Annotated in this window: 48 protein-coding genes and 1 tRNA gene (1 of these 49 only partly in view); 34 read left to right on the plus strand and 15 right to left on the minus strand. The window is 41.0% G+C overall.

Annotated elements, in window-relative coordinates:
- From BCY91_RS15000 to BCY91_RS15010, 3 genes are all read left to right on the plus strand, one after another.
- Positions 1 to 992, plus strand: partial view of an efflux RND transporter periplasmic adaptor subunit gene (locus BCY91_RS15000; protein WP_120182863.1) — the 3' portion only. Its footprint begins 64 nt before the window's first position; 992 of the gene's 1,056 nt are visible here — the last part of the coding sequence; the start codon falls outside the window, past its left edge; it ends in the stop codon at positions 990 to 992.
- Between the two features lie 98 nt (positions 993 to 1,090).
- A complete protein-coding gene (locus tag BCY91_RS15005; protein WP_120182864.1) occupies positions 1,091 to 4,246 on the plus strand; it encodes an efflux RND transporter permease subunit in 3,156 nt (1,051 codons plus the stop codon).
- Positions 4,247 to 4,335: 89 nt separating this feature from the next.
- Complete coding sequence (locus tag BCY91_RS15010; RefSeq protein ID WP_120182970.1) at positions 4,336 to 5,142, plus strand: universal stress protein; 807 nt, start codon at positions 4,336 to 4,338, stop codon at positions 5,140 to 5,142.
- A 390-nt stretch (positions 5,143 to 5,532) separates the two neighbouring features.
- On the opposite strand, the gene lpdA is transcribed toward BCY91_RS15010, so the two are convergent.
- Together lpdA and BCY91_RS15020 are read right to left on the minus strand one after the other, a co-directional pair.
- Positions 5,533 to 6,936, minus strand: a complete 1,404-nt coding sequence (gene lpdA / locus BCY91_RS15015; protein ID WP_120182865.1) for a dihydrolipoyl dehydrogenase — start codon at positions 6,934 to 6,936, stop codon at positions 5,533 to 5,535.
- A 259-nt stretch (positions 6,937 to 7,195) separates the two neighbouring features.
- The gene (locus BCY91_RS15020) at positions 7,196 to 7,453 is read right to left on the minus strand and encodes a hypothetical protein (RefSeq protein WP_120182866.1); all 258 of its coding nucleotides are present in this window, start codon (positions 7,451 to 7,453) and stop codon (positions 7,196 to 7,198) included.
- A 170-nt stretch (positions 7,454 to 7,623) separates the two neighbouring features.
- Between BCY91_RS15020 and BCY91_RS15025 the strand changes: the two genes are divergently transcribed.
- On the plus strand, positions 7,624 to 8,709 hold the full coding sequence (locus tag BCY91_RS15025) for an alkene reductase (RefSeq protein ID WP_120182867.1): 1,086 nt from the start codon (positions 7,624 to 7,626) through the stop codon (positions 8,707 to 8,709).
- A 220-nt stretch (positions 8,710 to 8,929) separates the two neighbouring features.
- Here BCY91_RS15025 and BCY91_RS15030 read toward each other — a convergent pair whose 3' ends face one another.
- The 8 genes from BCY91_RS15030 to BCY91_RS15065 all read right to left on the minus strand — a co-directional run bounded on the left by BCY91_RS15030 (position 8,930) and on the right by BCY91_RS15065 (position 19,184).
- Positions 8,930 to 10,834, minus strand: coding sequence for a DUF3857 domain-containing protein (locus tag BCY91_RS15030; RefSeq protein WP_120182868.1), 1,905 nt, complete (start codon positions 10,832 to 10,834; stop codon positions 8,930 to 8,932).
- A complete protein-coding gene (locus BCY91_RS15035; RefSeq protein ID WP_120182869.1) occupies positions 10,835 to 12,808 on the minus strand; it encodes a DUF3857 domain-containing protein in 1,974 nt (657 codons plus the stop codon).
- A gap of 96 nt (positions 12,809 to 12,904) precedes the next feature.
- Positions 12,905 to 15,631, minus strand: a complete 2,727-nt coding sequence (locus BCY91_RS15040; RefSeq protein ID WP_120182870.1) for a TonB-dependent receptor — start codon at positions 15,629 to 15,631, stop codon at positions 12,905 to 12,907.
- Positions 15,632 to 15,725: 94 nt separating this feature from the next.
- Complete coding sequence (locus BCY91_RS15045; protein WP_120182871.1) at positions 15,726 to 16,508, minus strand: hypothetical protein; 783 nt, start codon at positions 16,506 to 16,508, stop codon at positions 15,726 to 15,728.
- A gap of 19 nt (positions 16,509 to 16,527) precedes the next feature.
- Positions 16,528 to 16,902, minus strand: a complete 375-nt coding sequence (locus tag BCY91_RS15050) for a GntR family transcriptional regulator (protein WP_120182971.1) — start codon at positions 16,900 to 16,902, stop codon at positions 16,528 to 16,530.
- 8 nt (positions 16,903 to 16,910) lie between these two features.
- Positions 16,911 to 17,771, minus strand: a complete 861-nt coding sequence (locus BCY91_RS15055; protein WP_120182872.1) for a hypothetical protein — start codon at positions 17,769 to 17,771, stop codon at positions 16,911 to 16,913.
- Between the two features lie 2 nt (positions 17,772 to 17,773).
- A complete protein-coding gene (locus BCY91_RS15060) occupies positions 17,774 to 18,610 on the minus strand; it encodes an ABC transporter ATP-binding protein (RefSeq protein ID WP_120182873.1) in 837 nt (278 codons plus the stop codon).
- A 106-nt stretch (positions 18,611 to 18,716) separates the two neighbouring features.
- The gene (locus tag BCY91_RS15065; protein WP_120182874.1) at positions 18,717 to 19,184 is read right to left on the minus strand and encodes a PRC-barrel domain-containing protein; all 468 of its coding nucleotides are present in this window, start codon (positions 19,182 to 19,184) and stop codon (positions 18,717 to 18,719) included.
- A 150-nt stretch (positions 19,185 to 19,334) separates the two neighbouring features.
- Between BCY91_RS15065 and BCY91_RS15070 the strand changes: the two genes are divergently transcribed.
- The 6 genes from BCY91_RS15070 (at position 19,335) to BCY91_RS15095 (ending at position 23,902) form a co-directional block, all read left to right on the plus strand.
- Positions 19,335 to 19,408, plus strand: a tRNA-Ala gene (locus BCY91_RS15070).
- Positions 19,409 to 19,491: 83 nt separating this feature from the next.
- Complete coding sequence (locus tag BCY91_RS18090) at positions 19,492 to 19,734, plus strand: GIY-YIG nuclease family protein (protein WP_120182875.1); 243 nt, start codon at positions 19,492 to 19,494, stop codon at positions 19,732 to 19,734.
- Between the two features lie 763 nt (positions 19,735 to 20,497).
- Entirely contained in the window at positions 20,498 to 21,256 is a 759-nt protein-coding gene (locus tag BCY91_RS15080; RefSeq protein ID WP_120182876.1) for a hypothetical protein, read from the plus strand.
- Between the two features lie 112 nt (positions 21,257 to 21,368).
- On the plus strand, positions 21,369 to 22,208 hold the full coding sequence (locus BCY91_RS15085) for a 2OG-Fe(II) oxygenase (RefSeq protein ID WP_220699487.1): 840 nt from the start codon (positions 21,369 to 21,371) through the stop codon (positions 22,206 to 22,208).
- A 67-nt stretch (positions 22,209 to 22,275) separates the two neighbouring features.
- Positions 22,276 to 22,425: a lmo0937 family membrane protein gene (locus BCY91_RS18095; RefSeq protein WP_120182877.1), complete on the plus strand. Its 150-nt coding sequence runs from the start codon at positions 22,276 to 22,278 to the stop codon at positions 22,423 to 22,425.
- 76 nt (positions 22,426 to 22,501) lie between these two features.
- Complete coding sequence (locus BCY91_RS15095) at positions 22,502 to 23,902, plus strand: DUF4403 family protein (protein ID WP_120182878.1); 1,401 nt, start codon at positions 22,502 to 22,504, stop codon at positions 23,900 to 23,902.
- Positions 23,903 to 24,020: 118 nt separating this feature from the next.
- On the opposite strand, the gene BCY91_RS15100 is transcribed toward BCY91_RS15095, so the two are convergent.
- Positions 24,021 to 24,542 (minus strand): sulfatase-like hydrolase/transferase, encoded by a 522-nt coding sequence (locus BCY91_RS15100; RefSeq protein ID WP_120182879.1) that lies wholly within the window; start codon positions 24,540 to 24,542, stop codon positions 24,021 to 24,023.
- A 415-nt stretch (positions 24,543 to 24,957) separates the two neighbouring features.
- On the opposite strand from BCY91_RS15100, the gene BCY91_RS15105 reads away from it, so the two are divergent.
- The 17 genes from BCY91_RS15105 to BCY91_RS15185 all read left to right on the plus strand — a co-directional run bounded on the left by BCY91_RS15105 (position 24,958) and on the right by BCY91_RS15185 (position 44,385).
- The gene (locus tag BCY91_RS15105; protein ID WP_120182880.1) at positions 24,958 to 26,148 is read left to right on the plus strand and encodes a phosphoglycerate kinase; all 1,191 of its coding nucleotides are present in this window, start codon (positions 24,958 to 24,960) and stop codon (positions 26,146 to 26,148) included.
- A gap of 151 nt (positions 26,149 to 26,299) precedes the next feature.
- Positions 26,300 to 26,521 carry a DUF2683 family protein gene (locus tag BCY91_RS15110; RefSeq protein ID WP_120182881.1) on the plus strand — a complete coding sequence of 74 codons (222 nt, stop codon included), beginning with the start codon at positions 26,300 to 26,302 and terminating at the stop codon, positions 26,519 to 26,521.
- Positions 26,522 to 26,599: 78 nt separating this feature from the next.
- Positions 26,600 to 26,725: a type II toxin-antitoxin system YoeB family toxin gene (locus BCY91_RS15115; protein ID WP_245989171.1), complete on the plus strand. Its 126-nt coding sequence runs from the start codon at positions 26,600 to 26,602 to the stop codon at positions 26,723 to 26,725.
- Between the two features lie 457 nt (positions 26,726 to 27,182).
- Positions 27,183 to 27,653, plus strand: coding sequence for a division/cell wall cluster transcriptional repressor MraZ (gene mraZ, locus BCY91_RS15120; RefSeq protein ID WP_120182883.1), 471 nt, complete (start codon positions 27,183 to 27,185; stop codon positions 27,651 to 27,653).
- Positions 27,643 to 28,548: a 16S rRNA (cytosine(1402)-N(4))-methyltransferase RsmH gene (rsmH, locus tag BCY91_RS15125; RefSeq protein WP_120182884.1), complete on the plus strand. Its 906-nt coding sequence runs from the start codon at positions 27,643 to 27,645 to the stop codon at positions 28,546 to 28,548. The genes mraZ and rsmH overlap by 11 nt, the downstream gene beginning before the upstream one ends.
- Complete coding sequence (locus tag BCY91_RS15130; RefSeq protein ID WP_120182885.1) at positions 28,545 to 28,940, plus strand: FtsL-like putative cell division protein; 396 nt, start codon at positions 28,545 to 28,547, stop codon at positions 28,938 to 28,940. Before rsmH ends, BCY91_RS15130 begins: the two co-directional genes overlap by 4 nt.
- Position 28,941: 1 nt before the next feature.
- Entirely contained in the window at positions 28,942 to 31,044 is a 2,103-nt protein-coding gene (locus tag BCY91_RS15135) for a penicillin-binding protein (protein WP_120182886.1), read from the plus strand.
- 3 nt (positions 31,045 to 31,047) lie between these two features.
- Complete coding sequence (locus BCY91_RS15140) at positions 31,048 to 32,508, plus strand: UDP-N-acetylmuramoyl-L-alanyl-D-glutamate--2,6-diaminopimelate ligase (RefSeq protein WP_120182887.1); 1,461 nt, start codon at positions 31,048 to 31,050, stop codon at positions 32,506 to 32,508.
- A 4-nt stretch (positions 32,509 to 32,512) separates the two neighbouring features.
- On the plus strand, positions 32,513 to 33,811 hold the full coding sequence (gene mraY, locus BCY91_RS15145; RefSeq protein ID WP_120182888.1) for a phospho-N-acetylmuramoyl-pentapeptide-transferase: 1,299 nt from the start codon (positions 32,513 to 32,515) through the stop codon (positions 33,809 to 33,811).
- Positions 33,812 to 33,837: 26 nt separating this feature from the next.
- Positions 33,838 to 35,232: a UDP-N-acetylmuramoyl-L-alanine--D-glutamate ligase gene (gene murD, locus BCY91_RS15150; protein WP_120182889.1), complete on the plus strand. Its 1,395-nt coding sequence runs from the start codon at positions 33,838 to 33,840 to the stop codon at positions 35,230 to 35,232.
- 4 nt (positions 35,233 to 35,236) lie between these two features.
- Positions 35,237 to 36,421: an FtsW/RodA/SpoVE family cell cycle protein gene (locus tag BCY91_RS15155; RefSeq protein ID WP_182995407.1), complete on the plus strand. Its 1,185-nt coding sequence runs from the start codon at positions 35,237 to 35,239 to the stop codon at positions 36,419 to 36,421.
- Between the two features lie 108 nt (positions 36,422 to 36,529).
- Positions 36,530 to 37,630 carry an undecaprenyldiphospho-muramoylpentapeptide beta-N-acetylglucosaminyltransferase gene (gene murG, locus BCY91_RS15160; protein WP_120182890.1) on the plus strand — a complete coding sequence of 367 codons (1,101 nt, stop codon included), beginning with the start codon at positions 36,530 to 36,532 and terminating at the stop codon, positions 37,628 to 37,630.
- Positions 37,630 to 38,988 carry a UDP-N-acetylmuramate--L-alanine ligase gene (gene murC, locus BCY91_RS15165; RefSeq protein ID WP_120182891.1) on the plus strand — a complete coding sequence of 453 codons (1,359 nt, stop codon included), beginning with the start codon at positions 37,630 to 37,632 and terminating at the stop codon, positions 38,986 to 38,988. Before murG ends, murC begins: the two co-directional genes overlap by 1 nt.
- The gene (locus BCY91_RS15170) at positions 38,981 to 39,850 is read left to right on the plus strand and encodes a cell division protein FtsQ/DivIB (protein ID WP_182995408.1); all 870 of its coding nucleotides are present in this window, start codon (positions 38,981 to 38,983) and stop codon (positions 39,848 to 39,850) included. Before murC ends, BCY91_RS15170 begins: the two co-directional genes overlap by 8 nt.
- 1 nt (position 39,851) lies before the next feature.
- Positions 39,852 to 41,201, plus strand: a complete 1,350-nt coding sequence (gene ftsA / locus BCY91_RS15175) for a cell division protein FtsA (RefSeq protein WP_120182892.1) — start codon at positions 39,852 to 39,854, stop codon at positions 41,199 to 41,201.
- 127 nt (positions 41,202 to 41,328) lie between these two features.
- A complete protein-coding gene (gene ftsZ, locus BCY91_RS15180; RefSeq protein WP_120182893.1) occupies positions 41,329 to 42,993 on the plus strand; it encodes a cell division protein FtsZ in 1,665 nt (554 codons plus the stop codon).
- 150 nt (positions 42,994 to 43,143) lie between these two features.
- Positions 43,144 to 44,385, plus strand: coding sequence for an aminotransferase class I/II-fold pyridoxal phosphate-dependent enzyme (locus tag BCY91_RS15185; protein ID WP_120182894.1), 1,242 nt, complete (start codon positions 43,144 to 43,146; stop codon positions 44,383 to 44,385).
- Between the two features lie 61 nt (positions 44,386 to 44,446).
- On the opposite strand, the gene BCY91_RS15190 is transcribed toward BCY91_RS15185, so the two are convergent.
- From BCY91_RS15190 to BCY91_RS15200, 3 genes are all read right to left on the minus strand, one after another.
- Complete coding sequence (locus tag BCY91_RS15190) at positions 44,447 to 44,902, minus strand: DUF4112 domain-containing protein (protein ID WP_120182895.1); 456 nt, start codon at positions 44,900 to 44,902, stop codon at positions 44,447 to 44,449.
- Between the two features lie 185 nt (positions 44,903 to 45,087).
- Positions 45,088 to 46,698 carry a M56 family metallopeptidase gene (locus tag BCY91_RS15195; RefSeq protein WP_120182896.1) on the minus strand — a complete coding sequence of 537 codons (1,611 nt, stop codon included), beginning with the start codon at positions 46,696 to 46,698 and terminating at the stop codon, positions 45,088 to 45,090.
- Complete coding sequence (locus tag BCY91_RS15200; protein ID WP_120182897.1) at positions 46,695 to 47,072, minus strand: BlaI/MecI/CopY family transcriptional regulator; 378 nt, start codon at positions 47,070 to 47,072, stop codon at positions 46,695 to 46,697. The genes BCY91_RS15195 and BCY91_RS15200 overlap by 4 nt, the downstream gene beginning before the upstream one ends.
- Positions 47,073 to 47,325: 253 nt before the next feature.
- On the opposite strand from BCY91_RS15200, the gene rhaT reads away from it, so the two are divergent.
- From rhaT to BCY91_RS15235, 7 genes are all read left to right on the plus strand, one after another.
- Positions 47,326 to 48,402 carry an L-rhamnose/proton symporter RhaT gene (rhaT, locus tag BCY91_RS15205; protein WP_120182898.1) on the plus strand — a complete coding sequence of 359 codons (1,077 nt, stop codon included), beginning with the start codon at positions 47,326 to 47,328 and terminating at the stop codon, positions 48,400 to 48,402.
- Positions 48,403 to 48,420: 18 nt separating this feature from the next.
- Positions 48,421 to 50,541 carry a bifunctional aldolase/short-chain dehydrogenase gene (locus BCY91_RS15210; protein ID WP_120182899.1) on the plus strand — a complete coding sequence of 707 codons (2,121 nt, stop codon included), beginning with the start codon at positions 48,421 to 48,423 and terminating at the stop codon, positions 50,539 to 50,541.
- A gap of 90 nt (positions 50,542 to 50,631) precedes the next feature.
- Positions 50,632 to 51,906: a sugar isomerase gene (locus BCY91_RS15215; RefSeq protein ID WP_120182900.1), complete on the plus strand. Its 1,275-nt coding sequence runs from the start codon at positions 50,632 to 50,634 to the stop codon at positions 51,904 to 51,906.
- A 259-nt stretch (positions 51,907 to 52,165) separates the two neighbouring features.
- Positions 52,166 to 53,545 carry an FGGY-family carbohydrate kinase gene (locus tag BCY91_RS15220; protein ID WP_120182901.1) on the plus strand — a complete coding sequence of 460 codons (1,380 nt, stop codon included), beginning with the start codon at positions 52,166 to 52,168 and terminating at the stop codon, positions 53,543 to 53,545.
- 185 nt (positions 53,546 to 53,730) lie between these two features.
- Positions 53,731 to 54,471, plus strand: a complete 741-nt coding sequence (locus BCY91_RS15225; RefSeq protein ID WP_120182974.1) for a (Fe-S)-binding protein — start codon at positions 53,731 to 53,733, stop codon at positions 54,469 to 54,471.
- Positions 54,468 to 55,844: a lactate utilization protein B gene (locus tag BCY91_RS15230; RefSeq protein ID WP_120182902.1), complete on the plus strand. Its 1,377-nt coding sequence runs from the start codon at positions 54,468 to 54,470 to the stop codon at positions 55,842 to 55,844. The genes BCY91_RS15225 and BCY91_RS15230 overlap by 4 nt, the downstream gene beginning before the upstream one ends.
- Positions 55,837 to 56,427 (plus strand): LutC/YkgG family protein, encoded by a 591-nt coding sequence (locus tag BCY91_RS15235; protein ID WP_120182903.1) that lies wholly within the window; start codon positions 55,837 to 55,839, stop codon positions 56,425 to 56,427. Before BCY91_RS15230 ends, BCY91_RS15235 begins: the two co-directional genes overlap by 8 nt.
- Positions 56,428 to 56,506: 79 nt before the next feature.
- Here BCY91_RS15235 and carA read toward each other — a convergent pair whose 3' ends face one another.
- Positions 56,507 to 57,604 (minus strand): glutamine-hydrolyzing carbamoyl-phosphate synthase small subunit, encoded by a 1,098-nt coding sequence (carA, locus tag BCY91_RS15240; protein ID WP_120182904.1) that lies wholly within the window; start codon positions 57,602 to 57,604, stop codon positions 56,507 to 56,509.
- Positions 57,605 to 57,671: the final 67 nt, after the last annotated feature.

Raw genomic sequence — 57,671 nt, forward strand, 5'->3', positions numbered from 1 at the left:
TATCTAACAATAAGAAGAAAAACGAGGAAAAAACGGCAATTGTGGCCGCAAATGATGGTGCCGTAGCCGTACGTGCAGCCGTTGCCGAGCGTAAGCAGGTAAACCTTGATTTTAGCGCCAACGGAACTTTTGCACCGTCGCAAGATTTAACTTTCTCTGCCGAAAACAGCGGCCGCGTTACCAAAATCACTGTTGATGAAGGTAGCCGCGTTTCCAGAGGTCAGGTTTTGGCTTATATTGATGATGAGCTGTTAGACGTTTCTGTACGTAATGCAGAAGCTAATTACCAAAACGCTTTGCGCGATTTGGAACGTTACGAAAGCTCGTACAAAACAGGCGGGGTAACGCAACAGCAGCTGGACCAGGCTAAACTTGGCTTATCCAACGCGAAAGCCAATTTGCAACAAGCCAAAAGGCGTTTAAGCGATGCCAACATCAAATCGCCGATAAACGGAATTGTGAACAAACGCTTTATAGAGCAAGGTGCTTTTGTTGCCGCCGGTACGCAGCTTTTTGAAATTGTAGATGTATCTAAATTAAAATTGGCTTTAACCGTGAATGAAACGCAGGTAGCCAACCTTAAATTGGGCGATAGGGTTAAAATTAAATCTAACGTTTTCCCTGATCAGGATTTTGCGGGTAAAATCACTTTCATCGCGCCAAAAGCCAATGAATCTTTAAACTTTCCGGTAGAAATTGAGCTAACCAATAGCAACGGAAAAATTAAAGCCGGAATGTATGGTACTGCAATTTTCGAATTCCCGAAACAAGCGCCAGCATTAACCGTTCCGCGTGCGGCATTTGTAGGCAGCGTAAGCAGCAATAAACTTTTTGTTTTGCAGGATAGCGTAGCTAAAGAGCGCAAAGTAATTGCCGGAAGAATTTTAGCCGAGCAGGTAGAGATTTTAGACGGTTTAAAAGAAGGCGAAAAAGTAATTACAAGCGGCCAAATAAACTTGGTTGACGGAACAAAAGTTTCGGTTATAAAATAATTTAAAGCAAATGAAAGCACTTTGGTTTTACCATTTGTAAAAGCCGGTGCCGTGCCTTTAAGGCGCCATTAGCCGATAAATAAATAGCATATAAACAAATGAAAGTTACAGAAATATCAATTAAGCGGCCAACGCTTGTAATTGTTGTATTTACCGTACTTACCCTTGCCGGTATCTTGAGCTATTTCTCGTTAAACTACGAGTTGTTGCCAAAATTTTCGCCTTCGGTAGTGTCTGTAAGTACCATATATCCCGGTGCATCGCCAAACGAGGTGGAGAACACCGTTACTAAAAAAATAGAGGACGCGGTATCGTCCATGGAAAACATCAAGAAACTGGAAGCACGGTCCTTTGAGAGTTTATCTGTGGTAACCATTACACTAAACAGCGGCACCAACGTAGATTTAGCGCTTAACGATGCGCAACGTAAAGTAAACGCGGTTTTAAAAGATTTGCCAGATGATATTGATGCGCCTACGCTCAATAAATTCTCCTTAGATGATTTGCCGATTATCACCATGTCGGCTTCTGCAAAAATGACCGATGCGGAGTTTTATGATTTGATGGACAAGCGTATTGCACCCATTTTTTCCAGGGTTCCGGGTGTGGCGCAAGTGAATTTGATTGGCGGGCAAGAGCGTGAGATACAAGTAAACATTAACGCAGGCAAGTTAGAAGGTTACGGGCTTTCTTTACCGCAGGTGCAGCAGGCCATTTTAACTTCAAACTTGGATTTCCCAACTGGATCTATCAAAACCGATAAAGAAGACGTATTGATCCGTTTGGCGGGTAAATACAAAAACGTAGAGGAAATCCGCAATTTAGTGATTAGCACCTCTAAAAATGGCGCGCAAATACGTTTAGGTGATATTGCCGATGTGCAGGACACGCAAAAGGATGTAGAGAAGATTGCGCGTGTAGATCAAAAAAGCGCTATTGCGTTGCAGGTGCTTAAACAATCGGACGCTAACGCGGTGAAAGTGAGCGAAGGCGTGCACGCTATGGTGCAAAAAATTGAGCAGGACTATAAAAATGTGGGTTTGCAGATTAGCATTGCAAACGATAGTTCTGTATTTACTTTAGAGTCTGCGGATGCCGTAATCCACGATTTAATTTTGGCGATTATCTTGGTGGCTTTTGTGATGTTGTTTTTCTTGCACAGTATCCGTAACGCCGTAATTGTAATGGTGGCTATCCCGTTGGCTTTAATTGCCACTTTTATCGGGATGGATTTGCTGGGCTACTCGCTCAACTTAATGTCTTTGCTAGGTTTATCCTTGGTAGTAGGTATTTTGGTGGATGATGCCATTGTGGTTTTGGAGAACATTTATCGCCACATGGAAATGGGTAAAAACAAGGTGCGTGCAGCGATGGATGCCACGCAAGAAATCGGTTTTACTGTAACCTCCATCACTTTGGTAATTGTGGTGGTGTTTTTTCCAATTGCCTTAAGCACCGGTTTAGTGTCTGATATCTTGACCGAATTTTGTGTGGTGGTAATTATATCTACCTTGCTTTCTTTGGTAACGTCATTTACTGTGGTGCCATTGCTATCATCACGTTTTGGAAAGTTAGAGAAGTTAACCAACCGTACTTTTTTCGGCAGATTAATTTTAGGTTTCGAAAAACAGTTACAACGGTTTACAGACTGGGTTACGCGCATTTTAGTTTGGTCTCTAGGGCACAAGAAAACCACTTTAGGTATCGTGTTTGGCTTATTGATAGCTTCCTTTATGTTGCTGGCAAAAGGTTATATAGGTGCCGAGTTTTTTGCGCAGAGCGATAAAGGCGAGTTTTTGGTACAGATAGAGATGCCAAAAGACGCTTCTATTGAACAAACCAACCAAATGACGCGCAAAGCCGAAGCTTTCTTAAGCAAAAAGAAGGAAGTGGTATCATTAATTACCACGGTTGGCCAGTCTAGTGAAGGTATGGGGGCCTCGCAGGCTACTGCTTACAAGGCAGAGATCAACGTGAAATTGGTCGAGAAAAAAGACCGTGAAGACGATGCAACTATATATGCGGCCAAAGTAAGTAAAGAGATGTCGAAAGTGTTGGTAGGTGCAAAAATTAAAACCGTGCCTATCAGTATTTTAGGTACCGCCCAGCAAGCACCAATTAGCTTGGTGGTAATGGGGTCTGATTTGGATAGCGTAATGAAGTTTGCAGAGAAAGCTAAAGATGTGCTGGTGAAAATCCCCGGTGCATCGGAGGTGAAACTTTCTGTAGAAGCTGGTAGTCCGGAGGTGAGCGTACAGGTGGATCGCGATAAAATGGCGGCTTTAGGTTTAACGCTACAAACCGTTGGTGCAACCATGCAAACAGCGTTTAGCGGTAATACCGACGGTAAGTTCCGCCAAGGCGAGTACGAGTACGATATTAACATCCGTTACCAGGATTTCGACCGTAAAAACGTGGAAGACGTAGCTAATTTATTGTTTGTGAACAGCCGTGGCGAGCAGGTTAAGTTATCACAATTTGCTACGGTAACGCAAAGCTCGGGACCTAGCCAGTTAGAGCGTCGTGATAAAAGCACTTCAGTTTCTGTACAGTCGCAAGCGGTGGGTAGGCCAAGCGGTACCATCGTAGCAGATTTTCAAGAAAAGTTAGACAAAATGCCTAAGCCAACAGGCGTAAGCTTGGTTTGGAGTGGCGATATGGAAAACCAGAGCGAAGGTTTCGGTACTTTGGGAATTGCATTGTTGGCTTCTATTTTATTGGTGTACTTTATTATGGTTGCATTGTACGATAGCTTTGTTTACCCATTTGTGGTGATGTTCTCTATCCCGCTTTCGATTATCGGGGCATTGCTTGCACTAGGTTTAACCAATAATACGCTTAACTTATTTACCATTTTAGGTTTAATTATGCTAATTGGTTTGGTAGCTAAAAACGCCATCATTTTGGTGGATTTTACCAACCAAATGAAGGCCGAAGGTAAAAGCACGCGCGAAGCATTAATATTGGCTAACCACGCACGTTTACGCCCAATTTTAATGACAACCATTGCCATGGTGATAGGTATGTTGCCAATTGCTTTGGCTAGCGGTGCCGGTGCCGAGTGGAAAAACGGTTTGGCTTGGGTAATTATCGGTGGTTTGTTAAGCTCGCTTTTCTTAACCTTAATTATTGTGCCGGTAATGTACCAGATTTTTGACCGCTTAATTGAAAGGTTCGGCGGTAAAAAAGAAGAAAAAACCATAGAGGAGCTGATGGTAGAAGATTATCAGCATGTAGATGTTAAAGAATATTAAAGCATTTTTCTCGCGCCTAGCGGGGGCGCTCATTGTCCGTTGATGATGATTTGTCTCCGCTAAGCGCAGGATTTTTAAAGTCAAAACACATGAAAACTTTAATTGTAGCCACAGATTTTTCAAAAGAAGCCGAAAACGCATTGCAATATGCAGGTGCGGCGGCCCAAAAACTGCAGGGCAAAGTGGTGATTTTTAATGCTTTTAATATTTCATCACATACGGGTAACTCGCTGTTTCCGGCATCGGCTGTTAAAGAAATGATTGCCTATAATAATGCTATTTTGCAGCGCAAGGCGGATGATTTGGCTACCGAGTTTGGTATTGAGGTGCATTGCGAATCGAGCATGATGGAGCTGGATGAAGAGTTGGACAAGGCTATAGAAAAATATAAGGCAGATTTAGTGGTGATGGGGATGGCGCCAAGTTCGCTTTCGCAAGATTTATTTGGCAACACTACCACATCGGCAATAGCCAAATTAAAGTTCCCGGTTTTGGCGATACCCGCCGGTGTAAGCTTTAAAGGAATTAAAAAAATACTTTTTGCTTGTGATATTTTGCGCGGAGTAGAGCAGGAGATTTTGAACAAGATTAAAACTTTTGCTATGGGCGTAGGGGCACAGGTAGAGGTTTTTAGCGTGCAAAACAAACTGAAAGCTTTAACCGCCGAACATACTGCCCGCATTGATGAGGGTTTGCAAGATGTAGATTACGCTTATAAAAACGTAGTTTCTACTAAAGTGATACAAGCAATAGAAGACGAAGTAAAAGCTTTTGAGGCTGATATCCTGATTATGGTGCCTCATAAATACAGCTTCTGGAGCTCGCTAGTGCATCAGAGCAAAACCCGCATAATGGCATCGCGCAGCGAAATTCCGCTGTTGTCTATCGCGTTATAACTGGGCAGATCCAAGCAGGGTACGTCACGCCTAGCAGGGTCGTCTGCGACAGACCCTGCTTCACGTCCAAGCAGGGTCTGTCGCAGAACACGTCCAAGCAGGGTCTGTCGTAGACGACCCTGCTTTTTCTAGAGCCTTACGTTCAAACTTGCGAAGTTTTGAAAACTTCGCAAGTTTTACGGGGCACTATAATTCCAATTGTCAAGAATATTATACTGGGAATTCGTCATGTTGAGTGCAACGAACATCTCACATACAAGTTGCTAATACACGCTGAAGTTACGAAGTTCAAGCGGTTTCTTAAACTTGAACCAAAGTTATACTTAGACTTAAAAAAACGGGGCCCAACACAATGCCGGACCCCGTTTTTTATATAAGCGTGAACAAATTTTAAATATGTATTGCCCGGTTTTCTGTTGCGGCTAAAGCCGCTTCTTTAATAGCCTCGGTAAAAGTAGGGTGGGCGTGGCTAATGCGGCCAATGTCTTCGGCACTTGCCCTAAACTCCATCGCTACCACAGCTTCCGCAATCATATCGGCCGCGCGTGGCCCAATCATGTGCACGCCTAAAATTTCGTCGGTACTGCTGTCTGCCAAAACTTTCACAAAACCATCTGTATCCATACTGGCGCGCGCCCTTCCGCTTGCTTTAAAAGGAAACGAACCCGATTTGTATTTTGTGCCTTTCTCTTTAAGTTGTTCTTCGGTAAAACCTACAGAAGCAACCTCGGGCCAAGTGTAAACTACGCCCGGAATTAAATTATAGTTGATGTGCGGTTTTTGGCCGGCAATCGTTTCTGCAACAAAAGTTCCTTCTTCTTCTGCCTTGTGTGCTAGCATAGCGCCTTTCACCACATCGCCAATGGCATAAATACCTTTTACAGCGGTTTCTAAATGCTCGTTAACGGCTATTTTTTTGCCACGCTCTTCTAATTTAATACCAATGTTTTCTAAACCTAAACCTTCGGTGTAAGCAGTACGGCCAACAGCAACCAAGCAGTAATCGCCTTCTAGTACTACTTTTTCACCTTTTGGCGAATCGGCGGTTACGGTTACGGTTTTGCCTTTTACGCTGGCGCCTGTCACCTTATGGCTTAGCAAAAACTTCATGCCCTGTTTTGCCAAAACTTTCTGTAACTCCTTACCCAAAGCCTTGTCCATTGTAGGGATAATGGCATCCATAAACTCAACTACAGTAACTTGTGCGCCCAAGCGCGCATAAACAGAACCTAGCTCCAGGCCGATTACCCCACCGCCAATTAAAATAAGGTGTTTAGGAACTTCGCTAAGGTTTAAAGCCTCTGTAGAAGTAATTATTCTTTTGCCGTCTGTTTTTAAAAACGGCAGCTCGGTAGGTTTGCTGCCGGTGGCTATAATGATGTTTTTTGCGGTGATTTCTTGCTCGCCACCTTTTGCTAATGCAATTTTAACGGTGTTTTTATCTTTAAAAGAACCTAAGCCTTCAAAAGTGTCCACTTTGTTCTTCTTCATCAAAAAGGTGATGCCACCGGTGGTTTGTGCTACCACTTCGTTTTTGCGGTTGATCATCTGCTTTAGGTTCACCTTCACATCTTTTACGTCAATCCCATGCTCGGCAAAAGTGTGCGTGGCATTGTGGAAATGCTCAGAGGAATCTAAAAGTGCTTTAGATGGGATACATCCCACGTTTAAACAAGTACCTCCGAAAGTTGAGTATTTTTCGACCATAGCGGTTTTTAAGCCCAATTGCGCGCAACGGATAGCCGCAACATAACCGCCCGGACCAGAACCTATAACGATGACATCGTACTGCATTTGAATTGTTTTTTAGTTTTGGCTAAATTAAGGAAAGTATTAGTTCAAAGGAATGCTGTTTTTCATTTAATTGTGGTTTAACTTCATAAAAATAATATGAATTATGGGTCTTACTAAATCTGAATTTATTCCTAATGCCTTCAGCACAGTCTTACCTGCTCTCATGCGGGGCATTGGCAGGTATTTTATTCGGTTGTTTTTTAAACGGCTTTTTTCCGTTTGATTCACTGCGTGGGATAATAAACACAACTAACCGGCTTTATTCATTTTCAGAACAAATGGCATCCAGCACGTTGGATGTAGGGTTCCTCTGGAACATCTTCGATGAAATAATGGTTACCGGAACCGGGCTTTCCGATTTCCTGATTTCTTTAAGTGTGCCGGTAACGACAACCTCTTGCAGTTCCTGTGATTTTCCTGTGCCAACCGTATCCTGTGCCTGCTCTGTTTGTGCCGACACCGCAACACCGGCGACCGAAAAAACCGCTGTAAGCAGTAGCGAAGTAAGATTTTTCATTGTTCTTTTATTTTAATAACTATATTTTTAGAATTACGAAATTAATAAGTTAGATTAATCTAATAAAATTTATTTTGTCAATATTTTTTTGTGTGGACACTAATGGGAAAGGTGTTTATGCTTGGAATTATTATTGCTTAAAATTTGGTCGAACATTTAAACGCATCAGCATGAAAAACAAACTTTTTGAAGAATACCAATTGGGGAACATCAAATTAAAAAACCGGTCTGTTATGGCGCCTATGACCCGTTCTAGGGCTGTAGATCACAATATACCTAACCAACTGATGGCAGAATATTACGGACAAAGGGCAGGAGCGGGCTTAATTGTTACCGAGGGGACTTCGCCGTCTCCAGACGGTATCGGCTATCCTAGAATTCCAGGAATGTTTAACAAAGAGCATGTAAAAGGATGGAAATTAACTACCGATGAAGTGCATGCAAAAGGCGGAAAGATTTTTCTGCAACTGATGCACTGCGGAAGAATTGCTCATCATTTAAACCTTCCCGAAGGTGCTAAGGTTGTAGCTCCGTCTGCAGTAAAAGCCGAGGGACAGATGTACACGGATGCCGAGGGAATGAAGGAACATGATGTGCCAAAAGAGATGACTACGGCACAAGTTTTTGAGGCGATTGCCGAATATGTAGATGCTGCTAAACTGGCTGTTGAAGCAGGTTTCGACGGAATTGAAATTCACGGTGCAAACGGCTATTTGATAGAACAGTTTTTAAATCCGCATACTAATCAAAGACCGGACGAATTTGGCGGAAGCATTCAGAACCGGTGCAAATTTGCGCTGTGTGTTGTAAAAGAGGTAATTGAAGCCATCGGCGCAGATAAAGTTGGGATACGCTTATCGCCAAACGGCGCCTATAACGATATGCAGGCTTACGATGAAATGGAGGAAACCTACCATTACTTGGCGGTGGAACTTAACAAGTTGAAGCCGGTTTACGTCCATCTTTTAGACCATTCTGCCATGGGTTCAACGCCCTTACCAAAAAATGTACGGGAGGACATCCGCAAAAACTTTGAAGGCACATTAATCCTCTGTGGCAATTTTGATGATAGAAAGGCGAATGAAGCTTTACAAAACGACGAGGCAGATTTGATTGCTTTCGGTAAACCGTATCTGGCAAACCCGGATTTATTAGAAAGGTATAAAACCGGTGCCGGACTTAACCAACCGGATATGGATACTTTTTATACTCCCGGAGAAAAAGGATATACGGACTATCCGGTTATGGCAAAATAATATAATTATGACGAAGCTTCCCTACAAACCTGAGTTCGATTATTATTTAAAATAAAATTATCAATTAAGCTTATAAAGCTGATTCAATTGCATCATGAATTATTAAGAATATGGCTTTAGCCAAAATGGGCTGAAGCCCGTTCTATTTATAACTTTGAAATTAATAATCGAACTCGGGCTGAAAAATAAAATTATGAATTGGAAGGCTTTCTTGTTTTCATCAGTCATTTTTTACCAGAACACAACGGCTTTTGTCAAATTTTTTTGCTGTTTCGTACAGGTTAACAAAGGCTTCGTAGTGTTCTGGGGGGTAGACGCCTTCTTTAATAATCATTTTTCTTACGGTAAGTAATTCCCCGTTGTTAAAAGTGTTTTTAAGTTCGTAAGAACCAAAATCGAAACTTTTGTTTACACACATAGGTAAAGTCTCCAGTTTATAATTTCCGGGAACTTTGATTTTTATGGTATCAATATCTGTATAACCGGTATTGATGTAAAGCTGGTTTTTGCGGTTGATTACTTCTTTTAGATCCATTTTCGAGACGTTTACCGGGTTTATATCAAAAATTAAATATTTGCCATTTTGCGTTCCAAAGTGTGCTGTGCTCAGTTCAAGGTCTTCTGTCCATTTAGGAGAGAGTTTTTCCTGTGAGAGGTTGTATGACAGTATTTCGAAATCAGGGATATCACGATAGGAAAGTTTTATCTGCTCTTCTTTTTTTGTTGGGCTAAGTTCCGCCAAACTTTCTCTGTTTTCGTACTGTATGCCCGAAAACAAGGTCCTGATTTTGCCGTTTAGGCTTCCCAAAGCATTTAGCTCAAATTGGGCATTTCTTTGCTGGAGGTTTTTGCGCCAGTTGTAACTTGGTGTTTTTACCAGTTCGCCACCATCCTTTTTAATCAACAAAGCTCTTCTGCCCTGTGTAAAAGATCCTAAAAAGCCAAAAGGCATATCTTTGCTGGTGCACTCTAACCAAACACTGTCCTTTTCAAACGGTAAACATAAGATAATGTGGTTGCCCTGGCTTATGCTTGCAAAATCTTTCAGGTAATTTACTCGCTCTGGTCCGGCTTTTACTTCTGTGTAAATGGATTCGATGCCTGCAATGCCTAAAAGTGCCGAGGTATAATTTACCAATGCTTTACAGTCGCCGTACGATAGCCTGTCAACTTCTGAGGCTTTCATTGGCTGGAAACCCCCAATGCCAATCTGTACGCTAACGTAACGGTTCTTTTTTTGTGCGTATTCATAAATTAACTGTGCGGCTTCTTTTTGGTTTTTGCAGTTTTTCACCAAATCTTTAATGGTTGCGGCGGTAGATGGCAATAAATCCTGCCGGCCGGTTAACAGCTTATCGTAAACCCATTTGCCGTAGCCTTTCCAATCGGTATATTCTCCATCAATCCCATCGTACGAGAATTTTACTGGACTGATCTTTAAATTAGGCAATCTTTTATCTTCGTTAACGCTGTAAGGCTCGTACTTATTGGCTTTTACATTTGCCAAAGTCCATTTTATACTTTCGGCTTTGCCCTGGGTGTTAATTTCAGGATCGGGCAGTGCAACAGATTTGAACTTGATTTGATAATCAGGGCTTTTTAAAATTTCAAAAGAAGCTTTTTCTATAGCAATGTTATCATGATACTGCGGATCCCAATCTGGAATGGCAAGCGTTTGGTTATATCTTATTTCGATAATTTCTTCTACGGTAACGGGGTAACTGCGGATAACCGGACGGTAACTTTTTATCCTGTCATCTTGGAAAAGCGAATAACCGTCGATATAATTGCGGTCTTCAAAGTCGCTTTCTTTTACTTTTCCAATCAAATAACCATTGGCATCGTATATGTTTAAAGCTAAGCTTTTTATCTTTCGGCTTTTGTTGTATAAAACAACAGTTTTTGCCATATCCTCACTGGTTTGGTTAAGCAGGGTAGTTGCTTTTTTTATTTGGTAAACCATGTTTGATGGAGAACTGATAATAACCGTTCTCTCATCTTTACGTACCACAGCTTTTGCGTAGCTTTTTAAATCTTGCGGAATTAAGGCAACGCTGTAAGATTGCGCCTTGATAACGGCCGTACATCCTAAAAAAGCAATAAAAAAAAGTACCGTTTTCTTCATTTATTTTTTGTTGATAATGATGTTTGATTTATTGCTCTGCACTATTTTGTTGTAAAGCTCTTTCAGATAAGGATAGTGCGTTCCGGGAATTTCAGGTTTGTTAATAGTAAAAAATTCGGAAACGGTAATGAGGTTGTTATTTAACAGGCCACTGTTAAAAATATACTTTCCATTATTTTCTGGAAGTTGCAATGCCACAGAATTGGGCAATAGTTTTACCTCATAATTTTTGGGAATTTCTAATTGAAATACAGTAGCAAAATCTTTTTGTGCGCCAAAGTCAATAGGGTAAATCCGTTCGTTTAATTTAAATGGGTTTTCGGTTGTTTTGTTGAATATAAATGGATTGATGGACAAAGTGCCAATGTCCATCGTGTCAAAGGCTTTAATTACCACATCGTACTCTTCGGTTAGCGGGAGTTCAAGCGAATCCAGATTGCTGATGCTGTAGTTTTTGATTTTTATGTTGGGATTTTTTTCGTCCAGATTTTCAATGTACTCATCGGTAGAGGCAAATTCCTTTATTTTTTTCCGTTTATAATATGCCTGATAATCTGCGGTTCTGATGGTGATTTTGCCTGTGAAATTTCCCGACGAGTCTAATTTAAGCTTTATATAATCCGACTGTTTGTATTTTTTATCGGGCACAAGATTTACCCAATAGCAGGAATCTTTGCCAATTGCCCTGCCTTCTTTATTTAAGCAACGGAAAGGCAACATCCCGAAAGGCAAATCTTTATCGGTAGCATCCAAAAGAAAAGATTCATTGTTTAAATTAACCTTTGCAATAATGTAATTGAACTCGCTCATTACGGGGAAAAGCTTGGTTGGCAGGCCATTGTCTCTGGTAGAAAGTAAAACAGGGTCGGTATTTATTCCTGCGCTTTGCAAGGCGCCTATTAATGTAAGGTTAATATCGCCAACATTTCCTGTGCGTGTTTCGTAAGCCTTTTTTAATCCATTACGGGCATATTTGCCATAATAATTATCCCATTGGTACCAGTTTTTTACAGTATTGTAAATGCCTTTGGCCAATTCTTTTTGGTCTTTGTATTTAACTTGCAGTGCCGAAATCTGATTTTTAAAAAGATCGGAATGTCTTTTTATCTGCACCCCAAAATCAACATCTGTTTTTAGTTCTTTGTAAACATCCTGCCAGCTTTTGGTAAAGTTTTTAACAGTGCCGTTAAAATATCTTATATCTCTTAGTTCAAAACGGATAGCAGAAATGAAATTTTTGGATGCCGTCATATAATCCTCTTCAACAAAAGCAGGGATATCTTTCATCCCGAATTTCATTAAAGAACAGTCGGCCACACCGCCGCCAACTCTAAAACAGTCTTTTACCAGTTCAGAGTCTTGCCTGTCCAGTTTTTGGAAACCGTACAAACCTATGTTGTAATCGTAATTGCCGGGTATTTTTACCCAATATTCGCTTTTTATCTTTGGGATTCCACATTGAAATTCCCAGTTGCGGAAATTAAATATAAACGGCGATTCCAGCGTGTATTGATATTCTATAATGCTTCCAACTTTTGCATCGGGCAGGGTAAACTTTTTGCGCTCGTAATATTCGTTAACTTTTTCTGTATAGATTTTTTTTGGGTCAAGCGTAGTTTTCTGAGGCAAACCGTTTTCCAGATTAATGGTTACGGCCTGTATATCTCTTAAAAATTCGGACGAACCATCTGAGCTTCTTATCGGAACAATAATGTTTGCTTGGTCAAGACCTTTATTGTTCAATATCTTGATTTTAACATGGTAGGTAAACACCAGACCGGTATTTTCTCTTTCAGAAATGTAGGCGCTGCCAAATTCGTTAATTACATAGGCCTCCGCTGTCGAATCCTTAGAATATGTGCTTTGTTGCAAATGGGATGCATCTACAGTCCCGAACGGGAAATTGCCGTCTTCCTGTGCAAAAGCAGACAGAAATCCCAAAAATAATAAAACGGACAGGTAAAGTTTACGCATAAATGTTTAGGGTTTGGTTAACAAATATATCATCTCAAACCGTAAACCCTTGTTTTTATACGAAACTATTTTGTGTTAAAGTACTGAAACCATTTTTTACTGCGTAGTAGTTTTGTTAAATTTAATGGTGTAAGTCAGCAAAAAATACCGTTTTAGGGCCATAAACTGGTTATCAACAATAGAGTTGGTACCGGTGTATCTGTACGAGGTAATGTTCTGGTTCAGCAAATCGTAACAGGAAAGTTTGAGTTCTCCGCGGTCTTTTTTTAACATTTGCAGGGCTACGCTTAGGTTCAGCAAATTGCTGCTTTTTTGAAAGCCGTTGCCTGCATTTGGGTTGTATTGATATTGATAAACACCGTCCCAATAAATTTTCTTTGGCCAGCGGATGGTGTAACGGGCATCAAAACTATGGGTTGTAAAACTAACGTCTTTATAGTCTTTTACAGAATAACTGGTAAAACGTGGAGAAAAACTATAGGCAGGGCTTAATTCGACCTTATCCTTCCAGTTAATGTTGAAGCTTGGTCGAACATTTAAGACCCAAGTGTTTTGGAAGCCTTCGGTTTGGTTGAAGATAAAAAAGTCCTTCCGGTTATAAATATAGAAATACTGGTTGAGACTGATTTGCCAATCATTTACTTTTTTAAACCTTTTGCCTCCGCCAAGGTTGAAGTTAATATTGTATCTGCCATTACGATTCACTGGAGTGGCTGTTGTAGCACCCTCGGGACTATAGGTTCTAACTGTGGTTACGCTATTTTGCTCAAAATTTGCGCTCACAAAAGAATAAATATTGATTTGTGATGCCTGAAAATATTTGTTGTAACTTAAATTTAGGTTATGGCTTTTTGAAGGAGTTAAATCCGGATTTCCGGTAAACGCATACAGTTGCGAACTTCTGATGGTGTTAGGCTGTAAATTGTAAACGGAGGGCTGGTTGATGTTTACATTATAGCTGAGGTTGTAGTTGCCCAAGCGTAAACGCGCCGAAGGCAAAAGATTGAAATAGTTTTGATCGAGGTTAGGGATGCCATAATTAAACTCATTTTTAATTTGCAACCATTCTGATGCGAGGCCCACCTCCAAAGAGATCTTTGGCGAAAATTTATACGTTAAGCCCGCCTTCACACGTTCTGTCCATTGGTTTCGGTTTAAATCAGAACTCTGGTCCGGTAAAAAGATGTCGTAAGCTTGGTTTTGCGAATTAAGATCATAAACCTCCACTTGTCGTCCGTTTAGGCTGTAATTTCCTGCCAAAGAAACATCAGCCGTAAGTTTTTCTGTAAACGGATAGCGGTAACTGGCATCTAAATTTACCGATGATGATTTGTTATTGTTGCCCGTTCGCCTGCGTACAATTTCAGATTGAATGGTGGATGTGAAGGAGGTTAAATCGAAATTATTGTATCCTAGGTTTTCATCCGGATTAAGCCTTAAATCATGCGTAATACGAAAAGATTCACCTTTTTTCTTCAGCCTTTTATAGAAGCTAAAATTATGCTGAAACTGTGAACTGCTGGCTTGGCTGGCGTTGTTGCCTACAGTTTTATTTAACTGTCCGTTTGCGTTAAAACGGTCTGAAAAGTTATCTCCGCCGTTTCTGCTATCATTAAAATTAAGCTTGGGGCTGTAACGCAGTTGGATAGTGCTATCTGGGTTCCATTGTACCAAACCACTAACACTATGCCGGTTGTCTGTTTTTGTAGAGGCATATCTGTTGTTGGATAAAACGGTGTCAGCAGTTAAAAACTGTTGATTAAAAGAGCTTTGCTGGTTTACGTTGCTGTTATTATTGTAAAAGTAAATCAGGTTCAGTTTTAGTTTTTTGCCATAATCATTGTTAAGGTTAAAGCCACCCGAAAATACTTTTTCTATTCCTCCGCCCCAATTACTTCCGCCTAAATTTACAGATCCATCGTACAAAGAGTTGCGCCCGCTACGGTCAAAACCGCCCATCTGGCTCAAATCATCTCTTGAAAAACCGGTGCGATTTAAGTTGTTACCCACACCAATTAAACTCAGCTGCAAGGTGTCTCTAAACATGTTTAACAAGGCACCCGACTCAAAACGATCGCTACTTCCACCGCCGGCATAAACTTTCCCGAAAATGCTTTTCTTAAACTTCTTCTTAAATTTTAAGTTGATGATTTTGCTTACATCTGCATCCGGGATCAAATGGTCCGGATCATTTTCCCTGTCGTCAAAAACCTGCACTTTATCCAGTAAGGCCGCGTCAATGTTTTTAGAAGCCAAGCGCGGATCGTTACCAAAAAACTCTTTACCATCCACCTTAAGTTTCGATACACTTTTGCCTTGGTAGGTGATAGAGCCATCGTTATCTACCTGTATACCCGGCAGTTTTTTCAGCAATTCTTCTACCACGGCATTTGGCCTTACCTTAAAGGCCTCCACATTAAAATTGATGGTGTCTTTGTTGATTACAATAGGCGGACGTTCTGCCGTAACCACTACCTCGCCTAAATTTTGAATGTTAGATTTAAATTTGATGGTTCCGAAGTTGTAAGTTTCATCGGGTTTAATTTGTACAATCTTAGCAAAGTTTTGATAACCTAGCAAAGAGGCTACAACAACTAAAGGCTGATTAGACGGCATTTTTTTGAGGTGGAACTCGCCGTCTTTAGTAGTAGAAGTGTAGGCTACAAAAGACGAGTCTTTAAAGTAGCTGATGCTGATGGTTACCATTTCTATTGGCTTGCCGTCGGTTTCATCAACAATTTTTCCCTGGATTTCTGAACGGTTTTGGGCAAAAAGTATTTTGCACGACAGTAAAAGTACTGCGATAGGTAGTAGTGTTTTCAAGCGTTTAAGGTTTGCTTTAGGTATAAATGTTTTGTTTAATTGTCAAATGTACGTTTTTACCTTTTTTTGTTAATATTCAAAAGGTTAAATTTTGTTAATTTTTGCGCTGTTGCTTTAGAAGTGCCGTCATGTTTTCTGCGTGTCCTCTTATGGCTATAAATGATGTGCTATCGGTGTCTGATTTTACATAATTCTTAATGTGGTTATTCTCAAAATCGATTTGGCTCCGATTAAGTATGGTGTAAGTCAAGGTGTCTAAATTGCATTGAAACATTGATACCGAACTTTCTTTGCCTGCAATTAATGTTAATGTGCTAACGTCTGTCTTCTTGATTTCGAGTTTGGCTTTGCTCACATCGAGGCGCAACTCCTTATTTTCAAAATTTGATATTTTGATAGTGGATGACTGAGCTTTTATAGATTTTAGGTGTTGATTATCGATAACTAAAAGTGGATGTTTGGAGTTATAGTCAGCCTTTTTTCCGTGGTCTTTTACAAATGAAACAAAAAGGGTGTCTTTCACAATCTTCGTTCGCAAGGCTTCTTGGTATTCTGATAAGATTTGGAAGCTCCGGATATCCGTATCACCTTTGAATTTTATCGTAGGATACCAAGAAACGGAGATACTTTTGTACGAGCCTACTTGGCTGGTAGGTTTTCTGGTTAAAGCGCTTTCGCCTGTATAAAACAATTCGCCGTCCAACACAATATGATTGTAGTTATCCAATATCACTTTGCTGTATTCGGGTTCTTCGGCGTAAATGCTCAAAACAAATTCATTAGCATCAAATTTTTGTTTTAATAAATATGCATAGGCAGTGATTGCCAATGGGATGCAGGTTAACAGCCCGATTAGTAGTTTAGTGCTTGTTTTCATGATGATTTAGAGGTTTGGTTTAATTGCCGCTTTCTGAATTGATGGTGTTTAAATAATAGGTTTCAATTTCTTTGAAATCGATACCCAGCAGTTTAATCTTTTTGAAAAATTCAGGCAGCTCTTCTTTCAAAAAGTGTTGTTTTCTAACAGATTTAATTTTATCTGACGAGTGAACTTGGACAAAAAAGCCCATCCCTCTTTTGGTAAAAATAATGTCTTGTTGTTGCAACATTTCGTAAGCCCGCATCACGGTGTTCGGGTTTACTTCGAGTTCAACCGCAAGTTCTCGGACCGAAGGGATTTTCTCATTATCCTTTAGTTCGCCTGATTGTATTTTGTCAGATATAAATTCTGCAATCTGTATGTATATCGCTTGATTGTTGCTAAATTCCATAATCAATCTTAGTTTACTTCCATTTCTTTCAACCGCACCCACGATATAAGCCACATACACGGTATCGTTAGATACGGAAGTAAGAAAAACACGTTTTTTTGTTTGCGTGTGAGTTCAAGAGATACATCGCGTTGGTCCCCATAGTATTTCACCGCAGTGAAAAGATTGATAATGCGCGTGTTAGTTGTTAAATGCCTTTTTACTGTGTCTGTCTTAAATAAATTATTGTTTTTGTAATAGCGTTCTTCTACAACTGCGGTTTTGTCTATCCTGCCAGGTAAGATGTAGCCTATAATTTTTGTGTAGATGATAAGTGTTCCAAAAAACATCACACATATGAAAACAATAGATTTTACTGCTTTGTAGTGTTTAAAAAAGAGGCTGCATAATAAAATCTGAGCTTGTATTAAAAAGAAAGCGGTAATCAGAAACAGCTGAGCCCGATGTTCGTCGAATACATAAGGACTTGTAAAATGTCCCATAAATTTATTGTCGATAAATATCGTAAAGCGCAACAGCGGGTACACGCAAAGTAAATATGCCAGTGGAAATAAAATTGCTCCATAAACAAAAGCACAAATTAATTTCTCGGTAGCTGTTGCGGGCAACATTAGCGAAAGCGTACGCCCTTTTGTGTTTTCCAAGTTCGAAAACAATGTTAAGGTATATAAACCTCCAAAAACAACCAATCCTAAAAGCAGATAAACTGCTTGGTTTTCTTTTCCTAGGTTAGTTCCTGTAATTAAAAATAAAGAGAAAATGGCGCCCATAATCCCCATCATCGCTAAAACACCGAATAAATACAGTTTTTTGTTATCGATGAATTGCTTTTTCGCCAACAATCCAATTCGTGTAAAAGATATTGCCATGTTTATTTATCGTTAAAAAGTGAAACCATTTGTTGTTTTTCTGATGCTAGGGCGTTAAAAAACATTTCCATATCTAAGCGGGTATGTTCGTTATGGATGTTTTTAGCCACCACGGCATGGCCTCTTAAAGCGCCCTCGCTATAAATCAGGTTTTCCACCTCGTTCAATTGCATAGCCTGTTTAAAAGCAAGCTTTTGTGTGATGCTTTCTACAGATTGGTCAAAAATGATGTGTTCGTCTTCAAGTACCAGAATATGGTCAATCAAACTGTCCAAGTCCTTTACCTGATGGGTACTGATAATCATCAGCTGATGAGGTTGCAAAGCACCGGCAATAATCTTGCGGAACTGTTTTTTAGACGGAATGTCCAACCCGTTGGTAGGCTCGTCCATTAATAACACCTTAGTTTGTGTAGCCAAAGCAAAACTTATCATTACTTTTTTCTTTTGTCCAAAGCTCATTCCCTGTAAGCTGTTGTTTATTGGGATGTTAAACTCTGCCAAGTAATTGTTGAACAATTCTTCACTGAAATTTGGATAAAAAGGCGCATTGGTTTTTAAGAAACTTTTGATAGCAACGTTGGGCAGGTCGAACTCTTCGGGAAGCAGATAAATTTCTTGTAAAAAAATGGGATTTCTTTCAAAAGGTTTATAGCCATTCACGTTTAATTTTCCCTGTTTGGGGAATAATAAACCACAGATTTGATAAAGTAGGCTGCTTTTGCCTGCGCCATTTTTGCCTAGCAGGCCAAATATTTTGCCTTGGCTCAGACTCAAATTGAGGTTAGTTAATACCTTATGTTTCCCGTAAGAAAAGCACAGATTTTCAATTTCTATCATTTTATAATGTTCTAGTGTGCTACTAAATTAATACACTACAATGGTAATGATAGTTTTATTACTTTCAAAATTTATTTTTAGAATTTGATATGGAAGAAAAAGGACTTTACCTCCGCTTTATGCCATTCTTATCATAAACATAGTCCGGAAATTGATCCTCGGCGCTGTTAAAGTGCGGTGTGTACTTTCCAATCGTCAAGTGCAGCCCCTCATCCTCGCCAAGCGCCTGTTGGTCGTCAATTTGGTTTGCTAAATCATCGCTTAAACAATGGATTTCTTCTTTGTCAGGAAATATTTTTACCAGATGCAAGGGAATTAGGAACGGGTTAATTCCATCATTAGCGGTGAAATTGTCGGCACCGTTTAATATGCTTTCTGAAGATCCTTCTGCAAAGTTTTTATCGGGCGTCAGGTTTAAGTAGGCTATTCCGGGCGTTTCTTTGTTTAACAAAACGTCTTTAACTGTCCCGATGCGTATTTTATTTGCGGTGTAGACTTGCCATCCTATAACAGAGAAGTAGCTGTTCATTTCTGTATTGGCTGTAATTTGAGTTTTATTTTTGCCGGTTTGCATAAGCGTATGATTAACTGCCTTTCAGAAAAGATATAATAACCATGCCTAAAGCAAGATTTTGAGGTGTGGATTTTTTATTAATCAGGGAAGTCAATATTTCTATTGCTATTTCTGATTTATTTAACATATTTGCGTCTCCAAAAAATAAATGGGGGATTAGCTCATTTGGCTAGAGCGCTTGCCTGGCAGGCAAGAGGTGGCCGGTTCGAATCCGGCATTCTCCACTAAATTTTTGTGTTTTTGGCATATCAAGTTTTGTTCTAGATTCCACTGGAAAACGCTACCTCTCTTTTTATCGAATTAACCTGTGTTTACGGTTTATGTAATATTTAGTGCGAAGCTCAACAGATTTTATGTTGGGTACACTGAAAATTTAGAGAAAAGATTATCGGAGCATAATTCCGGATTTTCCACTTACACATCCAGAGCAAACGACTGGGTTCTAAAATACGCAGAGCATTACCCTGACCGACAATCTGCACATAACAGAGAACTAAGGATAAAAGGAAAAAAAAGTCGCCGTTATCTGGAATGGTTGATTGCGCAGTGAGCGCTTGCCTGCCCCGAAAGCTTTCGGGGAAGAGGTGGCAGGTTCGAATCCGGCATTCTCCACACTTATCGTTGTTTTAAAATTCATTTGAAACGCCTAGTTTCTTCTCTCTAAAGATATTCATTTTACCCAGATATGGGTATTGCTAAGTTTTTCATTTGCAAGTAGTTTTATAAAAAAAAACTAAACGATATGAAATAACTTTACACATTTTTAATTTGCCTGTTTATTGCAGGCACATTTGTCTCCTGCGAAAAGGATGAGCCGGCTGAAATCTGTGATTTTGAACTAGAACTCGCTGTATTGCAGAAAAAATATGATGAATTTGAGAAACTTCCAAACAAACAAAACTGCAATGCTTTTAAAAGCTACGCATTAGATTTGACAAAGAAAATGAAGAAATGTTCATCAGTCGATAAGTCGAGGGTAGCTGATATTGAAGAACTTTTGGAGTATATGGACTGTAACGAATTTTAATAGTTGGGCGTTGTTTAGCTAAGCTCCGTTATTTTAACGGGGCTTTTTTTTGCTCGTTTCTACCGCGGGAACGAGATTATTTGTCAAAAATTACAGGATTATTTTGAGTTTTTATCATTTCTAAAAATCGTTTAAATAGCTAATTATAAGTGGTTTTGCTGTTGATTTATTTTTGGTTGCCAGATTTTTTTATAGCCGCGCTGTATCGCCCTGCGTAAAAACGGCGTAATGGGGTACAGATGCATCTTTAAAACAGTAAAAAATTAAAACATACAAAATCAGAAAGATGAAAACTAAATTATTAGCACTTGCACTGGCATGTTTGGCTTTTACAGCATGTAAAAAAGATGATAATGATGCACCTAAAAATGCAAAATTGGTTAAAAAGATAATTTCTATCGAAGATGGCGATACTACTAGCACCAGTTTTAGCTACGATGCAAACCGTCGCATTAATTTGGTAAAGATTAATGACGGCACCCAAATTAAACTGGCCTACGCCGGCGATTTGCTAAGCACCATTGAAACCATAAACGAAGATGACAATAGTAAATTGGTAGTTAGCTATGACGGCAATAAGCCTGTTAGTGCTGTACAGTCTGTTTATGAGGATGACGAGCTTATCAATAAATTCAAATACACTTACACCTTAAACGCCAATAATCAAGTAAAAGAAATTTTGATTAAAGACAGCACAAATACAACTGTTATTGGCAAACAGGTGATAACTTACAACGGCAATAATGTAAGCAAATACGAAAATTACGTTGGAGACAACTTGGTAAGTAGCCAAGAAATGACTTACGGATCTAAAAAGAGTGCTTTTTTTAATGCACGCGTAAAATACATTTTAGATCCAAGTGTTGCCGAGGCTTTCTCGGCCAACGATCTGCTAAAACAAAAATATACTTTTGCAGGCCAAAGCAGAGAAATTACCAGCACTTACACTTATGATGCAGAGGGATTTCCTACCGCGGCAGACCTAAGCGATAAGGTTTTGCCCGACGGTACGCCAAGCACCAGCAAACTCAAGTTTGAATATTAAGCAATTGGACCGATTAACCTAAACAGCAATCGTAATTGGTTGCTGTTTTTTTGTTCGTAAGAAAATAACATTGCCGTTTTTTATTTACATTTAAGGCTTAAAACCTAAATTGATGAAAACGCTACTCGCTCCACGCTTTCAGGATCTTATGCAGGTTGCAGATGATTATGCAGCGCAATATCAAAATGCAAATCCTTTTCCAAGTATTAGCTTCGATGATTTTTTTGATGAAGATTTTTTAACGGAAGTTTTGCATGAATTTCCCGATCTTTCAAAAAAAGACAGCATCAGTTTTAATGACGGTAGGCAGGTAAAACTGGCCGGCAAAGGCGAAGCTAACTTTGGTGAGGCCACAAAAAGGTTGATGCACTTTTTAAATTCGGAGCCTTTTTTGCTTTTCCTGCAAAAACTTACCGGGATAGAGGAGGTACTCATTAGCGATCCTTATTTTTTTGGTGGCGGCCAACATGAGATAAAACCGGGCGGTTTGCTTAAAATACACGCCGATTTCAACAAACATCCCACGATGAAGTTGGACCGCCGGATAAATTTCCTCATCTACCTTAATAAAGATTGGAAGGAGGAATACGGCGGTAATTTTGAGTTGTGGGACAAAAATATGGAAAAATGCGAACGTAAATTTCTACCCGTTTTTAATAGGATTGCCATGTTTTCTACCACAGATTTTTCTTACCATGGGCATCCAGATCCTTTAAATTGTCCAGAAGGCATGAGCCGTAAATCCTTAGCTTTATATTATTACTCAAACGGACGGCCTGCTTCAGAGGTAAATACAGATTTAGAGAAGCATAACACACTTTTTAAAGAACGTAAAAACAACAGCCAAGATGTTAAGGCCTTTAAACTCAGTAAAAAAGAGCAAGTAAAAGCCGTAATGCGCGATTATCTGCCCCCGGTAATTGTCAGAAAACTGCTAAGTTCAGAAAACTAAAGTCAAAGACGATATTCTACCGTTTAATGGCATATCCTTTGTATCGCCATTTTGGTAGAATACTGTCATGAGATTGATTTTAAACATATTGATAATACTTTTTTTGGTGGGCTGGGCACTTGGCGTATTCGTATTTGCCGCCGGCATAATGGTCCATATCCTTTTGATATTGGCCGTTTTTTCGTTCATCATCAAGTTTCTGTCCGAACCTGTTTAGCTGATATAAATCCTTTAAAAATATTTTGTAAATGAGCTAATTAGCAGATATTTGTGCGTTTTTTAAAATTTAACGCATGAACAACAGAAAATCTTTACCGCTTTTGCTGATAGCTGGTTTTTACCTATCGTCTTGCAGCACTTCTAAGCAGGTGCAGGCTTTAAAGCCTTTGCCAGATTACTCATCAACCGAAGTAGTTTATGAGAAACAGCTTTCTTTTATCAATATGCCGGTAGAGGTAGCTGTAAAAGATCTCCAAATCCAAAGCAACAAGTATTTGAACGGTTTAATTTACGATGATAATTCCTTTGATGGCGACAACCTGGTGATGAAGGTTTATAAGGCTTCAAACATCGTCATCAGCGAGCAAAAAGGAAGAATATTGATGGATATTCCGCTGAAAATTGTTGGGAAAGTAAAATACGGGGTACAGTCTTTTGGGGTTGATTTAACCGATGTGAAAGATTTCAATTTAAATGGAATTGTACGCTTAAACAGTGCTGTGGGTTTAAAAGATTGGAAAATTACTACCGCCACCACTATTCAAAATGTGTCTTGGAAAGAGTCGCCTACGGTTACGGTTGCCGGCAAAGCAATTCCTATAACTTATCTCATCAATCCTGCGATTTCCGTTTTTAAACCAACCTTGGCAAAATTAGTTGATGATGCAATTGCGCAATCTTTGGATATTAAACCTTACGTTTTAGACGCGCTGGAGAATTTTAGTCAACCAACGAAGGTAAATGACGAGTATGAAACATGGTTTGCCATGCAACCTGTAGAAATTTACGCATCCAAAGCTACCTTGGCTAATCAGAAAATTACGGTGAACATGGGTTTAAAAACCTACCTGGAAACAGCCATTGGACGTAAGCCCGCAATCGTGTTCAATAGAGATGCAATTGCTTTGAAATCTGTTGATAAAATGCCCAACCAATTTAACGCCAACGTAGCCGCTTTTGCACCTTACAGTTATGCTTCATCGGTAATCACAAAGAACTTTGCAGGGCAAAAGTTCGAATCCGGAAAACGATCTGTTACCGTAAACAAAGTGGATGTTTGGGGCAAAGAGGGCAAAATGATTGTAGCTTTAAATCTTAGCGGTTCCGTTAACGGCGATTTTTATTTAACCGGCGTACCGGCTTACGATGCCGCTACCAAAGAAATTTATCTAGATCAGGTTGATTTTGTTTTAGATTCGAAAAGTAAATTGTTGAAGGCGGGCGATTGGTTGGTACACGGCTTAATAGTTAAAAAAATGGCTGATGCTTGCCGTTTCTCCATCGCTTCGCAATTAGCAGACGGCGAAAAAACGATGGCCAGCTACCTAAACAATTACCAGCCGATAAAAGGCGTAAAAGTAAATGGTAAGCTTAACGGAATTACGCCTAACAAAGTTATTTTGACGCCAAACGCTATAGTGGCCATGGTGGTTGCTAACGGACAAGTGGCCGTTACCATAGATGGGATGGAATAGCTAGAAAGCCGAGTTTTACAAAGAGCGGGTTTGCATAGCATTCCCGCTTTTTCTTTTTAAGCATCGTTGAGTGGGCTCTTTCTTTTATTTTTATCCAAGGCCATCAAGGATTTTATACCTACCGATCTATAAAAATATTCAGCTTTTCGTTATAAATCGGGCTGTTTACATCCAAAAAATTTAAAACGCTATGAAAAACATAGTTTTGGGTCAATAATTTTTCGGGTTTTAATGTTTTATTGGCATTGGATGATGTCCATACCAAAAATGGTATTTCGTATTGCTCTTTAGGTGCTAAACTAATAGGAATTCCGTGCATATATAAGTTCTTTTCGCCTAATGATTCGCCGTGATCCGATACAAACAGCATTGCACTTTTATAATCTTTCATCGCGTTAAGCGTATCTATCAAAGAATGTAAAATATAATCAGTGTAAACAATGATATTGTCATAAGCATTAATCAGCTCCTGCTGGTTGCAATCCTTTAGTTCCACACTGTTACAAACCGGTTTAAACTTTTCAAAATTTGCGGGGTACTTTTTGTTGTAAGACGGACCGTGGCTGGTGCTTGTATGTAAAACAATTAAAATTTTGTTTGCCCGGCTTTTCTCAACCTCCGTAAGTTGCCCAACGAATATACAGGGGGAACAGCGAAAGCCGTTTGCCGCTTTGGCTAAGTAAGTTTTTTATGCGATACATGTAGTGGTTTAGGCTATACGTTAGTTGAACCAAAGATTGCAAAATATGAGCTTAAGTACAATACCTTAAAATGGGTATTTATTTTTCGGTTGCGTTGTTCCGCTTGGTTCATAAATTATAACCACGTTTAAGCGATCTTCATCATGTCGTTGTGCTGATGGATAATGGCTGTTAAAGTGCATGAACGTGGTTTTTTAGTTAACCTGTTGTTATCATCGTATTTCGAGCATCCACTTTTAGCTAAAACTGTTTCTTTTTGCCGTCTTTTACATAGTGTACTTCTTACACTAATTTTCTCAAAATTTTTCCGTTTTGCATCTAAAAACTTTAGCTTAGCACTTCAATTTAATTAGGATGAAGACAATAGATGATATTAATTTCTCGGGTAAAAAAGCCTTAATCCGCGTTGATTTTAACGTGCCCTTAGATGCAAATTACCACATTACTGACGATAAAAGGATGACGGCCGCGATGCCTACCCTCAAAAAAATATTAAAAGACGGCGGCAGCGTAATTCTGATGTCGCACTTGGGCCGACCAAAAGATGGACCGACCGAAAAATATTCGTTAAAGCATATTGTGCCTCACTTGAGCGAGTTAACAGGCACAAAAGTAGAGTTTGCTGATGATTGCATTGGTGAAGAGGCAAAAGAAAAAGCAGCTAACTTGCCTATTGGCGGAGTGCTTTTGTTGGAGAACCTGCGTTTTTACAAAGAGGAAGAAAAAGGCGATAAAGATTTTGCCCAGAAACTGGCCTCTTTGGGCGATGTTTATGTAAACGATGCTTTTGGCACTGCACACCGCGCACACGCTTCTACAGCCGTTATTGCAGATTATTTTCCAAACGCAAAATATTTTGGTTACCTGATGGGCGCCGAGCTGAGCAATGCCGAAAAAGTGCTTAATGCACCGGAGCGACCGTTTACGGCTATTATGGGCGGTGCAAAAGTGTCTGATAAAATTCTTTTGATAGAGCGCCTGATGGACAAAGTTGACAATATCTTAATCGGCGGCGGTATGACCTACACTTTTGTGAAAGCTAACGGAGGCAAAATAGGGAAGTCTTTAGTAGAGGATGATAAGCTGGATTTGGCAAAAGAATTAATTAAAAAAGCTAATGAAAAAGGCGTGAAGTTGCTGATTCCTACAGATTCTGTTATTGCGGATGCCTTTAGCAATGATGCAGAAACAGGGAACGCTTATAACGACCATATCAAAGACAATTGGATGGGTTTAGATATTGGCGAAGATACCATCAAGAAGTTTTCTGAAGTTATTAAAAAGTCCAAAACTATTTTATGGAACGGCCCAATGGGCGTTTTTGAAATGTCGAAATTTGAAAACGGCACAAAAGCTGTTGCAAATGCAGTGGTAGAAGCAACCAAAAACGGTGCTTTTTCATTAATTGGCGGTGGCGATTCTGCCGCTGCGGTAGCTAAGTTCGGTTTGGAGGATGAGGTTAGTTATGTTTCTACCGGCGGCGGAGCCTTGCTAGAATATATGGAAGGCAAAGAGTTGCCAGGTGTAAAAGCAATTTTAGATTAGCCACAAATCTAATTTTTTTAAAGCGGTTTTTGTTCAATCAAAAACCGCTTTTTTATTTTAAGCAAAGTAACATGCTCTACGCAAAGCCTTAGCGTAAACAGCGTTATCTGATTAACTTTGTTATATTTGTAAAGCGTATTAAGTGAAAATTATGACTACAATTACCTTGAAAATAAACGAACGTAGCAGCTACGGAAAAGCGCTTTTAGAGCTAATTAAAGTTGGAGTTAACGAAAAAAAAGGAATTGAAATGGTTGAGGAAGAAAGTCCTTACAATCCGGAGTTCGTTAAGAAAATTAAGGAGTCCGCCGCCAGTACGGAGCTTTATGAAGTTGATCCTAATGACGTATGGGGAAGTTTAGGGTTGAAGTAACAGAGCCTGCAAAGAAGGATATCACAAAGGCATTATAAATCTTGTGATAAAGCAACGATAAATAAAATTGAGTCTATCTTGATTCAGCTTTCAGTACATCCCGAGACCGGAATTGGGCAACCCGAGCGATTAAGACACAATTTGCAAGGGTTTTGGCCCCGGCGCATCAACAAAAAAGATCGCTTAATTTATTCCATAAATTAACAAACAGTGTGGTGCAAGTAGTATCTGCGCTGGGCCGCTATCACGATAAATAGCTAAGGTTTTTGTTCCCCCAGCGGCCTCGCAAAACATCACCACATCAAGCCAAGTTCAACCTCGTTTTCCTGCTTTAAATAGACTTGTTTGCCTTAACTTATCTCATAAAGAGAGGTTATTCCCGTTTTTCTTCCCACTTTTAGGTCTTTCTCTTCCCCCAGATAGAGATTTCTCCCACCAAACTGTTTTTCTTCAAATAAGTGCCTGTTTTAAAGCATATTGTCGCCCCATCTGACCCTTCGTTTGGACTTGGTTCCGACAAAAAAAATCTTTTAAAAGAAACTCAAAAGGCTTCCAAACAGCCTTTAGACGTCATTTCTTCCTGTTGAAAACTTTTTGTGGTAAAAAGTGGTAAAAAGTGGTAGCATTCTTTAATTTTACACTGATAAAATTTATTGAGTAGATGACTGCCCACTTAATAGGTGAATTTGATTGCAAGCTTGACGCGAAAGGCCGCTTAATGGTTCCTTCCGGTTTAAAGAAGCAATTGCCTTTAGCCGAGACAGACGGGTTGGTTATCAATAGAGGCTTTGAAAAACATTTGACCATTTACACCAAAGCAGAGTGGGACAAAATCACGGCAGAGCTGGCCTCCCTAAACTCTTTCGAGAAAAAGACGAGAGAATTTATCCGCTATTTCACTCGCGGAGCCAGCATACTTACGTTAGATGCATCGGGACGGGTGTTATTGCCAAAATCATTATTAGAATACGCGGGAATACAGGCCGAAGTGGTATTGTCTTGCCAGTTTGATAAAATAGAGGTTTGGTCTAAAGAAGCTTATGATGCGCAGATGGACGACGAGCCAGAGAACTTCGCCAATTTGGCCGAAGAGGTAATGGGAAATAAAGGAAGGAGCGCAAATGGAGAATAAATACCACGTTCCTGTGATGTTGGAAGAGTGCATAGAAGCTTTGGCGATTAAGCCCAATGGGGTTTACGTTGATGTTACCTTCGGTGGTGGCGGCCATTCAAAAGCGATTTTAAAACAATTAGGTTCCGATGGTGTTTTAGTTGCTTTTGATCAGGATGCGGATGCGCAACTGAACATTCCGCAAGATGAACGCCTGGTGTTCATCGATCAAAACTTCCGCTTTTTAAAAAACAATTTGCGTGCGCAAGGTTTACTTCCGGTTGATGGGATTTTAGCCGATTTAGGTGTTTCTTCTCATCAATTTGACGTGCCCGAACGCGGTTTTTCTACCCGTTTTGATGGCGATTTAGATATGCGCATGGACCAATCGGCACCGTTAACTGCCGCAGAAGTAGTAAATACCTATGCAGAAGAGGAGCTTCATAAAATTTTTGGCATTTACGGAGAAATCCAAAACGCAAAGTCTTTGGCTAAAACCATCGTTACGGCGCGTTTAACAAAACCTTTAAAAACCATCGCTGATTTAAAATCGGCTATAGCCAAATTGGTGCCTCGCGGAAAAGAAAACAAATATTATGCGCAGGTTTTTCAGGCTTTGCGCATTGAGGTAAACCAAGAAATGGAAGCTTTAAAAGAATTTTTAGAGCAAACAGAAAGTGTGCTGGCAAACGGGGGCCGGTTAGTAGTGATGTCTTACCACTCTTTAGAAGACCGATTGGTAAAAAATTTTATGGCCAAAGGCAAGTTTAGCGGACAGGTGGAAAAGGATTTTTTCGGGAACGAAATTAAACCTTTTGACGTGGTAAGCAAGAAGGCCATCACGGCAACGGAAGAAGAGTTGGCGACAAACAATCGCGCCCGAAGCGCAAAACTAAGGATAGCGGTTAAACGATGAGCAACCGGTTAAAATCTGAAATAGAGGCCGAGTGTAAACTGACCGAGCCACAAGAAAAGCCGAAGGAGAAAAAGCCTGTGGAGGCGCCTAATTTCTTATCGGTTTGGTTGGCAAAAAAAGCATCAAAAGAAGCGGCAACAGAAGCTTTGCCCTTTCTGCTTTTCTTGTCGTTTTTGGGGATGATTTATATCGGCAACCGCCATAGCGCAGAAAACAACATCAGAAAAATTGATGCGCTGAGCAAGGAAGTAAAAGAATTGAGCTGGGATTTTAAAACGCTAAAAGCGGATTTGATGTTTAAAAGCCGGCAAACAGAAGTAATAAAAAAAGTAGACTCTTTACTGGGGCTAAAAGTATCAACCAAGCCACCAGTGAAGTTGCAAGCAAACTAAAATGAACATTAGAACCAACATATTGCTTAGGGTGTATTTGGCTTTTGGCCTCATCATTCTGTTTGCAGTAGCCGTTGTGGCCAAAATGTTTCAGGTGCAGGTATTAGAAGGCGAAATGTACCGCGCCATGGCGGATAGCCTAAGCACAAAATATGCAGAAGTAGAAGCTTCACGTGGCAATATTTATTCTATTGATGGCAGTTTGTTGGCTACCTCGGTTCCGGAGTACGACATCAGGATGGATTTATTGGCCGGTGGTATTGAGGATAATGAAGTTTTTTACAGCAAAGTTGATTCACTAGCAGCCAGTTTAGCTAACTATTTCAAAGATAAGTCCGAACGTGATTATTCCCGCGCTTTGCGCAACGCCCGTCATGATCGTCAGCGTTATTTTTTAGTGAAACGCAACATCTCCTATCAAGATTTAAAGGCGATTAAGAAATTTCCGATTTTTAATATGGGCCGTTACAAAGGTGGGATGATTGCTGTGCAAGAAAACAAAAGGATTTTGCCTTTTAGGGATTTAGCTTATCGTACCATTGGCTATTACAACGTCCATTCTGAAGCTGCCGTTGGCCTAGAAGGTGCTTACGGCGATTACATTAATGGGGAAACCGGCCGGCGTTTGGTACAGCGCATTGCTGGCGGTGTTTGGATGCCAGTTAATGAGGATGCAGAAATTGCACCTAAAGCCGGTGCAGATATTATTGCGACCATAGACGTGAATATGCAAGATTTGGCACAAAACGCCTTGAAAAAGCAATTGATAAAATCGGCTGCGGATTTTGGATGTGTGATTGTGATGGAAGTAAAAACCGGCGAAATAAAAGCGATAGCCAATTTTACTAAAACTGCAGAAGACACCTACAAAGAAACCTTCAATTATGCCATTGCACAAAGTGCCGAGCCGGGCTCTACTTTTAAACTTGCCTCTTATATGGTGGGTTTAGAGGATGGAAAATTTGGTATACATGATATTGTAGATACCGAAGGCGGTCGGTACAAAATTTATCGTCACACCATCCGCGACCACGAGAACGAAGGCGTAATTGATATGAAAACCGCGTTTGAACGTTCGTCAAATGTGGCTATCGTGAAGAAGATTTATTTAGGCTACAAAGACAATCCTTCTGCTTTTACCTCGCATTTGCACAAACTGCACCTGAACGAGAAACTTGGACTGCAAATTCCGGGCGAGGGGAAGCCTTGGATTAAAACGCCTAAAGATAAATCGTGGAGCGGACTTACCCTGCCACAAATGGCTTATGGTTATGAGGTGAAAATGAGCCCTATCCAAATCTTAACGCTGTACAACGCGGTAGCCAATAACGGAAAAATGGTTGCGCCACTTTTCGTTCACGAGATCAGAAGGTTAGGAAATACGGTTGAACTTTTTAAAGCGCGCACCATCAATGAAAAAATCTGCTCGGACAAAACCTTGGCTCTGGTGAAAGAGATGTTAGAAGGAGTGGTAGAGGAAGGTACCGCAAAAAGTATTAAAAACCCGCTTTATAAAATTGCCGGTAAAACCGGAACAGCACAAGTTGCAGATGGCGCCAACGGCTATCGCGGCAAACGCAAATACCAAGCGTCTTTTTGCGGGTATTTCCCAGCAGATAACCCAAAGTATTCTATGATTGTGGTGGTGCAAAACCCTACTAAAGGCTCATATTACGCCGCTTCAGTTGCTGGTCCGGTGTTTAGAGAAGTGGCCGATGTGGTATTTGGTAGTGATTTGGAAATGGTGAGCAATTACAAAGTGCCCCAGTTGGTGGGCAATACCAAAATGCCGGAGGTTAAAGGGCACTCAAAATCATCTACACAAACGGTGTACAAAAAGTTGGGCGTAAAGGCACTGTACGCATCCAACAACCAGGAAGAATTAGGCATTGATACCAACAGCGGTATTGCTTATAAAGAAGTTAAAATGAACAAAGGATTGGTGCCGGATGTATCGGGCATGGGCTTAAAAGATGCGCTTTATGTATTGGGCAATTCTGGTTTATCGCCTGTGGTAAAGGGTAAGGGCGAGGTCGTAAACCAGTCTTTAGCGGCCGGTACACCAATTTATAAAGGAACAAAAATAACCATTGAATTGCAGTAAGCTTTGGCAGTTTTAAGAGACATATTATATGGTGTTGCTTTAGAGCAAGTAATAGGTTCTACTGACGTGGAGGTGAATGCTTTGGCGTTCGACTCCAGAAAAGTAACAGAACAAAGCTTGTTTGTAGCCGTTAAAGGCACTGTTGCAGATGGACATGCCTTTATTGCCAAAGCTGCCGAACAAGGCGCAAAGGTTATCGTATGCGAGGTAATGCCTTCAAACTTTGCTTTGGATCTTACTTATGTAAAAGTTAAGGATGCCAGTAAAGCGCTGGGCTTAATTGCTGCAAACTTTTATCAAAACCCTTCAAAAAAGCTCACTTTGGTAGGTGTTACCGGCACCAACGGCAAAACCACGGTTGCCACTTTATTGTACAAGCTTTTTAGAGAGTTGGGTTATAAAGTTGGTTTAATATCTACGGTAGAAAATCAGATAAATGATGAGGTTATCCCTTCAACTCACACCACACCAGACCCACTGGCGCTAAACCAACTGTTAGTGCAAATGGTGGATAACGGTTGCGATTATTGCTTTATGGAGGTGAGTTCTCATGCGGTAGCACAACATCGTATTGAGGGTTTGATGTTTGCAGGCGCTATTTTTACCAATATCAGCCACGATCACCTTGATTTTCATCACACTTTTGATAACTACATCAAAGCTAAAAAAGCATTCTTTGATGGGTTAAACCGCTCTGCTTTTGCCTTAACAAACGTTGACGACAAAAACGGGATGGTGATGTTGCAGAACACCGCTGCGCATAAAAAAACCTACGGCATAAAATCTATGGCCGATTTTAAAGCCAAAATTATCGAAAATCAGTTTTCGGGTTTGCACCTGGATATTGATCAACAAGAGGTTTATTTTAAACTGGTAGGCAGTTTTAACGCTTATAATTTGTTGGCTGTTTACGGTACGGCTTTGCTTTTGGATCAAGACAGGATGAAAGTGTTGACGGTGTTAAGTCGCCTAAGCGGTGCAGAAGGCCGTTTTGACTATCTGATATCGCCAAACAAAATCGTAGGCATTGTGGATTATGCGCACACCCCGGATGCTTTAATAAATGTTTTAAGTACGATAGAAAACATCCGCAATAAAAACGAACAGGTGATTACTGTGGTTGGATGCGGTGGCGACCGTGATAAAACAAAACGCCCTTTAATGGCACAGGCCGCTTGTGATTGGAGCGATAAAGTGATTTTAACATCAGATAATCCGCGTAGCGAAAATCCGGGAACAATTATTACCGAAATGCAAGCCGGTGTTTCTGCGGTGAACCAAAAAAAGGTGCTTGTAATCAGCGACCGCAAAGAAGCCATTAAAACGGCAGTGCATTTAGCCAAAGCAGGTGATATTATATTGCTAGCCGGCAAAGGCCACGAGAAGTACCAAGAAATAAACGGAGTGCGTAAGCATTTTGACGATAAAGAAGTTTTAAACCAGTGTTTTAACCTGTTAAAATAAGCCGATGCTATACCACTTAATCACCTATTTAGATAAACTTTTTGATTTCCCGGGCTCTGGGTTAATCCAGTTTATCTCGTTCAGAGCGGGCTTAGCGATGATTTTGTCGTTAATCATCACCACGGTTTACGGCAGCAGGCTAATTAACTATCTGCGCTACAAGCAAGTAGGCGAAACCGTGCGCAACTTGGGTTTAGAGGGGCAAGTGCAGAAGCAGGGTACGCCAACTATGGGCGGTTTGATCATCATTGCCGGTGTTTTAATTCCCACTATTTTATTGGCCCGCTTGGATAATATTTATGTGATTTTAATGATTATCACTACCGTTTGGATGGGATGCATCGGCTTTTTGGACGATTACATTAAGGTTTTCCGTAAAAATAAAGAAGGCTTGGCCGGCAAATTTAAAATAGTTGGGCAGGTAGGGCTTTCGTTAATCATTGGTTGGACGATGTTTTTCCACCCAAGCATTTTGGTAAGGCAAACCGTAAGCGAGGTGCCTGCTGTGGTTAAAAACCAGAATGCACCTAAAGCCGGTTTAAAAGAGCAAATCATCAACGAAAAAGGAGAGAAGCTGATAAGGGTAGAAAAAAGCAATGGCGTTTATTATGCTAAAGATGTTAAATCAACCATTACCAATATTCCTTTTTACAAAAACAATGAGTTTGATTATGCCAAGGTTTTAAAATTTCTGGGCGATGATTACGAGAAATACGCCTTGGTAGTTTTTCTGCTTTTTGTAATTGTGATTATTACGGCGGTATCTAACGGGGCCAACATTACTGATGGTATTGATGGTTTGGCAACGGGGACTTCGGCCATCATCGGGATCACGTTGGCGCTGTTGGCCTATGTATCTGGTAACACCATCATTGCAGATTATTTGAAAATTATCTACATCCCCAATTCGGGCGAGCTGGTGGTTTTTGCAGCAGCTTTTGTAGGTGCCTGTATCGGATTTTTATGGTACAATGCTTATCCGGCACAGGTTTTTATGGGCGATACCGGCAGTTTAACCATTGGTGGAATTATCGCGGTATTTGCCATTATGATACGCAAAGAATTGCTGATCCCGGTTTTGTGCGGCGTGTTTTTGGTAGAAAATCTATCGGTGATCATTCAGGTAAGCTGGTTCAAATACACCAAAAAGAAATATGGCGAAGGGAGAAGGGTATTTTTAATGTCGCCTTTGCACCACCACTTTCAGAAAAAAGGCTATCACGAATCAAAAATTGTTAGCCGTTTTTGGATTATCGGAATCATCCTGGCCATTATCACTATCGTAACATTGAAATTGAGGTAAGTAGCAAGACGTAAGTATAAAGACACATGAACATTAACCACCAAAATATTCCACACGACGCTCCCTCTCCTTCGGAGAGGGCCGGGGTGAGGCTCGTTATCCTGGGCGCCGGCGAAAGTGGGGTTGGTGCGGCTATTTTGGCTAAACAGCAAGGTTTTGATGTTTTTGTGTCTGATTTTGGTGCCATCAAGGAAAAATATCAGCAAGAGCTAAAAAGCTTCAACATCGCTTTTGAAGAGAAACAGCATAGCGAGGACTTAATTTTAAATGCAAGCGAGGTAATCAAAAGTCCGGGAATTGCAGATAAAGTATCCATCGTAAAAAAAATAAAAGAAAAAGGAATTTCGGTTATTTCCGAAATCGAGTTTGCAGGGCGTTACACCCAAGCTAAGCTGATTTGCATCACCGGATCTAACGGGAAATCTACCACCACCATGCTCACCTACCACATTTTAAAGCAAGCGGGTTTTAATGTGGGTTTGGCGGGTAACATCGGCAACAGCTTTGCCCGCCAAGTGGCACAAGAAAATTTTGATCACTACGTGATAGAGCTGAGCAGTTTTATGTTGGATGATATGTACCGTTTTAAAGCCGATGTAGCGGTGCTGCTCAACATCACGCCAGATCATTTGGACCGCTACGGCTACGAGATGAGCAACTACGTGAAATCAAAATTCCGCGTGGTACAAAACCAAACCGCGGCAGACCATTTCATTTATTGCGATGACGATCCGGAAATAAAAGCTTTTATGGCTACGGCCGATATCAAAAGTCAAAAACATCCATTTTCTATCGAACATGAAGTAGAAAATGGCGCCTTTTTAAAATCAGATAAAATAATGATAAATCTTAGCAACTCAGACCAATTCGACATGACTATCAACGATTTAGCTTTGCAAGGAAAGCACAACGTTTACAACTCAATGGCATCGGGCATTGTAAGTAAAATGTTGGAAATCCGTAACGAGTCGGTTCGCGAAAGCATGGGCAATTACAAAAATATTGCGCACCGTTTAGAGTTTGTGGCCAATATATCTGGCATCACCTTCATTAACGATTCTAAAGCGACCAACGTTAACTCGGTTTGGTACGCGCTAGAAAGCATCAATACAGATGTGGTTTTAATTATGGGCGGTGTGGATAAAGGCAATGATTATAGCATGTTGCTTGATTTGGTGAAGCAAAAAGTAAAGGCAATTATTTGCTTAGGCAAAGATAATAAAGCGATACATGACGCTTTTGAAGATCATGTTGAAGTGATGGTAAACACCTTCTCTGCACGCGAGGCGGTAGAAATTGCCTACCATTTGGCAAAAAAGGGAAGCACGGTTTTGCTTTCGCCAGCTTGCGCAAGTTTTGATTTGTTTAGCAGTTACGAGGACCGTGGCAACCAGTTTAAAGCTGCTGTAAAAGAACTTTAATAAAATGATACAGGCAATACTCGACCGTACAAAAGGCGACAGGTGGATATGGATTATCATTATCTTCTTGTCTTTGATTTCTGTGTTGGCAGTTTATAGCGCAACCGGAACTTTGGCCTATAAACGGGGCGTGGGTTCAGAGTCTCTGATGCTGAAACACCTTCTGTTTATCGTCATCGGGTTTGTATTGATTTATTTGGCGCATTTGCTCAACTACCGTTACTACGCAGGTATTTCAAAGGTGTTAATGGTGGTTACCATCCCTTTGCTGCTGTATACTTTGGTTTTTGGTAGCCATGTTAACGATGCCAGCCGCTGGATTGCTATCCCCGGAACGGGTTTAACTTTCCAAACCTCGGATTTGGCCAAACTGGCGCTAATTACATTTTTAGCGCGCACGCTTACCAAAAAGCAAGAAAATATTAAGGATGTGCGCAAAGCGTTTATCCCGATTATGGGTTCGGTTTGTTTGGTGTTTATTTTAATTGGTTTGGCCAATTTATCTACTGCTTTAATGCTGTTTGGCGTAAGCATTTTGCTTTTGCTCATTGGGCGCATCAGTATGAAGCAAATTGCCATTGTTTGTGTTGGCGGGGCGGCTTTACTTACTATTTTGGTTTTATTTGGCCCACGTCGCGAAACCTATAAATCTAGGATTAAAGCCTATTTTAATCCAGAGATGCAACATTCTGATAAAACCTACCAGCAGGATCAGGCAAAAATAGCGGTTGCTTCTGGAGGCGTTTTTGGAAAAGGTCCCGGCAACAGCACACAAAGAAATTTTCTGCCACACCCTTATTCCGATTTCATATTCGCCATTATTGTTGAGGAATACGGGATGTTCGGCGGATTTATTATCGTGGTGCTCTACGTTATTTTGATGTATCGCATCATCAAAATTGTAACGCAGGCACCCAAAGCATTTGGGGCATTACTGGCCGCCGGCTTGGGCTTTAGTTTAACGATACAAGCCCTGGCAAATATGGCGGTTGCGGTTAATTTGTTCCCCGTAACGGGTGTTCCTTTGCCTTTGGTAAGCATGGGTGGAACATCCATTTTGTTTACCAGCGTAGCTTTCGGAATTATTTTATCGGTAAGTAAAGATATCGAAGAACATAAAGCCGAGAGCGCCGCAAACAGTACGAAAGAAGAAAAAATTATTGTTGGTGAAATACCGGCGGTGGCGTAAGGATAATGATAGAAGGATTGAATGATGGAATGAATGATTGAATTTTGAATGAGTGAATAGGTTATTCTATCATTCAATCATTCTCTCATTCAAAATTAGAAAGGCAACATGGCAAAAAGAATAATCATAAGCGGTGGTGGTACCGGAGGGCATATCTTCCCGGCTATTGCTATTGCTAATGCTTTGAAAACGATAGACTCAAATACAGAAATCCTGTTTGTTGGTGCCAACGGCCGTATGGAAATGGAAAAAGTTCCGGCGGCGGGCTATCAGATTGTGGGCTTGGATATCCAAGGTTTTCAAAGAAGTTCTTTGCTAAAAAATGCGTTTCTGCCTTTTAAAATAGTTGGTAGTGTGTTAAAATCGCTCTCCATCATCAAAAATTTTAGGCCGCACGCAGTAGTTGGTGTGGGCGGTTATGCTTCTGGTCCATTGTTGTATGCGGCATCGTTAAAGAAAATCCCGTATCTGTTACAAGAGCAAAACTCGTACGCTGGCGTTACCAATAAGTTTTTGGGTAAAAATGCCAAAAAAGTGTGCGTAGCTTTTGATGGAATGGACCGCTTTTTTGAGGCAGCTAAAATTGTGAAAACAGGCAATCCGGTGCGCGAAAGCGCGGTTGCTGTAGAAGGTAAACGACAAGAAGCCATAGCGTTTTTTGAGCTAGATGCCGATAAAAAAACGATTTTGATAGTTGGTGGAAGTTTGGGCGCGCTAACCTTGAATAACAGCATCATGGCGGGCTTAGATGTCTTTAAAAAAGCTGGCGTGCAAATCATCTGGCAAACCGGTAAATATTATTATAAATCTATTATAGAACGTTTCGGCAACCAATCAAAAAAATCTGGAATACGGATTTATGAGTTTTTAAACCGTATGGATTTAGCTTACGCCGCCGCGGATTTGATTGTATCGCGCGCGGGTGCAGGCACTATTGCCGAGCTGTGTTTGGTTCAAAAACCGGTAATTTTGGTGCCTTCGCCAAATGTGGCAGAAGACCATCAAACAAAAAATGCCAATGCCCTGGTAAATAAAGAAGCAGCGGTTTTAATTGCCGATAAACATGCAGAAGCAGAACTGGTGGATCAAGCTTTAAAGGTTTTAAACGATGAAAAGCTTTGTGAAACCTTGGTTGCAAATATTAAAGAATTGGGCTTTGCCAATTCTGATAAAGTAATAGCAGAAAAAGTATTGGAAATTGCCTTGTAATGGTTGATTTAGCTAACATACAAAAGATTTACTTAGTCGGTATCGGTGGTATCGGGATGAGCGGCTTGGCGCGCTTTTTCCACCAGAAAGGTTACCAAGTTGCCGGCTATGATAAAACTGCTACACCGTTGACTAAAGCGTTAGAAACTGAAGGCATTTTGGTAACTTATACGGATGAAATTTCAGCGATAGCGGATGAATTTATCATAAACCAGCCCGAAACTTTGGTGATTTTTACACCGGCTATTCCTAAAGACAGCAAAATATTAAACCATTTTTCTGCTTCCGGGTTTCAAATGTACAAGCGTTCGCAGGTTTTAGGTTTGCTATCTGCCAATGCTTTTACCGTGGCAGTAGCCGGCACGCACGGCAAAACCACTACCAGTACTTTGGTTGCACACCTTTTACAAGTTGGCGGTTTAGATTGTTCTGCCTTTTTAGGTGGAATTTCTACCAACTACAACACCAACCTGCTAACTGGCGCCAGCAACGTAATGGTGGTAGAGGCTGATGAATATGACCGTTCGTTTTTAACCTTACACCCCAATATTGCCGTGGTAACTTCTATGGATGCCGACCATTTGGATATTTATGGCGAAGCATCGCATTTGCAAGAGTCGTTCCGCCTGTTTACCCAGCAAATTAAACCCGAAGGAAAGCTGATTTTTAAAGAAAGCTTGCCTTTGCAAGATGGAACTACTTACGGCATATCATCATCGGCGCAAGCCAAAGCCAGCAATATACGTGTCGAAAACCACAAGTTTTACTTTGATTTTGATAACGATTTTACGTCGCTAAAAAATTTGGAGCTGGGTTTACCCGGCGCCCATAACGTTGAAAACGCCGTAGCCGCCATACAGGTTGCCTTAAGTTTGGATATAGATGCAGAGCGTATTCGCGAGGGTTTAGCTTCTTTTAAAGGCGTTAAGCGAAGGTTCGAGTATCAGGTGCAAACCGATAGGCACATTTATATTGATGATTATGCGCACCATCCCGAGGAGCTAAAAGCATGTTTTAAAGCCGCGCGCACTTTATATCCAGATAAAAAGCTGACGGTGCTTTTTCAGCCTCATTTATTTTCGCGTACACGCGATTTTATGGACGAGTTTGCGCATGTGCTAAGCACTGCTGATGATTTACTGCTGATGGAAATTTACCCCGCCAGAGAACTGCCGATAAAAGGCGTTACCAGCGGCGCTTTGGCAGCAAAAGTCGACGGTGTTGAAACCGTGGTTTGCAACCATGAATCGGCGTTAGAACTGTTGAAAAATAAAATGCCCCAGCTATTGCTTACGGTTGGCGCAGGTGATATAGATACTTTAGTTTTGCCGCTCAAAAAATTGTTGGAAAATGCTTAAAAGAATAAAGTGGAAATTGGTGTTTAAATGCTTTGCTTGGGTGGTTAGCCTAGGCGCGCTGGTAACACTTATGGGCTTTATTGAAGTAAAAAAGGCCGAACGGACCTGCAAAAAAGTACAGGTTGTGTTGCCCGGAAACCAGTTTTTTATAGAGCGTGCAGAAATTGATGAAATACTAAAAGAAAATAACGGCTTACTGATAGGCAGGCGCATCAGTAACATCAACATCCAGGAGCTGGAAAACAGGCTTAAAGCAAACCCATTTATTGAGTATGCTAAAGTTTATGTAGATATGGACGGAGTAATCCATACAGACGTGCGGCAAAGGGTGCCCGTTTTACGAGTTTTGAACATGGCAGGGCAAGATTTTTACATCGACCAAAACGGTTTAAAAGTCCCTCTGTCCGACCATTTTACAGCTCGCGTTTTGGCGGCAAACGGCCAGATAACCGAAGGTTTTGCGGGCAAGGTGGATACTTTGCGGACTAAAATGGCTAAAGATTTGTTCAAAACGGCGAAGTTCATTGCGGCAGATTCGCTTTGGGCCGATCAGGTGGTGCAATTATACGTCAATGATAGCAAAGATATAGAGCTGGTGCCACGCGTGGGCAACCAAAAAATCATCCTCGGAAACGCTGATTTGCTAGAGGAGAAGTTTAAGAATTTATTGGTATTTTATAAAAAAGCAATACCAATGGTGGGGTGGGATGCTTACAGCGCCATCAACCTCAAATTTAAAGGACAAATCGTATGCGAACGGCGGGATTCTGCACAGTTTATAAAACCTGTTGCAGCAATCAGCACAGATACCGTAAACGCACAAATAAAAGAAATACAGGATTCAACAATAAATACTCGTTAACATGGAAAAAGCTACAACTAAATCGTCTAAAAGCTCGTCAATTGTAGTAGGCCTTGACATTGGTACTACCAAAATCTGCGTTATCGTTGGCCGCCGCAACGAACACGGAAAAATTGAAGTTTTAGGGCTGGGCAAAGCCGAATCTGCGGGGGTAAACCGGGGCATGGTGGCCAACATCGCTAAAACAGTGAAAGGCATTATGCAAGCGGTAGATGAGGGCAGCACGCAGTCCAACGTTGACGTAAAAATTGTTAACGTAGGTATTGCAGGGCAACATATCAAAAGCTTAAAGCACCGCGGCATTTTAACTAGAAAAGACGTAAATAACGAGATTTCAAGAAAAGATATCGACCGTTTGATAGACGATATGTATAAACTCGCCATGAATCCGGGTGAAGAAATTATCCATGTATTGCCACAGGAGTTTACCGTTGATAACGAGCCTGGCGTTAAAGATCCTATCGGGATGGCTGGGGTGCGCTTAGAAGCAAACTTCCATATCATCACTGGCTTGGTTACCGCCATTCGCAACATTATGAAATGCGTAACGCAGGCTGGTTTGGAAACAGAAGAGCTTATTTTGGAACCTTTGGCATCTTCGGAAGCTGTTTTGAGCGAGGAGGAGAAAGAAGCAGGCGTGGTGTTGGTTGATATTGGCGGCGGCACTACAGATGTGGCTATTTTCCATGAAGGGATCATCCGCCATACGGCAGTAATTCCTTTGGGCGGGAACACGGTTACAGAAGATATTAGGGAAGGCTGTGCGGTAATGCGCAACCAGGCGGAGCTGTTGAAGATTAAATTTGGTTCTGCTTTGGCCGATGAAAATAAGGAGAATGAGATTATCTGCGTACCAGGATTACGTGGCCGCGAGCCAAAAGAAATTTCGGTTAAAAATTTGGCCTTCGTTATCCAGGCCAGGATGGAGGAGATTATAGAGCACGTACATTATGAAATTAAAACATCCGGATACGAGAACCGTTTAATTGGTGGTATCGTGATTACCGGCGGTGGCGCTTTATTGAAACATTTGCCACAATTGGTAGAGTACGAAACCGGCTTTGACTGCCGTGTAGGTTACCCTAATGAGCATTTGGCTAAGAACGAAACTTTACCTAAAAATGTTTACGACGACCTAAAAAGCCCGATGTATGCAACCGGCATAGGCTTGCTGATAAAAGGTGTTGAAAAGGCAGAAGCAGACTCTCAAAGACAAAGCCACGTAAGTAGCGGACAAGATTTGGCGCAAACCGTGCAACCTAAAAAGAGCCGTGGATTGTTTGCTACTTTGTTAGATGGTACTAAGCGTTTTATTAAGGATGATATTTCTGATCAGGACTTTTTAAAATAATTTTTCAACAATCGGCAAGTTTTCCACACAATCAACATTTGTGGATAACTAATGTGGAAAATTATCTAATATTACGCAAAGGATAAAATCGATTTACAAGAAATACTAACAACTGATAATTAAGGATATGCAGTTTGAAATGTTAAAAGAAAAGTCTTCCATCATTAAAGTTATTGGTGTTGGAGGGGGCGGCGGCAACGCTGTAAACCACATGTACAGGCAAGGGATCACCGGTGTTGATTTCATTATTTGTAATACGGATGCCCAAGCTTTAGAACTTAGCCCTATCCCTAACAAAGTACAGCTTGGCGCCAGCCTAACAGAAGGTATGGGCGCGGGCTCTATCCCAGAAGTGGGCAAAAACTCGGCTATTGAAAATATAGACGATGTGAAAGAGATGCTGGGTGTAAACACGCGTATGCTTTTTATTACCGCGGGTATGGGCGGCGGCACCGGCACGGGCGCTAGTCCAATCATCGCTAAAGCGGCCAAAGAATTAGATATCCTTACAGTTGCAATTATCACCACTCCATTTTCTTTTGAAGGCAAGCGCAGAAGAATGCAGGCCGAAGAAGGTTTAGAAGAGCTGAAGAAATACGTTGATTCTTACCTGGTTATCTCTAATGATCGCTTGCGCGAGATTTTTGGCAACCTTACCTTGGGCTCTGCTTTTGGGCAAGCCGACGATATTTTAACCACCGCCGCAAAAGGCATTGCAGAAATTATTACCGTTCCGGGTTATATCAACGTCGATTTTAAAGATGTGCGCACCGTGATGAAAGACAGCGGCGTGGCTATCATGGGCAGTTATTCTGCCGAAGGCGACGATCGCGCTTTACGTGCTGTAGAAGGCGCCTTGGCTTCTCCTTTATTGAAAGATAATGAGATTGAAGGTGCAAGGTATATTTTATTGAACATCAGCTCTGGTGAGAAAGAAGTAACCATGGACGAGGTGAGCATCATTACTGATTTTATCCAAGAACAGGCCGGTTTATCTGCTGATTTGATTTGGGGTAACTGCAGCGACCCTGAATTGGGCGATAATATTTCCGTTACCATCATTGCAACCGGTTTCCAAACTTTAGAAGAAAGAGAACAAACCAAACAAAGTGCACCTAAAAAGCAGTACTTAACTTCTGATACGCCGTTAATTAAACCGATTAACGAATTCTCTAAAAAACCGGAGGCGGTTGAACCAGAATTGAAAGCGACAGAAGAGGCCCCGGTAGCTAAAGAAGAGAAAGCCACACCACAGGCCGATTTATTTGGTGAAATGTTTAAAGCGCAACCGCAAGCTGCACAACAAAACAGACCAACACCTGCGCCACAAGCTACTCCAGAGCCACAAGAAAAAATTGTGAAACACCATTTGTTTGATGAGCCACAAGAAGAGCCAACCGCAGAGCAAGACCAACACGGCTTTAATATCAAATACGCCGAGCCGGAAGTATTTACTCCGGTAAATGAAGCTCCGGAAGAAGTTGCGCAGCCAGCAAACCCTGCAACAAATGCTTACAGTGCTGATGAGTACAAAACAGACCAAAGCATGGAAGAGCAGTTGCGCAAATCTAAAGAGCGTATTTTACGTTTAAAAGATTTGAGTATGCGTTTGCGCACCGGTTCTGGATTGCAAGAGCTGGAAGATGTGCCCGCTTACAGAAGAAGACAAGTGGCGCTAAATGACGTTCCGCATTCTTCTGAATCGCAGGTATCGCGCTTTACTTTGAGTAATGAAGACGGACAAACAGAAATTCGCCCAAATAATTCTTTTTTACATGATAATGTAGATTAGATAGAAAATAAGCATGAAAAGCCATTCCAATAGCGAATGGCTTTTTTGTTTAATGACTTTCTGCACAGCTAACAAATTGTTATTCACTAATAGAAATAGTAAATTTGCGGCGGTTTTTTATAAAGTTCACTATTAAAACAACATCATATTTTGGATATTTTTGATAAGATAGCAAAGAACATGGGGCCTTTGGGTCAACACCAAAAATGGTCTCATGGATATTTCTCATTTCCTAAATTGGAAGGAGAAATAGCGCCTCACATGAATTTTAGAGGCAAAGAACATTTAGTTTGGAGCTTAAACAATTATCTAGGTTTGGCCAATCACCCAGAGGTGAGAGAAGCCGATGCCAAGGCGGCACAGGATTACGGCATGGCTTACCCAATGGGCGCCAGAATGATGTCCGGAAACTCCAACCATCACGAGGAATTGGAAAAATCTTTAGCCGAGTTCACGGGTTATGAAGACGCTTTTTTACTAAACTACGGCTATCAAGGAATTTTATCTGCAATTGATGCTTTGGTAGATCGTAACGATGTAATCGTTTACGATGCCGAGTCACATGCTTGTATAATTGACGGTGTTCGTTTACACATGGGCAAACGCTACGTATTTACCCATAACGACATCGACAGCTTAGAAAAACAACTAGAGCGCGCCACCAAATTAACCGAACAAACCGGTGGCGGAATTTTAGTAATTACCGAGGGCGTATTTGGAATGTCTGGTGCGCAAGGTAAACTAAAAGAAATTGTTGCCCTTAAACAGAAATATAGCTTCCGTATTTTAATTGACGATGCACACGGATTTGGTACTATGGGCGAAACCGGTGCGGGTACACACGAAGCGCAAGGTGTAATGAAAGATATTGATGTTTACTTTGGCACGTTTGCAAAATCAATGGCAGGTATTGGCGCTTTCATCGCTTCAACAGAAGAAATTACCAACTATCTGCGCTACAATATGCGTTCGCAAACCTTTGCAAAATCATTACCAATGCCAATGGTTTTAGGTCTTAAAAAGCGTTTAGAGCTATTAAGGACTAAGCCAGAGCTAAAAGCAAAACTTTGGGAAATTGCTACCGCATTACAAAACGGCCTAAAAGAAAAAGGTTTTGATATTGGCGTAACCAACTCGGTAGTAACGCCGGTGTTTTTAAAAGGCGAGCTAAGTGAGGCCACGGCAATTACAATGGATTTAAGGGAAAACTACGGTGTTTTCTGTTCTATCGTAATTTACCCGGTTATCCCTAAAGGCTTAATCATGCTGCGTTTAATTCCAACGGCAATGCACACTTTAGAAGATGTTAAGCGCACTTTAGATGCTTTTAGCCAGGTAAGAGAGAAACTAGAAAAAGGTTATTATAAAGATAAGCAACCGGCAACGGCATAAATAAGACAAAGCCTTTCCGGAATTTTCTGGAGAGGCTTTGTTGTTTTGAGTGAGAGACTTTTTAGAAAATCAAGTCGGACAGATAACTTAATAAACTCCAGATAGCCCAAAGTAAGAGCGCTAAAAAAATGAAGAAGATGATTAAAGCGCCCAATATTACTGGCCCTGCGCTGCCTTGATGCCTCCCTTCGTTATAATGTTCTTTTAACAGCCGGATGTTCCTTTCGTTGGCTTTAAAGAAAAAGTCAAAAAACCATCCTACAATAGGGATGGCACCTAAAACAAAATCAACCAAAACATTTAACAGCATTTTAGCCACCAACTTATTGCTTGCGCCATGCTTTGCCATGGTATAAACCAGCATTACAGAAATTAATGCCGATGCGCCATCGCCCGCAAATGGAATAAAGTTCAAAATCGGGTCTAAGCCAAAGCGGAAACCGCCAATTTTAAACTGGCTGTCCAAAAGTTTGGAAACAGCTTCAACGTTTTTGAGTTTATTTGGTGATGATGACATTCTGTACTTCGGCTTGAATATTCAAAATGCCCGTCGATTTTTGTGCCAGTAATCTTTTGAACGGATTTAAAGTCTGGTGTTTGCCGGCTATAATTTATAAACGCTTACTCTGTTGTGTCAAAACTGGTATGTAACTTACGAAGTTTCAAAAACTTCGTAAGTTTAAGGATTCAAGGAAGCGAAAGTTATTTCTTTTTGGTGGTGATTTCGATAACCCCATTTTTGCCTTTATCGCCATACTTTTTAGTGGCTGATTCGTCTTTTAAAACATTGATACTTTTAATGTTATCGGATTTTATGTCGCTTATTTCGCCTTTGAATTCTTTACCATCTAATATAAGTAGTGGCTTGTTTTCTGGAGAGGAATCGCCTATGGGAGTCCATATTCTTATGGTGTTACCTTCTACTTTTTCTTCTTGCAAATTAAATAAAATGGGTATCGTGTAACCAACGCGCACAAGTCTGCCGTTTTGTACGCCCGGATGCCATTTTGGGGAAATAGCCAATACCCTCACTGCTTCTTCATCGCACCCGCCGCCAATTCCCCTCACAACCTTAATATTGCTCAAACTACCGTCTTTCTCCACTACAAACTGGCAGAAGACTCTTCCTTGTGTTTTATCTTTTTTTGCTTGATCTGGGTATCTTAAGTTTTGGGCCAGAAACTTTCCGAATGCTTCTAAACCACCCGGAAAAGAAGGAAGAACCTCAACATTCGTGAATATTTCGTGATTATTTGTGTCATTTGTGGAGTTGCCGTAACCGACTACAGATACTTCGTTCAACATCAAGTTTTTGTCCGATTTCGGCTTCTCAATAGAATCTGATTTTAGGGAAATCGGTTTTGAACGGACTGCCGATGTTTGATGCTCAACAAGCGCTTTTGGTTCCGCCAAGTTGCCCACAACTTTTTGGAAAAGCATTCCGCCGATTTCCTTTGTTGGCTTCACCTTTTCAGAAAGGTTGTCTATTGTTTTACTCTCGCTAATTTTAGCAGAGGAAAGTACCATTGCCAAAAGAAATAGCGGTGCAGACAGGCCATATTTGATAATGGCTGTTTTTCGGGATTTAGTTTTGTTCATCATTTCTATTCTTCGTTTTAATAAAGATTTATTGAAAAAATTGTTAGTTAAAGTATGGGTAGCTACTCCAAAGTTTTTGCTCAGCAATAAAAGAGCGTAGGTATGCTTGTCGGTTTCTGTTTTCAGTACAACCTCATCAGCAATAAATTCGTGAATATGTTTAATAGATTTTTTATACAAATAAATGATAGGGTTAAACCAGTTCATAACTGCTAAAAGTTCAAACAGCAGCACATCGGCAGAATGGAAATGTTTGGCATGTGCCAACTCGTGTGTTCCTATTATTTTTTGTTGGGGTAAGCCTTTACTAATCCTTATCTTTTTAAAAAAAGAAAAGGCTGTGTTTTTATTTCTGCCTTTTAACAGTCGGTTTAATAGGACAAATTTGTAAATCAACCTCACGGTCATTATCACCATCACACCCGCGTAAACTAAGATGAACACATCACCAAATGTCCAGGAGTCTTCAATTGGCGATGCGTATCCATCCATCAATAGGGTAGTTGCAACTATAAATTGTTGTTGAACAGGTTGCGCTGCTTCATTAAACCAAGCCACTTTTACAATGGGTATCAGGGTGGCGGCTGTTGCCGATATTAAAAGGTAGATCCTGTTTAAATTAAAGAAAGTTTCTTCTCTTAAAATAAACCAATAGAAGGCGTAAAAACACACCAGGTACAGGTTGGCTTGGATAAGATAGCTGGCCCAGTTCATGATTTTTTGTTTTTCATTTTTTCAATCAGTTTCATAATCTCATCGGCTTCGGCCAAATCAATCTTCTCCTTTTTCACAAAAAAGGAAAACATACTTTCTACCGAGTTTTCAAAATATCCGTTCAAAAGTTTTTCGGTGGCAAAACTCTTATACTCTTCTTTGCTAATAAGTGGATAGTATTGGTGGCTTTTGCCAAAAGTAATATGATCAACAAAACCTTTGTTCTCTAAGATTCTTATTACCGTACTTACCGTGTTATAAGCGGGTTTGGGTTCGGGCAACTGATCCATTACCTCTTTCACAAATGCCTTTTGCAAATCCCACAATACCTGCATCAGCTGTTCTTCTGCTTTGGTTAACTCTTTAATCTCCATAATATGCGTTCATTTGACTTAACCGAAGTTAAAACTAAGTATTTAGTTATACAACTATTTTTTTAGTTTTTATTTTTTGGTCTGCTTTATTAGGTGTATTTGGTCCGCCAGGATCGTATTTGCTGTAAAGCAGTTTACGGCATTAGGGTTTGTTTATTTTTGCGTTTTTCCATGACAGTCCATAACAGTTTTTAAAATTGTAGCGCTTATTTTAGCCAAACCATAAAATTTAAACTTAAACGGTTAAACTACTATGCAAGCATTAATTGGTGTAATTTATCATTTCTTTGGAGGCTTTGCCTCGGGTAGCTTCTACATTCCTTACAAGAAGGTTAAAGGTTGGGCTTGGGAAAGTTATTGGATTATCGGAGGGCTTTTTTCTTGGTTAATTGTTCCGCCCATTGCGGCTTATTTAACCATCCCGGGTTTTGCAGATATCATTAGGGAAGCATCAGGCACGGTGTTGTTTTACACCTTTTTATTCGGTGTGCTTTGGGGCATTGGCGGTTTAACTTACGGTCTTGGAGTACGATATTTGGGGGTTGCGCTCGGTAGCTCCATTATTTTGGGCTTATGCTCTGTTTTTGGAGCCCTAATTCCATCTATTTTTTACGAGTTTTACCCTTCAGAAGGTAAAGATAGCATCAGCATGATTCTGGGTTCTACCTGGGGCCAGCTGGTTTTGTTAGGATTATTTATCTGTATTGTGGGTATTGTGGTATGCGGTGTTGCCGGCGGTATGAAAGATAAAGACCTTGGCCATGCCGAAAAAGACGCATCTAACACCGAGTTTAAAGTCGGTTTGGGCTTATTCGTGGCCATAGTATCGGGTATCTTAAGTGCTTGTTTCGCCTTCGGTATTGATGCCGGTAAAGACATGGCCAACCAGGCCAACGAAGCCTGGAAAGCGATGAACCCAGGCCAGGGCGAGTTCCTGTACCAGAACAACGTTACCTATATCATCATTATGTGGGGCGGTTTGTTAACCAACTTTATTTGGTGTATGATTTTAAATGCGCGTAACAAAACGTTTGGCGATTATACAAACAGCAGCACTCCTTTACTTAAAAATTACATCTTCTCTGCTATTGCAGGTACTACTTGGTTTTTGCAGTTTTTCTTTTACGGAATGGGCGAAAGCCGTTTAGGCAATGGTGCCAGCTCGTGGATTTTGCACATGGCTTTCATTATTTTAGTAGCCAACCTATGGGGCTTAATCTTAAAAGAATGGAAAGGCGTGCGCACCAAAACCTTGGGCACAGTTATCATCGGAATTATCATCATTTTAATATCAATCCTAATTGTAGGATACGGAAATTCAATTAAATAATATCAAAATTATATCAGAATGTCAGCTAACACAACATCCTTTAAACATGTAAGCTACTTGTGGGACGAGGCCGAGGCGGCCAAACTTGCAGGTGATGAAGTAGCCTTGCTTATATACAGATCCAACTTGTTAGGAGCAGATTTAAGGCTCACTAACTACGGTGGTGGCAATACATCGTGCAAGGCGATGGCAAAAGACCCGCTTACCGGTAAAGAAGTAGAGATTATGTGGATCAAAGGTTCGGGTGGTGATATTGGTACTTTGAAGAAAAGCGGATTGGCAGCCTTATACGTAGATAGGCTAAGAGCTTTAAGAAACATTTACCGCGGTATTGAGCACGAAGATGAAATGGTAGAGCTTTTTAACCATTGCATTTACGATTTAAATTCAAAAGCGCCATCAATTGATACGCCTTTACACGGCTTTTTACCTTTCAAGCATATAGATCACTTACACCCAGATGCAGCCATTGCCATCGCGGCAGCAAAAGACGGTGAAAAAATAACTCAAGAACTTTTTGGCGGAACCATAGGTTGGGTGCCATGGCAAAAGCCAGGTTTTGATTTAGGCTTGCAACTAAAAGAATGCTTAGACAAAAATCCTGGAATCCGTGGAATTATGTTGGGCTCGCACGGTTTGTTTACTTGGGGCGATACCGCTTACGAAAGTTATATAAACACGCTTGAGGTTATTGAGCGATGTGCGGATTACCTTGAACAAAACTATGGCAAAAAAGGTCCGGTTTTCGGTGGGCAAAAAGTTCAGAGCCTAATCAAGGCCGACCGTTTAAGCAAAGCAGCAGAAATAGCTCCAATTTTGAGAGGTTTTTGTTCTAGCGAACGTTCAATGGTGGGGCATTTTACAGATGACGATCGCGTTTTGGAGTTCATCAACTCAAATGATTTAGACCGTTTAGCACCAATGGGAACCAGCTGCCCAGATCACTTTTTAAGAACCAAGATTAGTCCCCTGGTTTTAGATTTGGCTAAAGACGAGGATTTAAGTGATGTAAAAGCGGTAAAAGAAAAATTAGCTCCGGCTTTTGATGCTTACCGTAAAATGTACACCGATTACTATAACACTTGTAAGCACGATAACAGTCCCGCAATCCGCGATGCCAACCCAGTTATCATCATTTATCCGGGTGTAGGGATGTTCTCTTTCTCTAAAGACAAACAAACTGCGCGTGTGGCGGCAGAGTTTTACACCAACGCCATCAACGTAATGAAAGGTGCCGAGGCAGTGTCCGAGTACACCTCTCTACCACGCCAAGAAGCTTTCAACATCGAATACTGGTTACTAGAAGAAGCAAAATTACAACGTATGCCAAAGCCGAAAGCTTTGTCTGGCAGGGTTGCTTTAATTACCGGTAGTGCGGGCGGTATAGGTAAAGCTATCGCACGTAAATTTGTAGAGGAAGGTGCTTGCGTTATTTTAAACGATATGAATGCCGAGCGTTTAGCCGAGGCAGCGGAAGAGTTTAAAAAAGACTTCGGTAAAGATGCTTACGCTACCGCAGAGTTAGATGTAACCAACCAGCCACAAATTGAAGTAGCTATGAAAGCAGCTGCTTTAAGCTTCGGCGGTGTAGATATCATTGTTAACAACGCAGGTTTGTCTATTTCTAAAAGCATTGAAGACCACAGCCAAAAAGATTGGGATTTATTGTATGATGTTTTGGTGAAAGGTCAGTTTTTGGTAACGCAAGCCGCAACCGCCGTAATGAAAAAACAGGGCATGGGCGGCGATATTATCAACATCGTAAGTAAAAACGCCTTGGTAAGCGGGCCTAATAACGCCGGTTATGGCAGTGCAAAAGCAGCCCAACTGCACCTTAGCAGGTTAAATGCGGCAGAGCTTGGCGCCGATGGTATCCGGGTGAACGTGGTTAACCCAGACGCGGTAATCAGCGACAGCAACATTTGGGCTGGTGGCTGGGCCGAAGGCCGTGCTAAAGCTTACGGTATTACTGTAGACGAGTTGCCTGCTTATTATGCAAAACGTACCTTGCTAAACAAAATCATTCTTCCGGCAGATATTGCTAACGCCTGCTTTGCTTTAACAGGCGGTTTGCTGTCAAAATCAACCGGTAACATGATTAATGTTGACGGTGGCGTGGCAATGGCTTTTGCAAGATAGAGCCTCACCTAAACCCTCTTAAAAAGAGAGGAAACTTAAGCGAGATATTTTAATTAACATTGCCCCCGCAAGGGGGCTTAACATCCAATTATGAGATTAGATCAAAAATTAATTGAAGAGCACAATGCAGCCTTGGCGGGTAAACACCAAAAAAAACTGGCTTTTTTCTTAGAAGAAAACGAGGGTGCAAAATCCCTTATCCAAAAACTTAAAGATTTCCAGATAGCTATTCCAAGCTGGGCTCTAGGTACTGGTGGCACACGTTTCGGCCGTTTTTCTGGTGGTGGCGAGCCTAGCAATTTAGAGCAAAAGATGGAAGATATTGGTTTATTACACCAGTTAAACCAATCAAGTGGCGCTATTTCATTGCACATCCCTTGGGATATTCCAGAAGATGCAGAGAAAATTATGAGCTTGGCAAAATCCTTAAACTTAAAGTTTGATGCCATGAACTCTAACACCTTCCAAGACCAGCCTGGCCAAAAATACAGCTACAAATTTGGTTCTTTGCAAAACGTGGATAAAAACGTGCGCGACCAAGCCGTAGCACATAATATCGAGGTAATTAAGCACGGCGTGGCTTTGGGTTCAAAATCTTTGACCGTTTGGTTGGCAGACGGTTCCAGTTTTCCGGGCCAGCTGAATTTCCGCGAGGCTTTTGAAAATACATTAGCCAGCTTAAAAGAGATTTATGCGGCATTGCCAGAAGATTGGAAAATGTTTGTAGAGTACAAATCTAACGAGCCAAACTTTTACTCAACAACCGTTGCAGATTGGGGGCAGTCATTGCTTTATGCTTCTAAACTAGGTCCAAAAGCCTATACTTTGGTTGATTTAGGGCACCATTTGCCAAACGCTAATATTGAGCAAATAGTTTCTTTATTGCTGATGGAAGGTAAATTGGGCGGTTTCCACTTTAACGACTCTAAATATGGCGATGATGATTTAACCACCGGTGCCATTAAACCTTACCAATTGTTCCTCATTTTTAATGAGCTGGTAGACGGTATGGACCACGCGGGTATAGATCATGCAAGCGGTTTGGGATGGATGATAGACGCATCGCACAACGTAAAAGATCCTTTAGAAGATTTGTTACAGTCTGTAGAGGCAATTATGATGGCTTACGCACAGGCATTGCTGGTTGACCGGAAAGCTTTAAAGGCCGCGCAACAGAAAAACGATGTAAGTTTGGCTCAAGAAATTTTGCAACAAGCTTACCGTACGGATGTTCGCCCCTTAGTAGCCGAAGCCAGATTACAGGCAGGCGGTGCTTTAAACCCTATAGATTTATTCCGTTCGGCTAAAGTGCGCGAAAACCTAATTAAAGAAAGAGGATCGGAAACTAAGGCTACGGGACTTTAAAGGAGATACGAGGCATGAGATGTGAGATTTGAGAACTTGTAAGACTTTCAAATCTCACGTTTTTGTTTCTTTTGCGTTAACGATAGAAGCAGCATCCTTTTTTGTGATCCTGAGCGGAGTCGAAGGATAGGCAAAAAAGATACATCCGCCAGCTGGCGGATGTGTTAAAAACGCCCAAATTATATTTCGGATATGTTTGTGAATATTTCGGCTCTCATATCTCACGCCTCAAATCTCACATCTAAATCCAAATTAAAAAATGAAGATCCCAGTAATAGCCATTTTCGACATCGGCAAAACCAACAAAAAGCTGTTTTTGTTTGATGAGGACTACAAAATTGTTTTTGAACGCTCGGCAAGATTTATAGAGACCAAAGACGAAGATGGCGATGCGTGCGAGAATTTAGAAAGCCTACGTTTATCTGTTTTTGATTCGTTGCACGAAGTATTGCGCAACAAGCAGTTCGACATTAAAGCCATCAATTTTTCTACTTACGGTGCAAGTTTGGTGTATGTAGATGAGCTTGGCAAACCTTTAGCACCGCTTTATAATTATTTAAAAGCTTATCCACAAGCGCTTCAAAATGAGTTTTACGCTACTTACGGTGGCGAAGAAGCCGTAGCGGTAAAAACAGCTTCACCGGTTTTGGGTAGCTTAAATTCAGGTATGCAGTTTTACCGCATCAAGCACGAAAAGCCCGAGCTATTTGAAAAAATCAAATATGCGTTGCATTTGCCGCAGTATATGAGCTCTATCATTACCGGTAAAATGCACAGCGATATTACCAGTATTGGTTGCCATACCAATTTTTGGGATTTCGAGAAAAACGACTACCATGCTTGGGTTTACCAGGAAGGTTTGGCCCAAAAGCTAGCGCCAATTTTTCCGGGCGATGGCGTCATGCAATCTACTTTCCCTAGCGAAAATTATTTGACAGGCGTTGGCCTGCATGATAGCTCTGCGGCTTTAATTCCCTATATCGAAAGCTTCAAAGAGCCTTTTATCTTGCTTTCTACGGGTACATGGTGTATCAGCTTAAACCCCTTTAACAGCCAGTCTTTAACCAAAGCCGAGCTCGATAAGGATTGTTTATGTTACCTCTCTTATCAAGGCAAACCCATTAAAGCTTCACGGGTTTTCTCGGGTTTCGAGCACGAGCAGGAAGTAAAACGCATTGTAGAGCATTTTGGCACTAACGCGGGCAAGTACAAAACCATTAAGTTATCTTTACCAACTATTCAGAGATATTTGCCGGATCAAAATTTGGCAGCCTATTTTGACGGTTTGCCCGATGATTATTTTAATTTTGCAAATACAGATTTGCAAGGTTTTGTGGATGATGAGGAAGCTTACCACAACCTAATTTTTACCTTAGTGTTTAAGCAGTACAAGTCAACTCAATTGGTTTTAAAAAACACATCCGTAAAGCGGATTTTCGTGGACGGAGGTTTTTCAAAAAACCAGATTTTTATGAATCTCCTGGCGATGGTTTTTCCGGAAATAGAAGTTTACGCCGCATCAATGGCGCAAGCAACCTCAATGGGCGCAGCAGTTGCCATACATAAACACTGGAACACCAAACCTTTGCCAACAGATATGATAGCACTAAAGCTCTTTGTATCGCCGGTAAAAAATTAATAAAAGCCTTTGGATGCCCATCGCTTAGCCAAGCTTTGGGCATTTAAACTCTAAAAAAGCCGGCAACATTTTTTAACAAAATCGGGAGAGATGAGCCCCATCATGGTTTTTGGGAATGATAGCAAAGCCGTGATTTTACCTAAATGGGCAAGGCGCTATCTCCAGTAAAAATCAATTTCAAGCAGATGAAAGTTGCTTTATTTATTCCCTGTTATGTAGATCAGTTTTTTCCTAATGCCGCCATAGCCACCCTACAGCTTTTAGAGAAATACGGTTGCGACGTTACTTACCCGAAAAACCAGACCTGCTGTGGCCAACCTATGGCTAACTCGGGCTATGCCCATCTTACCGGCGGTTGCGACCGCAATTTTGTTGATAACTTTAAAGGATTCGATTACATTGTTGCCCCCTCTGGCAGTTGTGTACTGCATGTAAAGGACCACCTGCATGATGAACGTTTCCCAGAAGAAGCTGCTAAAATTAGAGCCACCACCTATGAGTTGGTTACTTTTTTAACAGACGTTTTAAAAGTAGAAAGCTTCGATGCTAGCTTCCCTCATAAGGTAGGCATCCACCAAAGTTGCCACGGTTTAAGAGGGCTAAAGCTGGCACAAATGAGCGAGCTAACAGCCGCCCCTTTTTCAAAGCCAGTGCACTTGCTAAACATGGTGAGTGGTATTGAACTGATTGATTTGGGAAGGGTAGACGAATGTTGCGGCTTTGGCGGTACATTTTGTGTAGCCGAAGAAGCCGTATCGGTAAAAATGGGAAAGGACCGTGTTGCTGATCATACTTTGCATGGCGCCGAATATATTACCGGTGTGGATATGTCTTGCTTAATGCACATGGAAGGCTTGCTGCACCGCGATAACAGCGCCGTTAAGGTAATACACATTGCAGAGATTTTAAACGGAGGTGTAAGATGAAAGTAGCAGACCACGCCCAAAGGGCAAAAGAATTTAATAAAGATGAAAAGCGAGTTGATTGGCACGATGAAACATTATGGTTTATCCGGCAAAAAAGAGACCGCGCATCGCATAACATCCCGCAATGGGAAGAACTGAGAAACACAGCATCCCAGATCAAAAACCACACACTCTCTAACCTGCACCATTATTTGCAAGAATTTGAGCGCAATGCGCAGGCAAACGGCGTAACCATACATTGGGCTGCAAACGCAGAAGAGCATAACAACATTATTTTAAAGCTTTTGCAAGAGCGTAACATTTCGCAAATGGTCAAAAGCAAATCTATGCTTACCGAAGAGTGCCATTTGAATGATTTTTTAGGCGACCACGGAATTGAGGTCATCGATTCTGACTTGGGCGAGCGTATTGTGCAGTTGGCAAAAGAACCGCCAAGCCATATCGTATTGCCCTGTATCCATAAAAAGAAAGAAGAAATTGGTGAACTTTTTCACGAGCATTTAGGTACGCCAAAAGGCAGTGCAGACCCGCAGCTGTTAACGGAAGCCGCGCGCCAAAGTTTACGCAACGTATTTCTAACACGTAAAGCCGCCCTTACCGGGGTTAACTTTGCTATTGCAGAAACAGGCGAATTTGTGGTTTGTACCAATGAAGGTAATGCCGATATGGGTGTGCATTTGGCAGATATCCATATTGCCAGTATGGGTATAGAAAAATTGATTCCACAACGCAGGCATTTAGGCCTGTTTTTACGGCTATTAACCCGTAGTGCAACCGGCCAGCCTATCACTACCTACTCGAGCCACTTTGCCAAGCCTGCTAAAGGTAAAGCCATGCACATTATTTTAGTGGATAATGGACGTAGCCGCCAATTAGGCCGTCCAGATTTCCGCGCTTCTCTAAAATGTATACGCTGTTCGGCTTGTTTTAACACTTGCCCAGTTTACCGCCGCAGCGGTGGGCACAGTTACAATGCGGTAATTGCGGGGCCTATCGGCTCCATTTTATCGCCAAATTTCGACATGAAGAAACACGCCGATTTGCCTTTTGCATCAACGCTTTGCGGATCCTGCAGTAACGTGTGTCCGGTTAAAATAGATATCCATGATCAGCTGTACAAATGGCGCCAGGTAATTGTACAAGAAGGCTATGCAGATCCTAAAAAAACCGTTGCTATGCAGGTGATGGCAAAAACTTTAGCATCGCCAACCATGTACCGCATAGCAGGTAAAGCGGCGCGTACTACACTAAAATACGCTCCTTTCGTGGTAAACAATAAGTTAAACGCTTGGTATTTACACCGCGATATGCCCGAGGTACCAAAATCATCCTTTGGCGAGTGGTACAGCAAAAACAGAAAGAACAATGACTAGTAAAGAGCAAATATTAGCGGCGGTAAAAGCAAGTCAGCCAGATTTGAAAGAACTGCCGTCTTTAGATTTTTTTTATCAAGATAACTTAAATCAAGACGAAGATTTAGCACAGTTTATTGAAACCGTTGAGTTTATTGGCGCAAAAACCTATCGTGTAAATAGCTACGAGGAAATAATAGCCCAGCTTCAGCAAGATTTTGATTTAAAAGGCAAGCGCGTAATATCTCCTTTAAACGAATTTAGCACCATAGCCGAGAAATACACCGGCGCCGATAACCACACCTTGGCCGATGCAGAACTGATAATTTTGCCTACCCACTTTGCAGTTGCCGAAAACGGGGCCTGTTGGATAGATGACCATCTGTTTGACGAGCGTTTGATGCTTTTTATACCGCAACACTTGGCTTTTGTGCTAAAAAAAGAAGAGGTAGTGCCCACCATGCACCGGGCTTATGAGCGTATCGCCGGTAAATCTTATGGTTATGGCGCTTTTGTAGCGGGGCCATCTAAAACTGCTGATATTGAACAGAGTTTGGTTTTAGGCGCACACGGCCCGCGCAGTTTACGCGTGTTTATAATCTAGCAGCTAAAATTATTTGTTCGTCCTTAAAATTTAAAAGGCATAAAAAAAGCCCAATCTTTTCAGATTGGGCTTTTTAGTATTATAGCATGGCTATAAAATCATCAAATAAATATCTCGAATCATGCGGGCCAGGAGATGATTCTGGGTGGTATTGTACCGAGAATGCGTTTTTCCCTTTTACCCTGATCCCTTCAATCGAATTGTCGTTTAAGTTTACGTGAGTAATTTCTACCTTGTCAGATTTTTTAATATCATCTGCCACTACACCAAAACCGTGGTTTTGAGAGGTTACCTCACATTGATTTTTAATAATGTTTTTTACCGGATGGTTTAAGCCGCGGTGACCGTTAAACATTTTTACCGTGCCCACACCGTTTGCTAAAGCCAATAACTGGTGTCCTAAACATATACCGAACATCGGCTTATCCGAATCTAAAATTTCTTTTACCGTTTCTACCGCGTAAGGCATTGCCGCCGGGTCGCCAGGGCCGTTAGATATGAAATAGCCGTTAGGGCTCCATTTTTCCATCTCTTCAAAAGAAGTTTTCGCCGGGAATACTTTAGCGTAAACGCCACGTTCAGAAAAATTTCTCAAGATGTTTTTCTTTACCCCCAAATCCAAAACTGCAACCTTAACCTTTGCGTCTTTATCGCCTACAAAATAAGGTTCTTTGGTGCTTACTTGTGATGATAGTTCAAGGCCGTCCATGGAAGGCACTTCTGCTAATTTTGCCTTTAGCTCGTCAATATCTAAAATCTCTGAGGAGATAATGGCATTCATCGCACCTTTATCTCTAATATGTCTTACCAATTCGCGGGTATCAACATCAGAAATACCTACCAAATTCTCGTCCTGAAAATAATCTTGGATGGTTTGGTCGGCTTTTTTTCTGCTGAAAGGGATGTTGAAGTTTTTACATACCAAACCGGCAATTTTTATATCGCCCGATTCGGTTTCTTCTGTGGCAACGCCATAGTTTCCAATGTGCGTATTGGTAGTTACCATAATTTGCCCGAAGTAGGATGGGTCGGTAAATACTTCTTGGTAGCCCGTCATGCCGGTGTTAAAACAGATTTCTCCAGTAGTGGTGCCTATTTTTCCGGCTGCTTTGCCATGAAAAACTGTTCCGTCTGCTAAGAGAAGTACCGCCGGCAATTTGGTGTAGTTTGCGCTCATTTTAAGAAATTTTTTGGTAATGGATGCTTTGAAAAACGATGAAAATAAGGAATTAGACTTCCGTGGA

It is taken from the genome of Pelobium manganitolerans (assembly GCF_003609575.1).
Taxonomy (GTDB): domain Bacteria; phylum Bacteroidota; class Bacteroidia; order Sphingobacteriales; family Sphingobacteriaceae; genus Pseudopedobacter; species Pseudopedobacter manganitolerans.

Excerpts from the sequence above, each read along its gene's own strand:
- BCY91_RS15005 (WP_120182864.1), top strand. The coding sequence starts at position 1,091 with ATGAAAGTTACAGAAATATCAATTAAGCGGCCAACGCTTGTAATTGTT.
- BCY91_RS15010 (WP_120182970.1), top strand. The coding sequence starts at position 4,336 with ATGAAAACTTTAATTGTAGCCACAGATTTTTCAAAAGAAGCCGAAAAC.
- lpdA (WP_120182865.1), bottom strand. The coding sequence starts at position 6,936 with ATGCAGTACGATGTCATCGTTATAGGTTCTGGTCCGGGCGGTTATGTT.
- BCY91_RS15020 (WP_120182866.1), bottom strand. The coding sequence starts at position 7,453 with ATGAAAAATCTTACTTCGCTACTGCTTACAGCGGTTTTTTCGGTCGCC.
- BCY91_RS15025 (WP_120182867.1), top strand. The coding sequence starts at position 7,624 with ATGAAAAACAAACTTTTTGAAGAATACCAATTGGGGAACATCAAATTA.
- BCY91_RS15030 (WP_120182868.1), bottom strand. The coding sequence starts at position 10,834 with ATGAAGAAAACGGTACTTTTTTTTATTGCTTTTTTAGGATGTACGGCC.
- BCY91_RS15035 (WP_120182869.1), bottom strand. The coding sequence starts at position 12,808 with ATGCGTAAACTTTACCTGTCCGTTTTATTATTTTTGGGATTTCTGTCT.
- BCY91_RS15045 (WP_120182871.1), bottom strand. The coding sequence starts at position 16,508 with ATGAAAACAAGCACTAAACTACTAATCGGGCTGTTAACCTGCATCCCA.
- BCY91_RS15050 (WP_120182971.1), bottom strand. The coding sequence starts at position 16,902 with ATGGAATTTAGCAACAATCAAGCGATATACATACAGATTGCAGAATTT.
- BCY91_RS15055 (WP_120182872.1), bottom strand. The coding sequence starts at position 17,771 with ATGGCAATATCTTTTACACGAATTGGATTGTTGGCGAAAAAGCAATTC.
- BCY91_RS15060 (WP_120182873.1), bottom strand. The coding sequence starts at position 18,610 with ATGATAGAAATTGAAAATCTGTGCTTTTCTTACGGGAAACATAAGGTA.
- BCY91_RS15065 (WP_120182874.1), bottom strand. The coding sequence starts at position 19,184 with ATGCAAACCGGCAAAAATAAAACTCAAATTACAGCCAATACAGAAATG.
- BCY91_RS15080 (WP_120182876.1), top strand. The coding sequence starts at position 20,498 with ATGAAAACTAAATTATTAGCACTTGCACTGGCATGTTTGGCTTTTACA.
- BCY91_RS15085 (WP_220699487.1), top strand. The coding sequence starts at position 21,369 with ATGAAAACGCTACTCGCTCCACGCTTTCAGGATCTTATGCAGGTTGCA.
- BCY91_RS18095 (WP_120182877.1), top strand. The coding sequence starts at position 22,276 with ATGAGATTGATTTTAAACATATTGATAATACTTTTTTTGGTGGGCTGG.
- BCY91_RS15095 (WP_120182878.1), top strand. The coding sequence starts at position 22,502 with ATGAACAACAGAAAATCTTTACCGCTTTTGCTGATAGCTGGTTTTTAC.
- BCY91_RS15105 (WP_120182880.1), top strand. The coding sequence starts at position 24,958 with ATGAAGACAATAGATGATATTAATTTCTCGGGTAAAAAAGCCTTAATC.
- BCY91_RS15110 (WP_120182881.1), top strand. The coding sequence starts at position 26,300 with ATGACTACAATTACCTTGAAAATAAACGAACGTAGCAGCTACGGAAAA.
- mraZ (WP_120182883.1), top strand. The coding sequence starts at position 27,183 with ATGACTGCCCACTTAATAGGTGAATTTGATTGCAAGCTTGACGCGAAA.
- rsmH (WP_120182884.1), top strand. The coding sequence starts at position 27,643 with ATGGAGAATAAATACCACGTTCCTGTGATGTTGGAAGAGTGCATAGAA.
- BCY91_RS15130 (WP_120182885.1), top strand. The coding sequence starts at position 28,545 with ATGAGCAACCGGTTAAAATCTGAAATAGAGGCCGAGTGTAAACTGACC.
- BCY91_RS15135 (WP_120182886.1), top strand. The coding sequence starts at position 28,942 with ATGAACATTAGAACCAACATATTGCTTAGGGTGTATTTGGCTTTTGGC.
- mraY (WP_120182888.1), top strand. The coding sequence starts at position 32,513 with ATGCTATACCACTTAATCACCTATTTAGATAAACTTTTTGATTTCCCG.
- murD (WP_120182889.1), top strand. The coding sequence starts at position 33,838 with ATGAACATTAACCACCAAAATATTCCACACGACGCTCCCTCTCCTTCG.
- BCY91_RS15155 (WP_182995407.1), top strand. The coding sequence starts at position 35,237 with ATGATACAGGCAATACTCGACCGTACAAAAGGCGACAGGTGGATATGG.
- murG (WP_120182890.1), top strand. The coding sequence starts at position 36,530 with ATGGCAAAAAGAATAATCATAAGCGGTGGTGGTACCGGAGGGCATATC.
- murC (WP_120182891.1), top strand. The coding sequence starts at position 37,630 with ATGGTTGATTTAGCTAACATACAAAAGATTTACTTAGTCGGTATCGGT.
- BCY91_RS15170 (WP_182995408.1), top strand. The coding sequence starts at position 38,981 with ATGCTTAAAAGAATAAAGTGGAAATTGGTGTTTAAATGCTTTGCTTGG.
- ftsA (WP_120182892.1), top strand. The coding sequence starts at position 39,852 with ATGGAAAAAGCTACAACTAAATCGTCTAAAAGCTCGTCAATTGTAGTA.
- ftsZ (WP_120182893.1), top strand. The coding sequence starts at position 41,329 with ATGCAGTTTGAAATGTTAAAAGAAAAGTCTTCCATCATTAAAGTTATT.
- BCY91_RS15190 (WP_120182895.1), bottom strand. The coding sequence starts at position 44,902 with ATGTCATCATCACCAAATAAACTCAAAAACGTTGAAGCTGTTTCCAAA.
- BCY91_RS15195 (WP_120182896.1), bottom strand. The coding sequence starts at position 46,698 with ATGAACTGGGCCAGCTATCTTATCCAAGCCAACCTGTACCTGGTGTGT.
- BCY91_RS15200 (WP_120182897.1), bottom strand. The coding sequence starts at position 47,072 with ATGGAGATTAAAGAGTTAACCAAAGCAGAAGAACAGCTGATGCAGGTA.
- rhaT (WP_120182898.1), top strand. The coding sequence starts at position 47,326 with ATGCAAGCATTAATTGGTGTAATTTATCATTTCTTTGGAGGCTTTGCC.
- BCY91_RS15210 (WP_120182899.1), top strand. The coding sequence starts at position 48,421 with ATGTCAGCTAACACAACATCCTTTAAACATGTAAGCTACTTGTGGGAC.
- BCY91_RS15215 (WP_120182900.1), top strand. The coding sequence starts at position 50,632 with ATGAGATTAGATCAAAAATTAATTGAAGAGCACAATGCAGCCTTGGCG.
- BCY91_RS15220 (WP_120182901.1), top strand. The coding sequence starts at position 52,166 with ATGAAGATCCCAGTAATAGCCATTTTCGACATCGGCAAAACCAACAAA.
- BCY91_RS15225 (WP_120182974.1), top strand. The coding sequence starts at position 53,731 with ATGAAAGTTGCTTTATTTATTCCCTGTTATGTAGATCAGTTTTTTCCT.
- BCY91_RS15230 (WP_120182902.1), top strand. The coding sequence starts at position 54,468 with ATGAAAGTAGCAGACCACGCCCAAAGGGCAAAAGAATTTAATAAAGAT.
- BCY91_RS15235 (WP_120182903.1), top strand. The coding sequence starts at position 55,837 with ATGACTAGTAAAGAGCAAATATTAGCGGCGGTAAAAGCAAGTCAGCCA.
- carA (WP_120182904.1), bottom strand. The coding sequence starts at position 57,604 with ATGAGCGCAAACTACACCAAATTGCCGGCGGTACTTCTCTTAGCAGAC.